General features: G+C 65.4%; 46 protein-coding genes and 1 pseudogene. 29 read left to right on the top strand and 18 right to left on the bottom strand.

Features of this window, described 5'->3' with window-relative positions; translation table 11 throughout:
* Positions 1–417: 417 nt before the first annotated feature.
* Together KK141_RS21905 and KK141_RS21900 are read right to left on the bottom strand one after the other, a co-directional pair.
* The gene (locus tag KK141_RS21905; protein WP_250901937.1) at positions 418–1,308 is read right to left on the bottom strand and encodes an arginase family protein; all 891 of its coding nucleotides are present in this window, start codon (positions 1,306–1,308) and stop codon (positions 418–420) included.
* A complete protein-coding gene (locus tag KK141_RS21900; RefSeq protein ID WP_214573120.1) occupies positions 1,295–2,362 on the bottom strand; it encodes a GNAT family N-acetyltransferase in 1,068 nt (355 codons plus the stop codon). Before KK141_RS21900 ends, KK141_RS21905 begins: the two co-directional genes overlap by 14 nt.
* A gap of 277 nt (positions 2,363–2,639) precedes the next feature.
* Here KK141_RS21900 and KK141_RS21895 point away from each other — a divergent pair, with 277 nt between their 5' ends.
* The gene (locus tag KK141_RS21895) at positions 2,640–2,891 is read left to right on the top strand and encodes a phosphopantetheine-binding protein (RefSeq protein WP_167257806.1); all 252 of its coding nucleotides are present in this window, start codon (positions 2,640–2,642) and stop codon (positions 2,889–2,891) included.
* An 8-nt stretch (positions 2,892–2,899) separates the two neighbouring features.
* Positions 2,900–4,114, top strand: a complete 1,215-nt coding sequence (locus tag KK141_RS21890) for a beta-ketoacyl-[acyl-carrier-protein] synthase family protein (protein ID WP_214573119.1) — start codon at positions 2,900–2,902, stop codon at positions 4,112–4,114.
* Between the two features lie 44 nt (positions 4,115–4,158).
* Here the strand turns inward: KK141_RS21890 and KK141_RS21885 are convergent, their stop codons facing one another.
* Positions 4,159–4,557, bottom strand: coding sequence for an NUDIX domain-containing protein (locus KK141_RS21885; protein ID WP_345777630.1), 399 nt, complete (start codon positions 4,555–4,557; stop codon positions 4,159–4,161).
* A complete protein-coding gene (locus KK141_RS21880) occupies positions 4,554–5,042 on the bottom strand; it encodes an 8-oxo-dGTP diphosphatase (RefSeq protein ID WP_214573118.1) in 489 nt (162 codons plus the stop codon). Before KK141_RS21880 ends, KK141_RS21885 begins: the two co-directional genes overlap by 4 nt.
* A 181-nt stretch (positions 5,043–5,223) precedes the next feature.
* On the opposite strand from KK141_RS21880, the gene KK141_RS21875 reads away from it, so the two are divergent.
* The 3 genes from KK141_RS21875 (at position 5,224) to KK141_RS21865 (ending at position 9,094) form a co-directional block, all read left to right on the top strand.
* Positions 5,224–5,973: a phosphodiester glycosidase family protein gene (locus tag KK141_RS21875; RefSeq protein ID WP_250901940.1), complete on the top strand. Its 750-nt coding sequence runs from the start codon at positions 5,224–5,226 to the stop codon at positions 5,971–5,973.
* A 48-nt stretch (positions 5,974–6,021) separates the two neighbouring features.
* On the top strand, positions 6,022–8,442 hold the full coding sequence (locus KK141_RS21870; protein WP_214573116.1) for a penicillin acylase family protein: 2,421 nt from the start codon (positions 6,022–6,024) through the stop codon (positions 8,440–8,442).
* Between the two features lie 157 nt (positions 8,443–8,599).
* Positions 8,600–9,094, top strand: coding sequence for a DUF4019 domain-containing protein (locus tag KK141_RS21865; protein WP_214573115.1), 495 nt, complete (start codon positions 8,600–8,602; stop codon positions 9,092–9,094).
* Positions 9,095–9,096: 2 nt separating this feature from the next.
* On the opposite strand, the gene KK141_RS21860 is transcribed toward KK141_RS21865, so the two are convergent.
* The 11 genes from KK141_RS21860 to map form a co-directional block, all read right to left on the bottom strand.
* The gene (locus tag KK141_RS21860; RefSeq protein ID WP_214573114.1) at positions 9,097–10,410 is read right to left on the bottom strand and encodes a HipA domain-containing protein; all 1,314 of its coding nucleotides are present in this window, start codon (positions 10,408–10,410) and stop codon (positions 9,097–9,099) included.
* 1 nt (position 10,411) lies between these two features.
* Positions 10,412–10,780 (bottom strand): XRE family transcriptional regulator, encoded by a 369-nt coding sequence (locus tag KK141_RS21855; RefSeq protein ID WP_167257813.1) that lies wholly within the window; start codon positions 10,778–10,780, stop codon positions 10,412–10,414.
* A 141-nt stretch (positions 10,781–10,921) separates the two neighbouring features.
* A complete protein-coding gene (locus KK141_RS21850) occupies positions 10,922–12,958 on the bottom strand; it encodes a S9 family peptidase (RefSeq protein WP_214573113.1) in 2,037 nt (678 codons plus the stop codon).
* A 61-nt stretch (positions 12,959–13,019) separates the two neighbouring features.
* Complete coding sequence (dapE, locus tag KK141_RS21845) at positions 13,020–14,153, bottom strand: succinyl-diaminopimelate desuccinylase (RefSeq protein ID WP_214573112.1); 1,134 nt, start codon at positions 14,151–14,153, stop codon at positions 13,020–13,022.
* 50 nt (positions 14,154–14,203) lie between these two features.
* Positions 14,204–15,268, bottom strand: a complete 1,065-nt coding sequence (locus KK141_RS21840; RefSeq protein ID WP_214573111.1) for a VIT1/CCC1 transporter family protein — start codon at positions 15,266–15,268, stop codon at positions 14,204–14,206.
* Complete coding sequence (locus tag KK141_RS21835; RefSeq protein WP_214573110.1) at positions 15,265–15,759, bottom strand: DUF2165 domain-containing protein; 495 nt, start codon at positions 15,757–15,759, stop codon at positions 15,265–15,267. The genes KK141_RS21840 and KK141_RS21835 overlap by 4 nt, the downstream gene beginning before the upstream one ends.
* Before the next feature lies 1 nt (position 15,760).
* Positions 15,761–16,120 (bottom strand): Spx/MgsR family RNA polymerase-binding regulatory protein, encoded by a 360-nt coding sequence (locus KK141_RS21830; RefSeq protein ID WP_214573109.1) that lies wholly within the window; start codon positions 16,118–16,120, stop codon positions 15,761–15,763.
* A 6-nt stretch (positions 16,121–16,126) separates the two neighbouring features.
* Entirely contained in the window at positions 16,127–16,903 is a 777-nt protein-coding gene (locus KK141_RS21825; RefSeq protein ID WP_214573108.1) for a ceramidase, read from the bottom strand.
* On the bottom strand, positions 16,903–17,730 hold the full coding sequence (dapD, locus tag KK141_RS21820; RefSeq protein WP_214573107.1) for a 2,3,4,5-tetrahydropyridine-2,6-dicarboxylate N-succinyltransferase: 828 nt from the start codon (positions 17,728–17,730) through the stop codon (positions 16,903–16,905). The genes KK141_RS21825 and dapD overlap by 1 nt, the downstream gene beginning before the upstream one ends.
* Before the next feature lie 102 nt (positions 17,731–17,832).
* Positions 17,833–20,475 (bottom strand): [protein-PII] uridylyltransferase, encoded by a 2,643-nt coding sequence (gene glnD, locus KK141_RS21815; RefSeq protein ID WP_214573106.1) that lies wholly within the window; start codon positions 20,473–20,475, stop codon positions 17,833–17,835.
* Positions 20,476–20,610: 135 nt separating this feature from the next.
* Positions 20,611–21,375, bottom strand: a complete 765-nt coding sequence (gene map, locus KK141_RS21810) for a type I methionyl aminopeptidase (protein ID WP_214573105.1) — start codon at positions 21,373–21,375, stop codon at positions 20,611–20,613.
* Positions 21,376–21,736: 361 nt separating this feature from the next.
* Between map and rpsB the strand changes: the two genes are divergently transcribed.
* The 15 genes from rpsB (at position 21,737) to KK141_RS21735 (ending at position 36,787) form a co-directional block, all read left to right on the top strand.
* Complete coding sequence (rpsB, locus tag KK141_RS21805; protein ID WP_214573104.1) at positions 21,737–22,636, top strand: 30S ribosomal protein S2; 900 nt, start codon at positions 21,737–21,739, stop codon at positions 22,634–22,636.
* A gap of 60 nt (positions 22,637–22,696) precedes the next feature.
* Complete coding sequence (gene tsf / locus KK141_RS21800) at positions 22,697–23,575, top strand: translation elongation factor Ts (RefSeq protein WP_214573103.1); 879 nt, start codon at positions 22,697–22,699, stop codon at positions 23,573–23,575.
* A gap of 233 nt (positions 23,576–23,808) precedes the next feature.
* Positions 23,809–24,531 (top strand): UMP kinase, encoded by a 723-nt coding sequence (pyrH, locus tag KK141_RS21795; RefSeq protein ID WP_214573102.1) that lies wholly within the window; start codon positions 23,809–23,811, stop codon positions 24,529–24,531.
* Between the two features lie 109 nt (positions 24,532–24,640).
* The gene (gene frr, locus KK141_RS21790) at positions 24,641–25,198 is read left to right on the top strand and encodes a ribosome recycling factor (protein ID WP_214573101.1); all 558 of its coding nucleotides are present in this window, start codon (positions 24,641–24,643) and stop codon (positions 25,196–25,198) included.
* 20 nt (positions 25,199–25,218) lie between these two features.
* Entirely contained in the window at positions 25,219–25,956 is a 738-nt protein-coding gene (gene uppS / locus KK141_RS21785; protein WP_214573100.1) for a polyprenyl diphosphate synthase, read from the top strand.
* Positions 25,957–25,969: 13 nt separating this feature from the next.
* On the top strand, positions 25,970–26,788 hold the full coding sequence (locus KK141_RS21780) for a phosphatidate cytidylyltransferase (protein WP_214573099.1): 819 nt from the start codon (positions 25,970–25,972) through the stop codon (positions 26,786–26,788).
* A complete protein-coding gene (locus KK141_RS21775) occupies positions 26,785–27,969 on the top strand; it encodes a 1-deoxy-D-xylulose-5-phosphate reductoisomerase (RefSeq protein WP_214573098.1) in 1,185 nt (394 codons plus the stop codon). Before KK141_RS21780 ends, KK141_RS21775 begins: the two co-directional genes overlap by 4 nt.
* Before the next feature lie 13 nt (positions 27,970–27,982).
* Positions 27,983–29,329, top strand: coding sequence for an RIP metalloprotease RseP (gene rseP / locus KK141_RS21770; RefSeq protein ID WP_214573097.1), 1,347 nt, complete (start codon positions 27,983–27,985; stop codon positions 29,327–29,329).
* A 212-nt stretch (positions 29,330–29,541) separates the two neighbouring features.
* On the top strand, positions 29,542–31,983 hold the full coding sequence (gene bamA, locus KK141_RS21765; RefSeq protein ID WP_214573096.1) for an outer membrane protein assembly factor BamA: 2,442 nt from the start codon (positions 29,542–29,544) through the stop codon (positions 31,981–31,983).
* 140 nt (positions 31,984–32,123) lie between these two features.
* Positions 32,124–33,152 (top strand): UDP-3-O-(3-hydroxymyristoyl)glucosamine N-acyltransferase, encoded by a 1,029-nt coding sequence (gene lpxD, locus KK141_RS21760; protein ID WP_214573095.1) that lies wholly within the window; start codon positions 32,124–32,126, stop codon positions 33,150–33,152.
* Positions 33,145–33,618 carry a 3-hydroxyacyl-ACP dehydratase FabZ gene (gene fabZ / locus KK141_RS21755; RefSeq protein ID WP_214573094.1) on the top strand — a complete coding sequence of 158 codons (474 nt, stop codon included), beginning with the start codon at positions 33,145–33,147 and terminating at the stop codon, positions 33,616–33,618. The genes lpxD and fabZ overlap by 8 nt, the downstream gene beginning before the upstream one ends.
* Positions 33,615–34,403, top strand: a complete 789-nt coding sequence (lpxA, locus tag KK141_RS21750; RefSeq protein ID WP_214573093.1) for an acyl-ACP--UDP-N-acetylglucosamine O-acyltransferase — start codon at positions 33,615–33,617, stop codon at positions 34,401–34,403. The genes fabZ and lpxA overlap by 4 nt, the downstream gene beginning before the upstream one ends.
* 4 nt (positions 34,404–34,407) lie before the next feature.
* A complete protein-coding gene (gene lpxB, locus KK141_RS21745; RefSeq protein WP_214573092.1) occupies positions 34,408–35,613 on the top strand; it encodes a lipid-A-disaccharide synthase in 1,206 nt (401 codons plus the stop codon).
* Positions 35,610–36,206 carry a ribonuclease HII gene (rnhB, locus tag KK141_RS21740; protein WP_214573091.1) on the top strand — a complete coding sequence of 199 codons (597 nt, stop codon included), beginning with the start codon at positions 35,610–35,612 and terminating at the stop codon, positions 36,204–36,206. Before lpxB ends, rnhB begins: the two co-directional genes overlap by 4 nt.
* A gap of 368 nt (positions 36,207–36,574) precedes the next feature.
* The gene (locus tag KK141_RS21735) at positions 36,575–36,787 is read left to right on the top strand and encodes a hypothetical protein (protein WP_214573090.1); all 213 of its coding nucleotides are present in this window, start codon (positions 36,575–36,577) and stop codon (positions 36,785–36,787) included.
* Between the two features lie 24 nt (positions 36,788–36,811).
* Here the strand turns inward: KK141_RS21735 and KK141_RS21730 are convergent, their stop codons facing one another.
* The gene (locus tag KK141_RS21730; RefSeq protein WP_214573089.1) at positions 36,812–38,251 is read right to left on the bottom strand and encodes an amino acid permease; all 1,440 of its coding nucleotides are present in this window, start codon (positions 38,249–38,251) and stop codon (positions 36,812–36,814) included.
* A 481-nt stretch (positions 38,252–38,732) separates the two neighbouring features.
* Between KK141_RS21730 and KK141_RS21725 the strand changes: the two genes are divergently transcribed.
* From KK141_RS21725 to KK141_RS21715, 3 genes are all read left to right on the top strand, one after another.
* A complete protein-coding gene (locus KK141_RS21725) occupies positions 38,733–40,364 on the top strand; it encodes a recombinase family protein (protein ID WP_345777629.1) in 1,632 nt (543 codons plus the stop codon).
* A 1,132-nt stretch (positions 40,365–41,496) separates the two neighbouring features.
* Positions 41,497–42,639: an XRE family transcriptional regulator gene (locus tag KK141_RS21720; protein ID WP_214573087.1), complete on the top strand. Its 1,143-nt coding sequence runs from the start codon at positions 41,497–41,499 to the stop codon at positions 42,637–42,639.
* Positions 42,629–43,225: a hypothetical protein gene (locus KK141_RS21715; protein WP_214573086.1), complete on the top strand. Its 597-nt coding sequence runs from the start codon at positions 42,629–42,631 to the stop codon at positions 43,223–43,225. The genes KK141_RS21720 and KK141_RS21715 overlap by 11 nt, the downstream gene beginning before the upstream one ends.
* A 37-nt stretch (positions 43,226–43,262) precedes the next feature.
* Here KK141_RS21715 and KK141_RS23130 read toward each other — a convergent pair whose 3' ends face one another.
* Positions 43,263–44,141 (bottom strand): HEPN domain-containing protein, encoded by an 879-nt coding sequence (locus tag KK141_RS23130; RefSeq protein WP_214573085.1) that lies wholly within the window; start codon positions 44,139–44,141, stop codon positions 43,263–43,265.
* Positions 44,142–44,968: 827 nt separating this feature from the next.
* Here KK141_RS23130 and KK141_RS21705 point away from each other — a divergent pair.
* From KK141_RS21705 to KK141_RS21695, 3 genes and pseudogenes are all read left to right on the top strand, one after another.
* Positions 44,969–46,045, top strand: coding sequence for a ParA family protein (locus KK141_RS21705; RefSeq protein ID WP_214573084.1), 1,077 nt, complete (start codon positions 44,969–44,971; stop codon positions 46,043–46,045).
* A gap of 494 nt (positions 46,046–46,539) precedes the next feature.
* Positions 46,540–46,806 (top strand): annotated as a pseudogene (locus KK141_RS23020) (DDE-type integrase/transposase/recombinase); the annotation flags it as partial.
* A gap of 516 nt (positions 46,807–47,322) precedes the next feature.
* Positions 47,323–47,775 carry a hypothetical protein gene (locus KK141_RS21695; protein WP_250901936.1) on the top strand — a complete coding sequence of 151 codons (453 nt, stop codon included), beginning with the start codon at positions 47,323–47,325 and terminating at the stop codon, positions 47,773–47,775.
* A 27-nt stretch (positions 47,776–47,802) separates the two neighbouring features.
* Here KK141_RS21695 and KK141_RS21690 read toward each other — a convergent pair whose 3' ends face one another.
* The gene (locus tag KK141_RS21690; protein ID WP_214573082.1) at positions 47,803–49,371 is read right to left on the bottom strand and encodes an MASE1 domain-containing protein; all 1,569 of its coding nucleotides are present in this window, start codon (positions 49,369–49,371) and stop codon (positions 47,803–47,805) included.
* Between the two features lie 223 nt (positions 49,372–49,594).
* Here KK141_RS21690 and KK141_RS21685 point away from each other — a divergent pair, with 223 nt between their 5' ends.
* The 3 genes from KK141_RS21685 to KK141_RS21675 all read left to right on the top strand — a co-directional run bounded on the left by KK141_RS21685 (position 49,595) and on the right by KK141_RS21675 (position 55,071).
* Positions 49,595–50,068 (top strand): hypothetical protein, encoded by a 474-nt coding sequence (locus KK141_RS21685; protein WP_214573081.1) that lies wholly within the window; start codon positions 49,595–49,597, stop codon positions 50,066–50,068.
* 227 nt (positions 50,069–50,295) lie between these two features.
* Positions 50,296–54,690 carry an RHS repeat-associated core domain-containing protein gene (locus KK141_RS21680; RefSeq protein ID WP_214573080.1) on the top strand — a complete coding sequence of 1,465 codons (4,395 nt, stop codon included), beginning with the start codon at positions 50,296–50,298 and terminating at the stop codon, positions 54,688–54,690.
* Positions 54,691–54,702: 12 nt separating this feature from the next.
* Positions 54,703–55,071, top strand: coding sequence for a hypothetical protein (locus KK141_RS21675; RefSeq protein ID WP_214573079.1), 369 nt, complete (start codon positions 54,703–54,705; stop codon positions 55,069–55,071).
* Positions 55,072–55,450 lie beyond the last annotated feature (379 nt).

The raw sequence follows: 55,450 nt of genomic DNA, 5'->3' as shown, positions 1-55,450 counted from the left end.
CTCGCACCTTCACGCGCCTCGCCACGTTGGGGTTCGCCTGCGGCTCACCCCAACCTACGCCGTACGCTTACGCAACGAACAGGGCTAAACCCAAAAACTGGCCTCAGTCATTGAACATCCTCTTCGCCACGGCACGTTGAAGCACCCGCTACGTAAACGCACAGTGGTTTCGTGTCGACTCTGGTTAATCCGTTGCCGCAGCCGTCCACTGCTCGTTCTAGTCGCGTCGCGAGCCGTTGCTCTTAGGCCATTTCTTTTGGGTTACTTTTTCTTTGGGCCAGCAAAGAAAAAGTGACTCGGGCGCCGGCAGGCGTCCGAAATGCCCGCTGCATAAGCGGCCAAATCGCGATACCGCGAAAACCAAGCGATACAGAAACTGGATCCCGGCCTACGCCGGGATGACGAGCAAGCGTAGCCTCACGCCGCGCTATCGGCGATAGCCGCCAACAACCTAAAATTCAACTCGCGCTGCTGCAGCTGCCAAGCATCCAGCTCACTCTGTGGAACGGGCTCCTGCCCATCCATCCCGCTGAGCAAGCGCTTCCACCACGTGCGATAGCGATACGCCGACACCTCGCCATTAATGTCACTGGCCACAATGCGCCCGCGCAGCGCCTCAATAATCGCCATCGCGTGGTGCTCCTCCAGCCGACCCTGGTCCCAATTGGTCCGCGCAGTGTCCACACTGAAAGCATCCTTATCGATCGACAGATAAGTCGCCTGCGGCGCCCGCCGCAACTGCTCCACGAACGCGCAAGTCAGCGCATCCGGATCCTCGAAGCGGTGGAACGCATCCTGCAGCCCCAGGCGCGCCGCCCAGGCCACATCCACATCCATGCACCAGTAGCTGAGCTTGCCTGCGCGCAACGGCCGCAGGTAATTCTCCCAGGCGTGCGCCGCGCCGATGTCGCCGGAAGTGATGCCCACCACGTGCACGTGATTGACGTACGGCAGCATCGCCACCTTGCGCACCCACGAACCGCAATGGATGCCCCAGGGGAAACGCATGTTGTCCGGATGGTTGTCGAACACCACCAGCTGGAACGGGCCGCGTGCGCGCTGGCGCTCCACCAGTGGCCAGGTCAAATGGTGGTAGTCGCCCGAACCCATCAGCACGGTGCCGTGCTCGGCCGGCGCCGTGTCGGCGAGATGGCGGCGCAGGCGGTTGAAGGTGCGCAGGGTGCAGCCGAAGCGGATCGCTTCCTGCCAGTCGCCCAGCGGCAGCGTGGTGGCGCCTTCGATCGGGCCGACGGCGCCGTCGAAGTCCAGGATCAGCGGACCGGGCCGCATGGAATCAGGTTTGCGCATCGGTCGGCGTCGGCGCCCATTGGCTGTCGCTTTCGAACAGGTGGCCCAGCTTGCGCGCCGCGGCGCGCAGCAGCGGGTTGCGCAGCCAGATGGCGTGGCGGGTCAGGGTGAAGCTGGCGCCAAGATAGGACTTCACCTGCGGATCGGTCCAGCCCGCCACGTAGTGGCTCAGGCCGCGCTCGCGCGCCCAGGCCAGGTTGTGGAACCAGCTGGTGAAGTACAGGTTCTGCTCGCGTGCCTGCGGGTAGGCGAAGCCCACGTATTTGTCGATCAGCTTGCCGTCGGCGACGAAGCACAGGTTCCAGCCGATCAGCTCGCCCTGGTGGCGATAGACGAAGGCGAAGCCGCCATTGCCGGCGTCGCGCAGCACGGTGGCGAAGAACGCGCGGCTGAGCTTGTCGAAATGGATCTCGCTTTGCGCGTAGACGTTCTCGTACAGCGCATAGAACGCATCGACGGTGGCGTCGTCGGCAAAGCGCGCATCGCCGCAGGCCACGGTTTCCACCGCCACCTCGTCGCGCTTGCGCAGCTTGCGGCGGATGTCCTTGCGGCGCGAAGACGACAGGCGCGCGAGATACGCCTCTTCGTCGGCGAAATCGATCGCCACGTAGGCCAGCGCCTGGCCCTCGAGCAGCAGATAGCCCTCGGCGCGGCAGGCTTCGGCGAAGCGCGCGCACCACTCGCGGCTGGCCGCGTCGCACAGCGGCGAATCCTGCGGGATGTCCTTCACCACCAGCAGGCGCTGCCCGCCGCCGAGCTCGCGGCGCAGCGCACCGGGCAGCGCGGCGGGGTCGGCGGCGCGCGGGAACAGCGCGTACTCCGACACGGTGGTGCCGACGAAAGCGGTGCGCCAGCGCAGCAGGCGCCCCCACCAGCGGTAGCCGGGCGCCTTGACCACGCGCCGGCGCAGTGCGTCGTCGGTGGTGGTCAGCAGGTCGAACGGCGCCACGAAGGCGGGCGTGCCTTGCGCTTCCCGCACCCGGAAGCCGAGCGGAGGATGCGCCGCGAAGGACGCGACCAGGCCATCCGGTTCGAGTTGGTTGAGATAACGCACGCAAGGTTTCCGCAAGTGGGGCGCCGCCGTCCCGGACGCCGCGCGCATGATGCCGCAAGCCGGGCCGCGCAGCATGGATGACGGGGCTTTCACGCCGCTTACCCTGCCGCCGCCGGCCGGCCCGGCCGTCCCAAAGATTGGCGAAAGGCGAACCCGCGCAGAATCGACCAAATACAGGACCGTCGCGTCTGGACAAGCACCCCGTGCTTGGTCAGGCTTGCCGGGTCGGCCGCGCGGTGCGGCCAGCGGCGAACGCCACGGACCAGGGATACGACCCATGAGCAACGTACAGCAGGAAACCACCGAGATCATCGCCAAGCAGGCGAAGATCGACATCGACACCATCAAGCCCGAGTCCACCCTGAAGGACCTGGGCGTCGCCTCGCTCGACGCCATCGAAGTGATCTTCGACATCGAAGAGCATTTCGGCATCAACCTCCCCAACGAGGACACGGACTTCGACAACGGCACCGTGGGCCAGCTGGTGGAAGCCATCGAGCGCCAGCTCGCCGCCAAGAAGAACGACTGACCTCCTCCATGCAACGTCTCGTCATCACCGGCATGGGCGCGATCTGCGCGCTCGGCAACGACGCACCCTCGGTCTGGCAGGCCATGACCGAGGGCCGCACCGGCATCGCCCCTGTTTCCCGCGTGGATCCCGAACGCGTGCGCGCCGCCGGCGTGGTGGCCGAGGTCAAGGGTTTCGATCCGGCCCAGCACTTCGAAGAAGCCAAGCTCAGCCAGCTCGACCTGGCCACGCAGTACGCCCTGGTCGCCGCGAAAGAGGCGATCGTGCAGTCCGGGCTGTCGTTCGAAGGCGAACGCGCCTCGCGCACGGCGGTGGTGGTGGGCAGCGGCGTGGCCGGCGAGGTGACGCGCGACACCCAATACCACCGCATCTACGCCGAGAAGGCGCCGCGCGTGCACCCGCTGGGCATCATCCGCATGATGATGAACGCACCGGCCAGCCAGATCAGCATGGCGCACGGCATCACCGGCCCGGCCTTCGTGGTGGCCAGCGCCTGCGCTTCGTCGAACCATGCGTTCGCGCAGGCTGCGATGATGATCCGCTCCGGCCTGGTCGACGCCGCCGTGGTCGGCGGCACCGAGGCCTGCCTCAACCTGGGCACCCTGCTCGCATGGGAAGCCATGCGCGTGCTGGCGCCGGACACCTGCCGCCCCTTCAGCAAGGGCCGCCGCGGCATCGTGCTGGGCGAGGGCTCGGCCATGTTCGTGCTGGAAACGCTGGAACAGGCGCAGGCGCGCGGCGCCACCATCCTGGCGGAACTGGTCGGCACCGGCATGAGTTCGGACGCGGGCGATATCGCCGCGCCGTCCGAGCTGGGCGCGGCCGCCGCCATCGAGAACGCGCTGCGCGACGGCAATCTCTCGCCGTCCGAAGTGGATTATGTGAGCGCGCACGGCACCGGCACGCTGGCCAACGACGCCACCGAGACGGCCGCGCTGCACCGCGTGTTCGGCGAACATGCGCGCGCGCTGGCCATCTCCTCCACCAAGCCGATGCACGGCCATGCGCTGGGCGCGTCCGGTTCGCTGGAACTGATCGCGGTGATCGGCGCGCTGCGCCACGGCATCGTGCCGCCGACACTGGCCTATCTCGAACCCGATCCCGCCTGCGACCTCGACTACGTGCCGCACCAGGCGCGCAAGATGCCGGTGCATGCGGCGATCAGCAATTCGTTCGCCTTCGGCGGACTCAATGCGGTGGTGGCGCTGCGGCGCATGCCTTGAACAACCGGCGCTGGTGTGCCGGTTACGCCTGAGCGCGGCGCACTCTAGCCAGCGAGCAACGGCAACAACTGCTCACGGCTCAGCTGCGCAATCGGCAGATCGCCCGGTTGCGCAGGATCCACCCAGCACAGCGCCTCGATCTCCGCCCTCGCCTCGAACGGCCCGTCCGCGGCCACTTCGTAGACCACCGCTTCGACTTCGCAGCCTGGCTCGTTCGCCGCCGGCGCGCTGAAGCGTCCGAGCAGCCGCGCACCTTCGCGCCGCATGCGGCAGCCGAGTTCCTCTTCCAGTTCGCGCGCCAGCGTGTGCAGGTCGTCTGCATCGCCGGGATCGCGCTTGCCGCCCGGCTGCTGGAACACTTCCGCGCCGCGCTTGCGCACCAGCAGCACGCGGCCCGCGCTGTCGCGGATCATCGCCGCGACGATCTCGATACGCCGCGTCACAGCCGCGAGTACGACCAGGACTGCATGCGCCCGTCCTTGTACGGCATCACGCCGTGGAACGGCCGCGGATCGCCGTCGAACACCAGCGGCAGGAAGTGGCGGTCGCCTTCCCACATCGGCAGCTCCATCAGGCGGTCCAGCTCCACCCATTCGAGCGTGCCTTCGGGATTGGCGGCAAACGGTTCGCCGGCATAGCGGTCGATCACGAAGATGAAGCCCAGCCAGTCCTCGCCCTGCTTGCCGAAGCCCGGCCAGTTCAGCGTGCCGCGCAACTGCATCGACACGCACTCGATGCCGGCTTCCTCGAGGATCTCGCGGCGCATGCAGGCGGCGATGTCCTCGCCCGGCTCCATCTTGCCGCCCAGGCCGTTGTATTTGCCCAGGTGCATATCGTCCTGGCGCGCATTGCGATGGATCATCAGCACCCGGCGCCGATCCGGCGAGAGCACATAACCGAGCGTGGCGACGATGGGCGTGTAAGGCATGAGGCGGCGTGCGGCGGAAAAACGGCAGTCTATAACGGCCACGGCTTCGGATAGATGCGAAATGTCACGCCGGGCTTGCACCCGCACCACTGCCCCGGCCACCATCGTGCGTATGCAGGCATCCGTCCTCCCCGCATCCACTGCCCGCCGTCCATGGCTGTACTGGCTGGCCACGCTGGCCATGCTCGCCGGTGCCAGCGGCTGTTCGCGCCAGGCGCAGGCGGTGGACAGCGATGAAGTCACCTTCGAAAGCCAGAGCTTCCGCGTGGTCCGCGTGGACCTGGAACGCGAGCCGCTCAGCCTGCACTGGAAAGACCCGGAAAGCGGCCAGCCCTACGCCACCATCGAAGGCCTGCGCCAATGGGGCATGGCGCACGACCGCCGCCTGCTGTTCGCCGCCAATGCCGGCATCTACGACCGCCAGTTCGCGCCGCTGGGCCTGTACGTGGAAGACGGCCGCACCGTGGTGCCGCTGAATCTGTTCAAGGGCAATCCGGCCGCGGGCAATTTCTCGATCCAGCCCAACGGCGTGTTCGCCGTGTATGCCGACGGCCACGCCGCCGTACGCACCAGCACCGCGTTCAAGGCCGACGCCAAGGCCGCGCGCTGGGCCACGCAGTCGGGGCCGATGCTCCTGGTGGACGGGCAGATCAACGACCGCTTCGTGGACGATTCGTCCAGCCTGAAGTGGCGCAGCGGCGTATGCGCGAAGACGCCGCATCGGGTGGTGTTCGTGGTGAGCGAATCGCCGGTGAACTTTCACACCTTCGCGCGACTTTTCCGCGATGAACTCGGCTGCCGCGACGCGCTGTACCTGGACGGCACCATCTCGCAGTTCTACGTGGACGGCGAAGGCTATGCCGGCGCGCCCACCTTCATGGTCAAGCCCTATGCGGGCATCTTCGCGGTGTTCACCACGGCCAAGCCCTGAGCGTTGGGACTACACTCGGGAGCATCGCCACCCAAGGTCCGCCTCCCGATGCCCCGAGTCCGACGCTTCCGCTGGCTGCGCGCCCTGCTGCTCTCCCTGTTGATCCTGATCGCCGGCGTGCTGGCGGCAGGCTGGTTCCTGCTCGCCGGCAGCCGCGCGAAGCTCGACGGCGAAGTCGCCGTGCAAGGCCTGGGCGACACCACCAGCATTGCGCGCGACGCGCTCGGCAGCGCCACCATCGATGGCAAGAGCCGTGACGATGTGACCTTCGCGCTCGGCTACGTGCACGCGCAGGAACGCTTCTTTCCGATGGACCTGATGCGCCGCGTCGCCGCGGGCGAGCTGGCCGAACTGGTCGGCGCCGCGGCGGTGGATACCGACATCGAGCATCGCCGCCATCGCCTGCGCGCCACCGCGCAGGCGGCGCTGGCGCAGCTGTCGCCGGAGGACCGGCATACGCTGGAGCTCTATACCGCGGGCGTGAACCGCGGCCTCGCCGATCTGCGGGTGAAACCCTGGGAATACTTCCTGCTCGGGACGCAGCCGCAGCCGTGGAAACCGGAAGACAGTTTCCTGGTGATCGGCGCGATGTACCTGGACCTCAACGGCGACGGCCGCAACCAGCGCGAGCTGAGCTTTGCGCAGATGCGTTCCGCGCTGCCCTCGCCGCTGGTGGATTTCCTGCTGGCGCCGGATCCCGAATGGGAAGCGCCGCTGAGTGGCGATCTCTCGCATCCGCCGGTGATCCCGGGTGCGGACGTATTCAACCTGCGCGACAAGCCGGTGGCCTCCAGCTCCGACGCCGCCGCGCTTGCCGCACTGGCGCCCGCGCTCGACGAGCCACGCCCCGGCAGCAACAACTTCGCCGTGGCCGGCCGCCTGACCGAGAGCGGCGCGGCCATCCTCGCCAACGACATGCACCTGGGGCTGCGTGTGCCGGACATCTGGTTCCGCGCGCGCCTGCGCTATGCGGACCCCACCGCACCGAACGGCCGCCGCGACGCCAGCGGCGTGACCCTGCCCGGCACGCCGGCCCTGGTCGCCGGATCCAACGGCCAGGTCGCCTGGGGTTTCACCAACAGCTATGGCGACTGGCTGGATTGGGTGCGCGTGCTGCGCGATCCGAAGGACGCCGCGCGCTACCAGGTGCCGGACGGCGTCGACTCGATCGAGACGCACGAGGAGACCATCCGCATCAAAGGCGCCGCGCCGCGCACCATCAAGGTGGAAAGCACGCGCTGGGGCCCGATCCTGGCGCAGGACACGGACGGCACGCCGCTGGCGCTGGCCTGGATCGGCGACCTGCCGCGCGCCTACAACCTGGGCGTGATGAAGCTGGAGCGTGCCGCCAGCGTCAACGCCGCGCTCGATCTCGCGCCCAGCATGGGCATGCCGCCGCAGAACCTGCTGGCGGCGGACAGCGCCGGCAATATCGGCTGGACCGTCACCGGCAACAGCATTCCGCTGCGCAGCGGCGTCGATCCGCTGCTGCCGGCGGACTGGTCCAAGCCCGGCACCGGCTGGCAGGGCTGGGCCACGCCGGCGCAGTACCCGCGGATCGAGAACCCCGCCGACGGCCGCCTGTGGACCGCCAACAACCGCACCATCGACGGCGCCGCGCTGGCCCTGCTCGGCGAAGGCGGCCACGACCTGGGTGCGCGCGCGCAGCAGATCCGCGACGGCCTGCGTACGCGCAGCAGTTTCGCCCCGGGCAACCTGCTGGATATCCAGCTCGACCACCGCGCCCTGCTGCTGGTGCGCTGGCAGCGCCTGCTGCAGGACACCCTGGCCGGCACCACCGACCCCACCCTGGCCCAGCTGCGCCAGCTCACCGCCAGCTGGCGCGGCCGCGCCGCCGCCGACAGCGTGGACTACCGCCTGGTGCGCGCCTTCCGCGACAAGGTGCACGAAGCGGTGCTGGCACCGTTCGCCGAGGAAGTGACCGAGCGCTACAAGGACTTCACCTGGCCGCGCCCCAGCCACACCGAAGCAGCCGTCTGGGCGCTGGTGCGCGACCGCCCCGTCCACCTGCTGGATGCGCGCTACGCCGACTGGAACGCGCTGCTGCAGGACGCCGCGCGCCAGGTCGCCGACGAACTGGGCAAGCAGCCCGGCGGCCTCGCCGCACGCACCTGGGGCGAGTACAACCGCACGGCCATCCGCCATCCACTGTCGCGCGCACTGCCGTCCTTCGTCGGCCGCTGGCTGGACATGCCGGACGAGCCGCTGCCCGGCGACGACAACATGCCGCGCGTGGCGCGCCCCGGCTTCGGTGCCTCCGAGCGGCTGGACGTAATGCCCGGCCACGAGGCCGGCAGCATCCTGGAGCTGCCCGGCGGCCAGAGCGACAACCCGCTGTCGCCCTACTACGGCGCCGGCCACGAGGACTGGGTCAACGGCCGCCCCACCCCGCTGCTGCCGGGGCCGGACCAGCATGTGCTCACCTTGCAGCCGGCCGGCCGCGGCTGAGGTGCGCTACGCTCGCGCGGCACTAGGCCTGGTCTGATTCTGTGCAGGCAAGACCGCGCCGCGGGGAGCTTTGCGGCGGCGCGGCCCGATGATGGGAAGAAAACCTGTCGCGCCGTCCGCGGCGCCGTTTCCGCAGCCCCTTTCCAAGGAGAGACCCATGGCAAACCATCACCCCCGTTTCCTTATCGCCGGCACCCTGGCCGCCCTGCTCGCCAGCGGCTACGCCCAGGCCCAGCAGCTGCCCTCGCTGGACAGCGCCATCGCCACCGCCACGCGCTGGGCGGCCCAGGCCGATGCCGGCCAGGCCGACGCGATGTGGAAGAGCAGCGGCCCGATGATGCAGAAGAGCGTGAGTTCGGCCGACTGGGCCAAATACCTCGACGGCGTGAAGAAGCAGCTCGGCGCCACCCAGAGCCGCGACTGGGTGCAGCTCGGCCGCGTCGAGAACCCGCAGGGCCTGCCGCCCGGCGAATACCTCAACGTGGTGTTCGTGGCCCGCCACGCCACCGCCCCCGCGGTGGAAACCGTCTCGCTGAGCCAGGCCGGCACGAACTGGGTGCCAGTCGGCTACATCGTGCGCCCGGTGCAGCAGCAGCCGGCCGCACCCGCTCCGGCCGCAGCGCCTGCCGCGCCGGCGAAGCCGGGCAAGTAACGTCAGCTGCGCTGGAACGGACTGGTCCGCTTGCTCTTGCCGGGAGCGGACCGGTAGCCGGAGGGATCGAATTCGCTGCGCTGGCTGCGCAGCGATTCGCCGTCGATGCGCCGGGCCAGGTCGTCGATGTCGCGTTCGCTCACGCCGGCTTGCGCGAAGTGCTCGCGCCACTGCTCAACGACATCGATCACCGCAACCGTTTCGGCGGCAGCTTCCGCCGGCGACAGGCCGAACGCCTCGCATTGCGACATCGCATTGGCCAGTGTCGAATCCCGGCCATCCACGCCGCAGATGAATTCCTGATAGCCCTGCCCCGAGTTCGTCGGCAGCACGTCGTAGGCCGGCGCCAGCTTCAGGCGGCCGTTATCGGACGGATTCACCACCAGCAGCGAGTGGTTCTTCTCGTGGTCGTCGGTGTTGTCGATCAGGATGTTGAACACCATGCGGCGGAACAGTTCGCGCGCGTCGTTGCGGTTGGTGTCCTGCTCGACAATGCCGACGCGCCGCAGTATCCGCGCCAGCTCCGGATAACCCATCTCCGGTTCGCTGCCTGACGCAGTGGCCGCGCGGATGGCCGTACCGGCCGAGATGCTGTGGATGCGACCGCCCGCCGTGCGGTCGAAGCGGCGCACGGCGATCGCGTGCTGGCCGTCCAGCGCAATGACCCGCGTCGCGGCCACGGCGATGCCCGCGCGCGCGGCGAGCGTCATAGCCGCGTGCTCGATCAGCGGCGTGTCGACGGGCTCCCCGTTGAAGAACTTGATCACCCACGGCTCGCCGTCGATCTCGATCAGCGCCTTGGGCTTGGCGCCGCCGAGGCTGCCGCCGGCGCGCACGATGCGCGCTTCCAGGGTGCTGATCGGTTCGGAGGCTTCGATCTTCGCCACCACCTCGCCGAGCTGCTGCGCCTGTCCCAGCCGGGGCAGCGGGCTTCCCTCGCGCGGACTGTAGGTGTCCGGCGAGGTCGATACGCCCAGCGCGCCGAAGCGCTCGTCGCCGGCGTAATACAGGTATTCCATCAGCGACAGGCGCGTGGGTTTGTCGACGAAGCGGATCACCTTCTCGCCCCACCGGTCCGGCCGCGCGTCGTCGACCGCACCGACCGCGCGCTGTGCATCGGCGGCCATCCGGCCGGGCGGCAGTTGCTCCACGTCGACCAGGGGCAGGTCCTCGCTCAAGGCGAAGCCGGTGGACAGCCATGCCTCGCCGTAGCGCAGCGAAACACCCTTGCCGGCGGAGACCAGCTTCAAGGCACCGACCGGGCGTGGATGCGCCGGATCGGCCAGGTACCAGAGGTAGAGATCGTCCAGGCGCATCTCAGCTCTTTGCCTGGCGCTTGTAGGCGCGCGCCTCGGCCGATGCCAGGGCGCGCGTGCGCCCCAGCGCCTCGGCCTTGCGGACATCCATCTCGATCGCGCCCTGGTCGTGCTCGGGTGCGGCGAGTTTCCCGAGTTCGCCGTCGCGCTGAATCAGCCACAGCGCGGTGGCGACGATGCCGATGCCGACCGAGGGGTCGCCCGCTTCGAGCCGCTGCAGGGTGGGCACGGAAACGCCCATGCGGTTGGCCCAGGTCTTCAGGGATTCCTTGCGGCGCAGGCGCGCCACGGCGAGGTCGGCGCCGAGTTTTTCAATGGCGGCCGAGGTTGCCGGAGGGAGCTGCTGGAGGGCGCGGGCGAGCTTTGGCATACATATAGATTATAACAAAATTGGGCCAATTGTAAATATCTATATATATACGCAATGAAAACGCCAGCTGGATCGAGCCCACTGCACCCAGAAAAAAGCCGCCCGAGGGCGGCTCTTTTCATCCCTGGCAGGACGGACCGCTCAGTCGCCCGCCCCCACCGCCTCCGGCAAGCCCGGCACGAACTCCTTCCCGCTCGGCACCTTGGCGCTGGACGCCTTCAAGGCGCCGCCGATCGGCTCGACCCGTCCGCTCAGGCACTTGCCCAGGAACTGCTCGGCCACCGCGTTGAAGGCGATGCTGTTCTCCGGGCGCGCGAAGCCATGGCCTTCGTCGGGGAACAGCACATAGGTCACCGGGATGTTCTTGGCCTGCATCGCCTTGACGATCTGGTCCGACTCCGCCTGGTTCACGCGCGGGTCGTTGGCGCCCTGTCCGATCAGCAGCGGGCGCTTGATCGCTTCGGCCTTGAACAGCGGCGAGCGCTCCTGCAGCAGCTGGCGGCCCGCCTCGGTGGTGGGGTCGCCCATGCGCTTGTAGAACTGCGCCTTGCCGGCTTCCCAGTACGGCGGGATGGTCTTCAGCAACGTGGCGAGATTGGACGGGCCGACGATGTCCACGCCGCAGGCGAAGGTATCCGGCGTGAAGGCGAGGCCGGCCAGGGTGGCGTAGCCGCCGTAGGAGCCGCCCATGATGGCGACCTTGTCGGCGCTGGTGATGTGGTTCTTCACTGCCCACTGCACGGCGTCGATCAGGTCGTCGTGCATCTTGCGGCCCCACTGCAGGTCGCCGGCGGAGATGTACTTCTTGCCGAAGCCGGTCGAGCCGCGGTAGTTCACCGACAGCACCGCATAGCCGCGGTTGGCCAGCCACTGGTGGTAGCTGCTGTAGCCGTAGGTGTCGCGCGCCCATGGTCCGCCGTGCACGAACAGCACCATCGGCAGCGGTTTGTCGGGGCGGCCCGGATGCGCCTTGTCGCTGCCCGCGGGCAAGGTCAGATACGACACTTCGGTCAGCCCGTCGCGCGTGCGGATCTCCTGCGGATACATCGGCGCCAGCGTCGCATCCGCCAGCTCCGGCCGGCTGACGAACAGCGCGGTGAGCTTCTTCGCCTTGCGGTCGTACAGATACGTGGTGCCGGGCTTGACCACCGGGTCGACCACCACCGTCCAGAAATCGTCGGCATCGGTGCGCGAGGTGATATCGAACTTGCCCTTGAGCTGGTTTTTAAGGAAATCCAGGTCGCCCTTCACCGCCGGATCCAGCGCCGTCCATTCCGGCTTGAGGTACTGCGACGAATACGCCTGCACCTTGCCGGTGGCCGGGTCGCTGAGCGTGTCGTCGATATCGGCCTTGGCGTTCTGCGCCACCACGCTCGTCTTGCCCGTCGCGACGTCTTCGGCCAGCAAGGCCGCAGTGTCGCGGCCGCGCGAATCGAGCCAGTACAGCGTCTTGCCGTCCGCGGTGAAGCCGGCCGGCTGGGTGGTGAGCGAATCGTCCAGGCCAACGCTGCTGAACGGCTTGGCGTCGACCTTGCCGTCGGCCATGCGGTAGTAGTCGGTGCCGCCGTCGGGGCGGGATTTCTCGGCGACGCGCAGTACGAGCTGATCGTCGGCGACGAAGCCCGCGTATTCGCCCTTGTTCTCGTACACCTCGGTGAGCTTGCCGCTCTTCAGATCCAGGCTGTAGATGTCATGCCAGCGTGAGTCGCGGTTGTTCACGCCGATCAGGATGCGGTCCTTGATATGCACGCTGGTGCCGACCACGCGTACGCGGGTCTTCTGGAACGGCGTCAGCGACTGCGGCTCGCCGCCCTGCACGTCCACCTTGTAGAGCAGGAAGTTCTCGTCGCCGCCGTGGTCGTTGACGTACAGCACCGAGGACGAATCCGGCGCCCAGAAATACTGGCGGATCGGCCGTTGCTTCTCGGCGGTCAGCGCCTTGGCCTTGTCCGGCTCGCCCGCGGGCGCCACCCACACATTGAGCACGCCGTCGCGCGGCGCGATCCAGGCCAGCCACTTGCCGTCCGGGCTGAGCTTGCCGGCGACGCGGCTGGGATTGCCGAACAGCTTGGCGCGTTCGATCAGCGGAGCGCTGGTGGCGGGGGCGGTATCGGCCCAGGCCATGCTGGCGGACAGACCGGCGGCCGCAATGGCCGTGACGAGCAACAGCTTGCGCATATCCTTCTCCTTGGTGCTTGCTTCATGCGGGGAAAACCTAGCTGCCACCTACGACCGGGACTCAGCCCAGCAGACGCTCGCAGATGGCCTGATACAGCGAAGGCAGTTTTTCCAGGTCGGCCACGGCGACGCATTCGTCCACTTTGTGGATGGTCGCGTTGACCGGCCCCAGCTCCACCACTTCGGCACCCAGCGGCGCGATAAAGCGCCCGTCCGAGGTGCCGCCGCCGGTGCTCTGTTCCGGTTCCGTGCCGCACAGCTCGCGGCATACCGACACCACCGCGTCGCGCAGCGCGCCGCCGGCGGGGCTGAGGAAGGGTTCGCCGGAGAGGTTCCACTCCAGCGCGTAGTCGAGGCCATGCTTGTCGAGAATGCGCTCGACGCGCGCGCGCAGTTCGTCCGCGCGGCTGGCGGTGCTGTAGCGGAAATTGATCAGCGCCGCCAGCGAACCGGGAATGACATTGCTCGCGCCGGTGCCGGCGTTGAGATTGGACACCTGGAACGAGGTCGGCGGGAAATCCGCATTGCCGGCATCCCAGCGTTCCGCCGCCAGTTCGGTGAGTGCGGGCGCGAAGGCATGGATCGGGTTCTTCGCCTTTTCCGGATACGCCACGTGGCCTTGAATGCCGCGCACCGTCAGCGTCGCCGACAGCGAACCGCGCCGGCCGACGCGGATCAGGTCGCCCAGGCGCTCCTTCGACGAAGGCTCGCCCACCACGCACCAGTCGATGCGCTCGCCGCTGGCGCGGAAATGCGCGGCCACCTTGCGCACGCCGTCGAGATTGGTCGGGCCTTCCTCGTCGCTGGTCATCAGGAAACCGACGCGGCCGCGATGATCCGGATGCGCCGTGACGAAGGCTTCCAGCGCCACCGCCATCGCCGCCACCGAGCCTTTCATGTCGGCCGCGCCGCGGCCGTACAGATAACCGTCGCGCACCGCCGGTTCGAATGGATCGCTCTGCCAGCTTTCCGCCGGCCCGGTCGGCACCACGTCGGTATGGCCGAGGAACACCAGCAGCGGGCCGCCTTCGCCGTGCGTGGCCCAGAGGTTGTCCACCTCGCCGTAGCGCAGGTGTTCGACCTTGAAACCCACGCGCGCCAGGCGCTCGGCCAGCAAGGCCTGGCAGCCGGCGTCGTCCGGCGTCACCGAGCGGCGGCGGATCAGTTCGGCGGTGAGGTCGAAGACGGCGGACATGCGGATTCCCAGTGGATGCGGCGAGGATCGGCCTCGCCGTGGAGAGGAAACTAGCCGATCAGCACGCCGCCGATCACGTGTCCAACGGCATAGGTGATCGAAGCTGCCGCGGCAGTAATTCCAAGCTGGCGCACGATCGAGAACACCACGCCGCGGCCGGTGAACAGCGAGGTGCCGATGCCGATCAGGGCCAGCGCGAAAGCCGTGGCGCCGGCACTAGCCAGCATCGCGGCGTGGCCGCCGAGGAACAGATACGGCGCGACCGGAAACGCGGCGCCGAGAGCGAACATGCAGAACGAGGAAATCGCGGCGGCATGGGCCGAGCCGCCGAGATCTTCGGGATCGATGCCCAGGTCTTCGCGCACCAGCGTATCCAGCGCGGCGCGCGGCGTTTCCGACAGGCGCTCGGCGACGGTCTCGGCGACTTGCGGCTCCAGCCCCTTGTCGCGATAGATGCCGGCAATGCTGCGCGCGCCGTCTTCCGGCGCCACCGCAAGACGCTCGGCGCGCACGGCGATCTGCGCCTGATAGAACTCGCGCGAGCTGTTCACCGACAGCCATTCGCCCAGCGCCATCGAACAGGCCCCGGCGACCAGGCCGGCGATGCCCGCGGTGAGCACGGCCTTGTCGTTGCCGGAGGCGCCGGCCATGCCCATCACCAGGCTGACGTTGGACACCAGCCCGTCATTCGCACCCAGCACGGCGGCGCGCAGCGTATTGCCGCTCTGGCCGCGACTGTCGCGCCTGGCGCTGCGCAGCGGCGCGCTTTCGGCGAAATGATTGCGCAGCTCCTTGCGGTCCACCGAGGGCTCGACATGGTCGGCATGTTCCAGCCGCACCACGGTGGGCATCACGAACTCGGTGCCGAAGCGGCGCGCGAACCACGACAGCACGCGCACGCGGATGCCGGCTTCGTGCTTCGGCACCTCGACGTGCATGGCATGCAGCTGCGCTTCCCAGAATGCCGCGTTGGCGGTTTCGGCCAGCGCGATGCGGCGATACGCGCGCTGCTTGCGTTCGTCGCTGGCCAGGTCGGCCAGGCGCTCGTACAGCGCGGCGTTGTCGCGCTCGATGCGCAGGTTGGCGAGATAGCGGCGTGCGCTGCGATCGCTCATTCCGGTTCCGCCTCGTTCTGGCCCAGGTAGATGAGCGCGCCCAGCAGCAACGCCACCAGGCGAAAGGACGTCTCGATGCCGTTCCACTGCGAGGACATCCACATGCCGAACCACTCGCCGCCGATCGCCATGAAGCCGACCAGCCACAGCAGCACGCCAAGGCTCAGCCCCGCCGTCGCCAAGCCCTTCGCGCGCACGAACAGCGCAGCCGGTGCGCGACGGCGCAGCCACATGCGCCACGCACCGGCCCACAGCAGCGCGGCCGTGGCGAGCTGGGTGGCGATGATCAGCGCATAAGCCGCGTGCTGCAGCCACGGCGCGGTGATGGCGCGGTAGCGGATGGTGGCGTCGGGGAAGATCGTGTCCATCGCCAGCACGTGATGCACGAAGGCGAAGTTGCTGCCGTAGTCGGTGAGGTTGCCGAACGCCACCAGGCTCACCAGCAGGGCGAGCCCGCAGACCAGCAGCAGCTTGGCGTAGCGCGCCGGCATCTCAGCGCACGAACAGCTTCTTGAAGCCGTTGTCGGTGAAGCCGACGCTCACCGAACCATCCGCCTGCACCACCACCGGGCGGCGCACCAGGGCCGGATATTCCTTCAGCAGCAGGGTCCACTCCGGATCGCTGCCGGGGTTCTTGCGCTGCGGCAGCAGATTGCGCCAGGTGGTGCCGGCCTTGTTCACCAGCTTCTCCCAGCCGCCGAGCTGGTGCGCCCAGTCCTTCAGCGTGTCGGCCGGCACCGGGTTGGCGCGGTAGTCGACGAACGTGTGCTCGACGTCGAAGCGGTTGAGCCAGTTGCGCGCCTTCTTGCAGGTGTCGCAGTTGGGCAGGCCGTACAGCGTGGGGTTGCTCATGCGTTGCTATCCGTCGATGGGTTGTTGCCGCCGCAGCATGCGCAGCAGCACGTAGAAAGCCAGGGCGGCGACGAGGTGCTTGATGGTGTGCCCGCTGACCGTGCCGCCGGTCGCCTGGAACACCTGCTTGTCGCCCTGCTCGCAGGCAAAGGCCACCAGATAGGTGCCCAGCACCGCGAACAACTGCGCGCGCCCGCTCCACGGCGTGGGCAGCAAGGCCACCGCCAGCAGGAGCAGCAGGATCGAACCGCCCTCGGCCACGAAATACGGCAACAGATTGCCGGTGATGCTCCAGTAAACGACGCAGCCCACGCCGAGCAGGGACAGGCCCAGCAGCGGCAAATCGGAGCGCCAGCGCAGGCGTTCGGCCAGCGTGGCGGCGAACAGCGGCATGAATACCAGGGTCATCGGCAGGCGGTCCCATACCAGCCGCGCGTCCGAAGGCGCCCAGTGGTAGTAGGCGGAGCCGAAGGCGGTGAGTGCGAGGCCGGCGAAGGTCATGCCGTAGGCGTGCACATCGATCTTGCCCATCGCCTGCACGCGCGGCTCGCGCATGGCGGACAGCCCCAGCACGCCGACCAGCAGGAACGCGAGATTGGACATCACATCGCCGAAGTTCGGCACGCCCAGCCAACCGCGCGCGTCGGCGAAGCCGTGATAAGCCTGCGGCTGCGCCACCGGCGGCAGCGCGAACGCAAGCACCGCCAGCACGATGCCGGCCAGGGCGAGCACGTAGCCGCGCTTGCGCGCCGCGGCGACACTCACCCCGGCCGTGGCGGCCATCAGTCGGCGCTGCGCAGCAGTTCGTTGATGCCGGTCTTGCTGCGCGTCTTCTCGTCCACCTGCTTGACGATGATGGCGGCGTACAGGCTGTGCGAGCCGTCCTTGGCCGGCAGGCTGCCGGCCACCACCACGCTGCCGGCCGGCACGCGGCCGTAGCTGATCTCGCCGGTGGCGCGGTTGTAGATGCGGGTGGACTGGCCCAGGAACACGCCCATGCCGATCACGCTGCCCTTCTCCACCACCACGCCTTCCACCACTTCCGAACGCGCGCCGATAAAGCAGTTGTCTTCGATGATGGTGGGGTTCGCCTGCAGCGGCTCCAGCACGCCGCCGATGCCGACGCCGCCGGACAGATGCACGTGCGCGCCGATCTGCGCGCAGGAACCGACCGTGGCCCAGGTATCGACCATGCTGCCGGCGCCGACATAGGCGCCGATGTTGACGTAGCTGGGCATCAGCACGGCGTCCTTGGCCACGTGCGCGCCGCGGCGCACCAGTGCGCCGGGCACCACGCGCGCGCCCAGGCCCTGCAGTTCGGCGTCGTTGCCGTGGGCGAAGCGCAGCGGCACCTTGTCGAAGGCCAGCGCGGAGCCGCCGTCGACCACGCGGTTGCCGTTGATGCGGAAATACAGCAGCACGGCTTTCTTGATCCACTGGTTGACCGTCCAGCCGCCGTTGCCGTCCGGCTCGGCGACGCGGCGTTCGCCGGATTCCAGCAGGTCGATCACCTGCTCCACGGCGGGGCGCAGATAGGTTTCGATGTCCGACTGGGTGAGGTCGTTGCGGCGCTCGAAGGCGTCGTTGATCAGGGATTCGATGCTTTGCATGGCGTGCTGGATGGGGGCTGGTGAGAACCCGGCCATGCTAGCGGGATTGGCCGCGGCGGGCGAGCCGTTTGGCCGTCCATCGCGCGCGTTGCGGACTTTGCCCTAGCCCGCGCGCTTGGCCGCGCCCAGCCGGTCCAGCAGGGCGTGCAGCAGGCGGTCCTGCTGCACCACGCCCAGCGGCGCGTTGCGGCGGTCGGTGATCAGGAAGAAATCCTCCACGCGTTCGCCGAAGGTGGCGATGCGCGCGTCGTGCACGCGCACCTCGGCGTCGGCCATGGCCTGCGACACCGCGGCGAGCAGGCCCGGCCGATCGCTGCACACCAGGGACAGCCGGGTGCGGTCGCCGACCGCGCTGAAGGCGATCTTCGGCGCCACCTGGAAATGCTTCAGATGCCGCGACATGTTCCGCCGCGACGGCTGGTGCGCATGCGCCGGTTGCGACAGCGCGCGATGCAGGCGCTGCTGCAGCTCCTCGGCGCGGTCCGCGCTGGCCGGTTGCTGGCTGTCCGATTCCAGCAGCAGGAAGGTATCCAGCGCCATGCCGTTGCGGCTGTTGAGGATGCGCGCTTCCATCACCGAGAAATGCAGGCGGTCGAGCATGGCGGTGACCGAGGCGAACAGGCCGTCGCGGTCGGGCGTGTAGACGAACAGCTCGGTGGTGCCGCGCACCGACAGCGGATGCACTTCGATCAGCGGCGTGGCGCCGGCGGAGCGGAGGATCGCCGCGGTCTGCCAGGCGATCTGTTCGGGCCGGTGGCGCAGGAAGCTCTGCTCCGGGAAATCCAGCCATACGCGTTCGCAGGCGGTCTGCGCGAAGCCTTCCGTGAGCAGCAGCGCCAGCGCGGCCTCGCGGCATTCGCGCACGCGCGCGGCAGCGTCGCGCGGCAGCTCGTCGTCGCTGGCCAGCGCGTAGCGGGTGGCGGTGTAGAGGTCGGCGAGCAGGCGGTCTTTCCACGCATTCCATAAGCGCGGACTGGTGCCGATAATGTCGGCGATGGTCAGCAGGTAGAGCAGGTCCAGGCGTTCGCGCTCGCCGACGGCTTCGGCGAAGCGCTGCACCACGTCGGGGTCGGTGATGTCCTGGCGCTGCGCGGTGACGCTCATCAGCAGATGCCAGCGCACCAGCCAGGCGATCAGGTCGATGTCTTCGTGCGGCAGACCCAGGCGGGCACCGAAGGCGCGCGCATCTTCTTCGCCCAGCACCGAGTGGTCGCCGCCGCGCCCCTTGGCGATGTCGTGGAACAGCGCGCCGAGCAGCAGCAGCTCGGGCTTTTCCAGCGTGGGCCAGATGCCGCAGGCGAGCGGGAAGTCGGCGCGCGCAGCCGGATCGGCGAAGCGCGCCACGTTGCGCAGCACGCGCAGCGTGTGTTCGTCCACGGTGTAGACGTGAAACAGGTCGTACTGCATGCGCCCGAACACCTTGCCGAACGCCGGCAGCACCGCTGCCAGCAGGCCGTGCCGGTTCATGCGCCATAGCGCTTCCACCGCCGGCGCGCCCTTGCGCAGCAGGCGCAGGAAGGCATCGAGCACCTGCGGGTCGTCGGCCAGCGAGGCGCCGAAGAACGCGGTGGCCTGGTGGATGCGGCGCATGGTGTCGGCGGTGAAGCCGACGATGCCCGGCTCACCCAGGCGCAAGATGAACACTTCGACCAAGGCTGCGGGCCGGCGCACGAACAGATCCGGATCGCGCACGGCCAGGCGCGAACCGAAACGCAGGAAATCCGCGCCCACGGCCTGCGGTTCGATCGGCGGTTCGAGCATCTCCTCGAAGCGCTCGGCGATCTGCACGCCCAGCCGCTCTACCTGGCTGGCGGCGCGGTAGTAGCCCTGCATGAACTGTTCGACGCCGAGGTTTTTCTCGTGCTCGTCGCGGAAGCCGAGCTGCTCGGCCAGCGCGCGCTGGTAGTCGAACAGCAGGCGCTCCTCGGCGCGGCCGGCCTCCAGGTGCAGCGCGAAGCGGTAGCGGCGCAGCGTGGCTTCGGCTTCTTCCAGCGTGGAGCGTTCGGCCGGGTCGAGCAGGCCCTCTTCCACCATGCCGTCGAAGTCGTCCGCATGCGCGAGGCGGCGGCCCAGCCAGCGCAGCGAATCGAGCGTGCGCAGGCCGCCGGGGCCGTCCTTGATGTTCGGTTCGAGGTTGTAGGCGGTGTCGTTGTAGCGCGCGTGGCGGCTGTCGCGTTCCGACAGGCGCACGGCCAGGTAGGCGGCCGGCGGCCACAGCGCGGGATCGTCGACGATCGCCTGCAGCGATTGCTCCAGCGCCGGATCGCCGGCCAGCCGGCGCGCATCGAGCAGGCTGGTGAACACACTGGCGTCCTGCGCGGCCAGCGCGCGGCACTGCGCCGGGTCGCGCACGGCGTGGCCCACTTTCAGGCCGATATCCCACAGCGTGGCGAAGCATTGCTCCAGCGCGCGCAGCCGCGCCGGCTCGGCGCGCTCGGCCAGCACCAGCAGATCCACGTCCGAATGCGGAAACAGCAGGCCGCGCCCGAAACCGCCGACGGCGAACAGCGCCGCGCCATCGACTTCGCCCAGGCAGGCCGTCCACACGTGGGCCACGATGCGCGACACCGAATCGCCGCGCCGGCGCGCCAAGGCGGTGGCGTCGGCGCCGTCGCGGAAGGCGGTGGCGATGGCGCGGTCGACGTCGCCCAGCAGCTGCCGCAGGGCCCGCCGCGCCTCGGTCGACACGCCCGAGCGCGGGACCGCGGTGGGCAGGCGGGGCAGCGGAGGCAGCACAACGGTCATGGGCGCGGGGACCGGGAAACAGGGAACCGGAGCAGTCTGCCACGTTGCCGGTTCACTGTGCGCTGCACCATGAGCCAGAGTGGCCGTATAAATGAAGAAGGGCGGCCAAGGCCGCCCTTCTTCTCGTCGCTTCGCTCAGGCGTCCGGCCAGGGCGTGAGGATCTCGAAGCCGTCCTCGGTCACCGCGATCGTGTGCTCCCACTGGGCCGAGAGCGAGTGGTCCTTGGTGACCACCGTCCAGCCGTCCGGCAGCTGGCGGGTCTGCGGCTTGCCGGCGTTGACCATCGGCTCGACCGTGAAGGTCATGCCCTGCTTCAGCTCCAGCCCGCTGGCGGGCTTGCCGTAGTGCAGCACCTGGGGTTCGTCGTGGTAGACCTTGCCGATGCCGTGGCCGCAGTACTCGCGCACCACCGAGAAGCCGGCTGCCTCGGCATGCTTCTGGATGGCGTGGCCGACGTCGCCCAGGGTGGCGCCGGGGCGCACCGACTGGATGCCCAGCATCATCGCCTCGTGGGTGGTCTCCACCAGGCGCCGGGCCAGCACCGACGGGGTGCCGACGAAGTACATGCGGCTGGTGTCGCCGTGCCAGCCGTCTTTGATGACGGTGACGTCCAGGTTGATGATGTCGCCGTCCTTCAGCAGCTTGGACGGGCTGGGGATGCCGTGGCAGATCACGTGGTTGACCGAGGTGCACAGCGTCTTGGGGAAGCCGTTGTAGCCGACGTTGGCCGGGATCGCCTTCTGCACGTTCACGATGTGCTCGTAGGCGAGGCGGTCCAGGTCCTCGGTGGTGACGCCCGGCTTGACGTGCTCTTTAAGCATGGCCAGCACTTCGGCGGCCAGCTTGCCGGCGTCGCGCATGGCCTGGATGTCGGCGGGGGATTTCAGGGTAACGGCCATAGTTCCACTCAAATGGCGCCGCAAGTCCTTGGGTTCAACGGGTTCAGGCCGAGCCTGAACAAGCCCGGTGGTCCGCCGGCGACTTGCCGCTATGCCGGCGCGCCGGCTATAATTTCGGAGTTTTGCTGCCCGGAGAACCCGCCACACATGGCGCTTCCCGACCGGCCGCAAAGCGAAAAACGATTGTAACCGCGCTGCGGCATGATCGCCTAAGTCCTTGATCGGACAAACCAACGCCACACACGCATCGGCACCGCCTTCGGGGTGCCGCGGGCCCTTGGGGTACCGCGGTCGAAGCCGGGGATGCGTGGAGGTCCCAACCCCCGGGCCACATGACAAGGCCCAATGAAGGAGTTTTCCCATGGCACAAGTCACCATGCGCCAGATGCTTGAAGCCGGCGTGCATTTCGGTCACCAGACCCGCTACTGGAACCCCAAGATGGCTCCGTACATCTTCGGTGCCCGCGGCAAGATCCACATCATCAACCTTGAAAAGACCCTCCCGCTGTTCACCGACGCGATGAACTTCCTGTCGGGCGTGGCGCAGAAGCGCGGCACCGTGCTGTTCGTCGGCACCAAGCGCTCGGCCCGCGAGGCCCTGGCCGAGGAAGCCGGCCGCGCCGGCATGCCCTTCGTCACCGCCCGCTGGCTCGGCGGCATGCTGACCAACTTCCGCACCGTCAAGCAGTCCGTGGCGCGCCTGAAGGAGCTGGAAGCGGCCGAGACCGACGGCAGCTTCGACCGCCTGGTCAAGCACGAAGTGCTGGCCCGCCGCCGCGAGCGCGACAAGCTGGAGAACTCGCTGGGCGGCATCAAGGACATGAACCGCCTGCCCGACGCGCTGTTCGTGGTCGACATCGGCCATGAAGACATCGCCGTGCAGGAAGCCAAGAAGCTCGGCATCCCGGTGGTCGCCGTGGTCGACACCAACTACAACCCGGAGCTGGTGGACTACGCCATCCCGGGCAACGACGACGCCATCCGCGCGATCCAGCTGTACGCCCGCGCCGCCGCCGACTCGATCCTCGAGGGCCGTGCCGCCGCCCCGGCTGCCGCCCAGGGCGACGCCAACGAGTTCGTCGAGCTCGACGAGGAAGGCAACCCGGTCGCCAAGGAAGAGCGCAAGGCCGCTCCGCGCCGCGACAACAACCGCGGCCCGGCCAAGAAGGGCGCTGGCGCCCCGCGCCGTGACGGCGGTGCCGGTGCTGGCCGTGGCGGCCGCGGCGGCCGTCAGAACGAAGGCGAAGCGGACGGCGAGTAAGCCATCCCCCGCCCCGGCCGTGACCGGCCGGGGCGTTTCAAAGATTTTCGAGGAACCCAGATGACTGCCATTACCGCAAAACTGGTCGGCGAACTGCGCGAGCGCTCGGGCGCCGGCATGATGGACTGCAAGAAGGCGCTCACCGAGACCAACGGTGACATCGAAGCCGCCATCGAGCACCTGCGCAAGACCGGCCTGGCCAAGGCCGACAAGAAGGCCGACCGCATCGCCGCCGAAGGCCGCGTGGCCACCGCCAGCGACAACGGCAAGGCCGTGCTGGTCGAGGTCAACAGCGAGACCGACTTCGCCGCCAAGAACGCCGAATTCGTCGACTTCACCAATGCCGTGGCGCAGGCCGTGCTGAAGGCCGGCGTGACCGAGATCGAGGCCGTCAAGGCCGCCGCGATCGAGGGCTTCGCCAGCATCGAAGAGGCCGCCAAGGCCAAGACCGCGACCATCGGCGAGAAGATCGACGTGCGCCGCGCTGCCCGCGTGGAGAACGACGGCCCGCTCGGCGTGTACTCGCACGGCGGCAAGATCGGCGTGATCGTGGCGCTCAAGGGCGGCTCGGAAGAGCTGGCCAAGGGCATCGCCATGCACGTGGCCGCCATGAACCCGCCCTACGTGAAGGCCGAGGACGTTCCCGCCGACTTCATCGCGCGCGAGAAGGACATCGCCCTCGCCGCCATGTCGGACAAGGAAAAGAACAAGCCGGCCGACATCCTCGACAAGATCATCTCCGGCAAGATCAACAAGATCGTGTCGGACGTGACCCTGGTCGGCCAGCCCTACGTGCTGGACACCAACGTCACCGTCGGCGACGCCCTCAAGAAGGAAGGCGCGGACGTGGTGAAGGTGGTGCGCCTGGTCGTGGGCGAAGGCATCGAGAAAATCCAGGAGGATTATCTCGCCGAAGTGCAGAAGGCCATGCAGGTCTGACCTGCTTGCGCATTCGATGAAAAAGCCGCGGGAAACCGCGGCTTTTTTATTGCCCGCGATCCGCCGCGGAAGCAGGAACGCATGGACGGCCGGACGTCCGCGCCATGCGGCGAAAACAAGCAAGCATGAACGAAACATCGTCGCACCCCGCAGCACAAAGCGCTTCGCGCTTACCTGGAAGCGGCGCAGCCGCTACAATGCGCGCGTTTTGCCACACACAATCCGGAGACCCCATGAGCGAACCGCTTAAATATCGCCGCATCCTGCTCAAACTCTCCGGTGAAGCGCTGATGGGCGAAGCCGACTACGGCATCGACCCGAAAGTGATCGGCCGCCTGGCCGACGAAATCATCGACATCCAGAAGGCCGGCATCCAGATCGGCGTGGTCATCGGCGGCGGCAACATCTTCCGCGGCGCCGGTCTCGCTGCCGCGGGCATGGACCGCGTCACCGGCGACCACATGGGCATGCTCGCCACCGTGATGAACGCGCTGGCCATGCAGGATGCGATCGAACGCCGCGGCGGCTTCGCCCGCGTGATGAGCGCCATCCAGATCCACGACGTGGCCGAGGACTTCATCCGCCGCCGCGCCATCCGCCATATCGAGAAGGGCCGCATCGCGCTGTTCGCGGCCGGCACCGGCAATCCGTTCTTCACCACCGACTCGGCCGCCGCGCTGCGTGCGGTGGAGATCGGCGCGGACCTGCTGCTGAAGGCCACCAAGGTCGACGGCGTGTACACCGCCGACCCGGCGCGCGATCCCAGCGCCACCCGCTACGACCGGCTCACCTACGACCAGGTGATCGAGCGCAAGCTGGCGGTGATGGACACCGCCGCCATCGCGCTGTGCCGCGACCACGGCATGCCGCTGCGCATCTACGACATGACCGTGCCGGGCAACCTGCTGCGGATCATGCGCGGCGAATCGATCGGCACCATCGTCACCGACCGCTGACGCCTTTGCGGGGCCGCCCCAGGGCGCCCCGCCACCCCCAAAAGCCCGCCCCCGTGCGGGCTTCCCCCGCTGCTATACTTCCAGGCTTGCACGTTCAAGGGGTATGCCCATGCTCAACGACATCAAGACCGATGCCCAGACCCGCATGGGCAAAAGCATCGACTCGCTCAAGCACAGCCTCACCCGCCTGCGCACCGGCCGCGCCAGCACGGCGCTGGTGGAACACATCCGGGTGCCGGCCTACGGCTCCGAGATGCCGCTCAATCAGGTGGCTTCGATCTCGCTGGGCGACGCCCGCTCGATCATCATCACGCCGTTCGACAAGAGCCACATCGCCGCGGTCGAGAAGGCCCTGCTGTCCTCGGACGTCGGCATCACGCCGACCACCGCCGGCACCGTGATCCGCCTGAACATGCCGCCGCTCACCGAAGAGCGCCGCCGCGAGCTGGCCAAGCACGTGGCGCACGAGGGCGAGGACGCCAAGATCTCGATCCGCAACGTGCGCCGTGACGCGATGCAGCAGGTCAAGGACCTGCTCAAGGACAAGAAGATCACCGAAGACGACGAGCGCCGGGCCGAGGACGACATCCAGAAGCTCACCGATCGCTTCGTCAAGGAAGTCGACACCATCGCCAAGGCCAAGGAAGAGGAACTGATGGCGCTCTGAAGCGCCATCGTTCCCACTCCATGACCGGCGCCGACGCCCCGCGGATCCCGCGCCACATCGCCATCGTGATGGACGGCAACGGCCGCTGGGCGAAAGCGCGCCACCGCCCGCGCAGTTTCGGCCACAACGCCGGCCGCAAGGCGCTGCGCGAAGTGGTCGAGGGCTGCCTGCGCGAAGGCGTGCAGGCGCTGACCGTGTTCGCCTTCTCCAGCGAGAACTGGCAGCGTCCGCAGGACGAGGTCGGCGCGCTGATGGAACTGTTCGTGCGCGCGCTGGACAAGGAAGTGGACGAACTGCACCAGCACGGCGTGCGCATGCGCTTCGTCGGCGACCTGGGCGCGTTCGAGCCGGGCCTGCGCCAGCGCATGAACCAGGCGATCGCGCATACCGCCGGCAACGACAAGCTGCACCTCAACGTGGCGGTCAACTACGGCGGCCGCTGGGACGTGGTCCAGGCCGCGCGCAAGGCCGCCGAGGCGGTGGCACGCGGCGAATTCCGCGCCGACGAGATCGACGAGCACCTGCTCGGCCACTGGATGAGCCTGGCCGACCTGCCGCCGCTGGACCTGTTCATCCGCACCGGCGGCGAGCTGCGCATCAGCAATTTCCTGCTGTGGCAGGCCGCCTACGCGGAGCTCTACTTCACCGACACCTTGTGGCCGGACTTCGACCAGGCTTGCCTGCGGCAGGCCATCGAGGAATATGCACGCCGCGAGCGCCGCTACGGGCGCACCGGCGAACAGGTCGCCAAGGCCTAACCCAGGGAATCGCATGCTGCTTCAGCGCACTCTTACCGCACTGCTGCTCGCGCCGCTGGCGATCCTGCTGATCCTGTGGCCGCCGACCCATGTGTTCGCGCCGCTCGTGTCGGCGGCCTTCCTGTTGGCGCTGTGGGAATGGACGCGCCTGTCCGGCCTGAAAGATACCGGCGTGCGCATTGGCCTGCTGGCCGTCGCCGCCGCGGTGTTCACCCTGCTGTGGTGGGCGCGCGATACCGCGCTGTGGGCGGTGCTGATCGCCGCCGGCGTGCTGTGGTGGGCGCTGGTCTGCGTGTGGCTGCGGCACTTCGCCTTCGGCGCCGCGCCGACCCGCGAGAACCAGCTGTTCAAGCTCGGCGCCGGCGCGCTGGTGCTGCTGCCGTCCTGGGTGGCCGCGATGAGCATCCACCGCTCCCAGCCGCACGGGCACGAGTGGACCGTGCTGGCCCTGGCCATCGTGTGGGCCGCCGATATCGGCGCCTATTTCAGCGGCCGCCTGTTCGGCAAGCGCAAGCTGGCCCCGACCATCAGCCCCGGCAAGACCTGGGCCGGCGTGTACGGCGCCTTCGTCGCCGGCGCCCTGGTGGCGGGCGTGGGCGGCTGGCTGCTGGAGGCGCGCGGCGCCAACCTGGCCGGCCTGATCGTGCTGTCGATGGTCACCGTGGTCGCCTCGATCGTCGGCGACCTGCTGGAGAGCCTGATGAAGCGGCATGCCGCGGTGAAGGACTCCGGCAACCTGTTCCCCGGTCACGGCGGCCTGCTGGACCGGATGGACAGCGTGTTCGCCGCCCTGCCCGTGTTCGCCGCCGGCAAATTGCTGCTGGGTCTATGAGCGGTTTGCGCCAGATCGCGGTACTGGGAGCCACCGGCTCCATCGGCGGCAGCACGCTGGACGTGATCGCACGCCATCCGCAGCGTTTCCGCGCCAGCGTGCTGGCTGCCCATCGCCAGGTGGAAGCGCTCGCCGCGCTGTGCGAGCAGCACCGGCCGGATCTGGCCGTGATCGGCGACCCGGCGCTGGAAGGCGAACTGGCCCGCCGCCTGGCCGCCGCCGGCGTGCGCTGCGAGGTGGCCGCCGGCCACGACGCGATCACGGCCGCCGCCTCCGGCGCGCTGTGCGACACCGTGGTGGCCGCCATCGTCGGCGCCGCCGGCCTGGATTCCACCCTGGCCGCCGCGCGCAGCGGCAAGCGCCTGCTGCTGGCCAACAAGGAATCGATCGTGATGGCCGGCGAGCTGCTGCTGGCCGCGCTGCGCGAAGGTGGCGGCGAGCTGATCCCGGTCGATTCCGAGCACAACGCCATCTTCCAGTGCCTGCCCGGCGGCCGCCCCGAGCTGGCCCGCAGCGGCGTGCGCCGGCTGGTGCTGACCGCCTCCGGCGGCCCGTTCCGCGGGCGCAGCCGCGCGGAGCTGGCCGGCATCACCCCCGACGAGGCCTGCCGGCATCCGAAGTGGTCGATGGGGCGCAAGATCTCGGTCGATTCGGCCACCCTGATGAACAAGGGCCTGGAAGTGATCGAGGCCCACCACCTGTTCCAGGCCGCGCCCGACGCGATCGAGGTGCTGGTGCACCCGCAGAGCCTGGTGCATTCCCTGGTCGACTACGTCGACGGCTCGGTGCTGGCCCAGCTCGGCAATCCGGACATGCGCACGGCCATCGCCCATGCGCTGGCCTGGCCAGAGCGGGTGGATTCGGGCGTGCCGCCGCTGGACCTGGCCGCCCACGGCAGCCTGCAGTTCGAGGCGCCGGACCTGGCCACCTTCCGCTGCCTGGCCCTGGCCTTCCAGGCGCTGCGCGCAGGCGGCGACGCCACCGCCGTCCTGAATGCCGCGAACGAGGTGGCGGTGGAGGCCTTCCTCGCCGGCGCGCTGCCCTTCCTGTCGATCGCCGACGTCGTTGAAAGCGTGCTCATGGAACTGCCGCCGCAAGCCGTGGTCGATGTCCGGTCCCTTACTGAACGTGACCGGGCAGCCCGCGAGGCCGCCCGCCGCATCCTCCGCAACGCATGCTGATAAGCTCTTGCAGATGAATTCCTTTTTCGGCTCGATCTTCTGGTTACTGGTCACGCTGGGCGTGCTGGTGACCTTTCATGAGTTCGGCCACTACTGGGTCGCGCGCCGCTGCGGCGTCAAGGTGCTGCGCTTCTCGGTGGGCTTTGGCCGCGCCATCTGGAAGCGCATCGGCAAGGACGGCACCGAGTACCAGGTCGCCCTCATTCCCCTGGGCGGCTACGTGAAGATGCTGGACGCCCGTGAGGGCGAGGTCGATCCGGCCGACCAGGGCCGCGAGTTCACCCACAAGCCGGTGTGGCAGCGCATCGCCATCGTCGCGGCCGGTCCCGCCTTCAATCTGATTTTCACCGTGGCCGCGTTCTGGGCCATGTTCGTGGTCGGCATGCCCGACGCCGCGCCGAACGTCACCGCCGTGCCGCACAGCATGGCCGCCGACGCCGGCGTGCGCCCGGGCGACCGCGTGCTCGCCGTCGACGGCAAGCCGGTCGACACCCTCAGCGACGCCTACGACGCCATCGCCAACGCCCTGCTCGGCCGCGAACCGCTGCCGCTGCGCCTGCGCGGCACCGACGGCGCCGAGCGCGTGGTCACCCTGCCGCTGAACCAGCTGCCCGCCGGCCAGGACATCGGCCAGTACCTGGAAAAGCTCGGCATCAAGACCGCGCCCGCCGCGCCGGTCGCCGCCGTGGTGCGCGCCGGCTTCCCGGCCGCCGCCGCCGGCCTGCAGGGCGGCGACCGCATCGTCAGCGTCAACGGCCAGCCGGTGGCCGATTTCGAAGCCTTCTCGCGCCTGGTGGTGGCCGAGGCGACCAAGTCGCCGGCACTGGCCATCGCGGTGGAGCGCGGCGGCAAGCCGCTGAGCTTCACGGTCACCGCACGCATGGAATCGATGGAAGGCCAGCCGCCGCGCTGGCTGATCGGCGTGTCGCCGCCGCAGCCGGAACAGGTGGTGCGCCGCTACGGGCCGGTGGCCGCGGTCGGCGCCTCGCTGGGCGCGACCTGGGACAACACCGTCTCGCTGTTCAACATGATCGGCAAGATGGTCAGCGGCCAGGCCTCGACCAAGAACCTCTCCGGCGTGATCGGCATCGCCCAGGTGGCCAATGCCTCGGCCAGCATGGGCCCGGCCTGGTTCCTGCGCTTCCTCGCCCTGGTCTCGCTGAGCCTGGCCGTACTGAACCTGCTGCCCATCCCCGTCTTGGACGGCGGTCACCTGCTGTATTACCTTATCGAGTTGGTCAAGGGCAGTCCGCTGAGTGAGCGCACGATGATGGCCGGCCAGTACGTCGGCCTGTTCCTGCTGCTCACCTTGATGGGTCTGGCGTTTTACAACGACATCCATCGCAGTCTGTTCTTGTGACGCGCGTGCCCAACGCCAGCGTCGGGGGACGGCCGGCCCGCGGCAAGGCGACATCGGTTGTCGCCCATGCCGGCGCGCCATGCGTTGAAACATCCTCCGCCGCGCTCGCGAACGGCGCGCGCTTTTTTTCGAGTCCGGGCACTTTTCCGGCTCAATTCATACGCGCAGCGGCCAAGGCGGCCGCTGCGTCCGCATAAACAACGGAATCGACGATGAAGCGTATCGCCGCCCTGATCCTGCTTGCCTCACTCACCGCCAACGCGCTTGCGTTCGAGCCGTTCGTCGTTTCCGACATCCGCATCGATGGCCTAAGCCGCATCTCGGCGGGCACGGTGCTCAACTACCTGCCGGTCAACAAGGGCGACCGCCTGACCTCGGATGCCGCCCAGCGCGCCATCCGCGCCCTGTACCAGACCAAGTTCTTCAGCGAGGTCGAGATCGACCGCGAAGGCGACATCATGGTGATCAAGGTCACCGAGCGCCCGTCCATCGCCAAGCTCACCCTGCGCGGCAACAAGGACATCAAGGAAGACGACCTGCGCAAGGGCCTGAAGGAGATCGGCCTGTCCGAAGGCGAAACCTTCGACCGCCTCTCGCTCGACCGCGTGCAGCAGGAACTGATCCGCCAGTACTACAACCGCGGCAAGTACAACGTGTCGGTCGAGCCGCACGTCACCAATCTCGACCGCAACCGCGTGGCGATCGACATCGAGATCCGCGAAGGCAAGGTCGCCAAGATCAAAGAGATCAACATCGTCGGCAACAAGGCGTTCACCGACAAGGAAATCCGCAAGGACTTCGAATCCGACACCACCAACTGGATGTCCTGGTATTCGAAGGACGACCAGTACTCGCGCGAGAAGCTCTCCGGCGACCTGGAGAAACTGCAGTCCTACTACATGGACCGCGGCTACGCCGACTTCGGCGTGGATTCCACTCAGGTGAGCATCGCCCCCGACAAGCGCGAGATGTACATCGCCGCCGCGGTGAAGGAAGGCGAGATCTACACCGTCTCCGACATCCACCTGCTCGGCGACATGGTGCTGCCGGAAGAAACCCTGCGCCAGCTGGTGTTCCAGAAGAAGGACCAGACCTTCAACCGCAAGGCGATCGAAGCCAGCTCCGATGCGATCAAGAGCATCCTGGCCAGCATCGGCTACGCCTTCGCCAAGGTCACCCCGGTGCCGAAGCTGGACAAGGACAAGCGCACCGTCGACCTCACCTTCTACATCGAGCCCGGCAAGCGCGTGTACGTGCGCCGCGTGGTGTTCAACGGCAACACCCGCACCGAAGACGATGTGATGCGCCGCGAAATGCGCCAGCTGGAAGGCAGCTGGTACTCGCAGCCGGCGATCGACCGCTCGAAGATCCGCCTGCAGCACCTGGGCTACTTCAAGAAGGTCGACATCGACAAGAAGCTGGTGCCGGGCACCGAGGACCAGGTCGACCTGACGGTGAAGGTGGAAGAACAGTCCGCCGGCAGCCTGATGTTCGGCGTGGGCTATTCGCAGTACTCCGGCATCATCCTGTCCGCCTCGGTGTCGCAGAACAACTTCCTGGGCTCGGGCGACAGCTTCTCGGTGTCCGCGCAGCGCAGCGACTACGTCACCAGCGTCAGCGCCACCTATTTCAACCCGTACCTGACCGACAACGGCATCGGCATCGGCTACAACGCCGCGTACAGCAAGAGCGACTACGGCGACGCCAACAGCGACTTCGTCAACTTCACCAGCAGCCAGAAGTCGTTCTCGGCCTTCCTCAACATCCCGATCACCGACTTCGACAGCCTGCGCGCGGGCCTCGGCCTGAGCAGCAACAAGATCAACCTGGACTACCAGGTCTACGATTCCACCGGCCAGATCGTCACGCAGAGCCTGTCGCCGCAGCAGCTGATCGACTACCAGAACGCGATCGGCCACAAGACCATCCACTCGTGGACCGGCCAGCTGGGCTGGACGCACGACACGCGCAACGGCTACTGGGCGCCGACCCGCGGCGGCATGATGACGCTGTCCACCGACATCGCCCTGCCCGGCTCCACCGTGCAGTACTACAAGATCTTCGGCGAGGCCAACCACTACTGGCCGATCGGCGGCGGCTTCGTGCTGTACCTGGACGGCCAGGTCGGCTACGGCAAGACCTACGGCCAGGAGTACGACAACAGCTTCGGCGACTACCTGAAGGGCCAGAAGATCGACTTCCCGTTCTGGGAGAACTACTACTCCGGCGGCGTGCGCGACGTGCGCGGCTTCCAGGACAACACGCTGGGCCCGAAGCTCTGCGTAGGCACCGACGCCAGCGGCAAGCCGCTGCAGGCCGACAAGGATGGCCGTTGCAACGGTGGCTACTACACCTACGCCCAGCCGGTCGGCGGCGCGTTCAAGGTGCTGGGCACGGCGCAGGTGTTCATCCCGCTGCCGTTCCTGAAGGACGTGAACACCGCCCGCGTGTCGTGGTTCGTCGACGTCGGCAACGTCTACAAGGACTACAGCAGCTTCAAGGCTTCGGAGCTGCGCGCCTCGACCGGTATCTCGCTGCAGTGGCAGGCGCCGATCGGCCCGCTGATCATCAACTTCGCCACGCCGATCCGCTCCAAGAAGGAAGATCGTCACTACGAAGAGCGCATCCAGTTCACCTTCGGCAGCCAGTTCTAAGCCAGGCATGGCCTGACCGGCAGGTTCCGAAACACCGCACCACCCCCGAAAGCGCGGCCACGGCCGCGCTTTCTTTTGCCCGTGCGGAAAGACGCCGCCGCCCCCGCGCCCTACAATGCCCGCACCGCCAGGGAGCCCGCATGAGCACCTTCCAATACACCGTGGCCGAGCTGGCCGAGCGCTTCGGCCTGGCCTTCCAGGGCGACGGCCAGCGCGTCATCGACGGCGTCGGCACCCTGGCCGGCGCCGGCCCCAGCCAGCTGAGCTTCCTGTCCAACAGCAAGTACGGCGCCCAGCTCGCCGGCGCGCGCGCCGGCGTGGTGGTGCTGCGCCAAGAAAACCTGGGCGACTGCCCCACCGCCGCACTCATCGCCAAGGACCCCTACGTCGCCTACGCCAAGATCGCCGCGCTGTTCGAGCGCCTGCCCGCTTCGCCCGCCGGCATCCATGCCAGCGCCGTGGTCTCGCCCGCCGCGCGCATCGCGCCGACGGCAAGCATCGGCCCCTGCTGCGTGGTGGAAGACGACGCCGTGATCGAAGACGGCGCCGTGCTCGGCCCGCATTGCATCGTCGGCGCCGGCTGCACGGTGGGCGCGCAGTCGCGGCTGGTGGCGCGGGTCACCCTGGTCACCCGCGTGACCCTGGGCAAGCGCGTACTGGTCCACCCCGGCGCGGTGATCGGCTCGGACGGCTTCGGCCTCGCCTTCGACAAAGACCACTGGATCAAGCTGCCGCAGCTCGGCGGCGTGCGCATCGGCGACGACTGCGAGATCGGCGCCAACACCACCATCGACCGCGGCGCGCTGGAAGACACCGTGCTGGAAGAGGACGTGCGCCTGGACAACCAGATCCAGATCGCCCACAACGTCCACGTCGGCGCGCACACCGCCATGGCCGGCTGCGCCGCGGTGGCCGGCAGCGCGAAGATCGGCCGCTACTGCATGATCGGCGGCAACGCCGGCGTGCTGGGCCATCTGGAGCTGGCCGACCGGGTTACCATTACGGCCAAGAGCCTGGTGACCCATTCGATCCGCGAGCCCGGCGAGTATTCCTCGGGGGTACCGTTGCAGGAAAACCGCCTGTGGCGGCGCAATGCGGCCCGTTTCAAGCACCTTGACGAGTACGTGCGCCGCCTTTCGGCGCTGGAGAAGGACAGCAACAATGAGTGACAAGACCGACCCCTTCCACCTGCCGGTGACCGTGGAGCAGATCCAGAAGCTGCTGCCGCACCGCTATCCGTTCCTGCTGGTGGACCGGGTGATCGAGCTGGAGCCGGACCACCGCGTGGTGGGCCTGAAGAACGTGACCATGAACGAGCCGTTCTTCCAGGGCCATTTCCCCGGCCATCCGGTAATGCCTGGCGTGCTGATCGTGGAGGCCATGGCGCAGACCGCCGGCCTGCTCACCCAGATCAGCAGCCGCATGAAGGGCGACACCGGCAGCCCGCTGTTCTACCTGGCCAAGGTGGACGACGCGCGCTTCTACAGCCCGGTGGTGCCGGGCGACCAGCTGCTGATGGAAGTGAAGCTGCTGCGCCTGCTGCGCGGCATGGGCATGTTCGCGGCCGAGAGCCGCGTCAACGGCAAGAAGGTCGCTTCCTGCACGCTGGTCTGCGCGGCGAGGTCCGACAAATGAGCCAGGCCAGCGCCATCCACCCCACTGCACAGATCGATCCTTCCGCCAGATTGGGCGCCAACGTCAGCGTCGGCGCCTACAGCGTGATCGGCGCCGAGGTGGAGATCGGCGAGGGCACGGTCGTCGGTCCGCACGTGGTGATCGAAGGCCCCACGCGCATCGGCCGCGACAACCGCATCAGCCAGTTCGCTTCGCTCGGCGGCGCGCCGCAGGACAAGAAATTCCAGGGCGAGCGCACCGAGCTGGTCATCGGCGACCGCAACCTGATCCGCGAATTCGTCACGGTCAACCGCGGCACCGGCGACGGCGGCGGCATCACCCGCATCGGCAACGACAACTGGCTGCTGGCCTACGTGCACGTGGCGCACGACTGCCAGATCGGCAACAACACCGTGTTCTCCAACTACTCGGCGCTGGCCGGACACGTGGAGATCGGCGACTTCGTGATCATGTCCGGCTTCTCCGGCGTGCATCAGTTCTGCAAGGTCGGCGCGCACGCCTTCATCGGCATGGGCTGCCTGGTCGGCTCCGACGTGCCGCCGTTCGTGATGATGGCGAACGAGCAGCGCGGCCGTCCGCGCGGCATCAACAGCGAAGGCCTGAAGCGCCGCGGCTTCGACCCCACGCGCATCGCCGCGATCAAGCGCGCCTACCGCACGCTGTACATGGCCGGCCTGACCCAGGCCGACGCGCGCGAGCAGCTGGTGTCGCTGGCGCAGGAAAGCGACGACGTGCGCTCGATGCTGGAATTCCTGGATCGCAGCGAACGGGCTCTCGCACGCTGACGCCATGAGCTCAGCCGCCGAAACCGCCATCGTCATCGCACTCATCGCCGGAGAAGACTCCGGCGACCAGCTCGGCGCCGACCTCATCGTGGCCCTGCGCAAGCGCTACCCCGGCGCCCGCTTCGTCGGCATCGGCGGTGCGCGCATGCAGGCGCAGGGTTTCGAATCCTGGTACGACATCCGCGAGCTGTCGCTGTTCGGCTTCGCCGAAGTGATCAGCCACCTGCCCCGCCTGCTGCGCCTGCGCAAGGAACTGGTGGCGCGGCTGATCGCCGCGCAACCGGCTGTGGTGGTCGGCATCGACGCACCGGATTTCAACCTCGGCGTGGAACAGCGCGTCCGCGCCGCCGGCCTGCGCACCGTGCACTACGTCAGCCCGTCCGTGTGGGCCTGGCGCGAGGAGCGCGCGGCCAAGATCGGCCGCAGCGCCGACCGCGTGCTGTGCCTGTTCCCGATGGAGCCGGCGATCTATGCGCGCCACGGCGTCGACGCCCGCTTCGTCGGCCATCCGCTGGCGGACCGCTTCGCCCTGGTCTCCGACCGCGTCGGCGCGCGCGACTTCCTCGAGCTGCCGCAGAACGCACCGGTGCTGGCCGTGCTGCCGGGCAGCCGCGCATCGGAAGTGGCAAAACTGGGCCGCGTGTTTCTCGATGCGGCGCGCCGCGTGGCCGCGCAGTTGCCGGGCCTGCGCATCATCGTTCCCGCTGCCAACACGCGCGTGCATGCAACGCTCAAAGCGATGCTCGGCGATGGCCCCAGCAACGATGACACACCCATCCTGCTCGACGGCCGCGCGCACGAAGCGATGCTCGCCGCCGACGTGGTGCTGCTCGCCTCCGGCACCGCCACGCTGGAAGCCATGCTGGCCAAGCGTCCGATGGTGGTCGGTTATCGCGTGTCGCCGATCAGCTACCGCATCGCGCGCGCGCTGAACATGCTGAAGACCGACGTCTACGCGCTGCCGAACATCCTGGCCCGCGCCTGCGGCCTCGGCGACCAGGCCATGCTTGCGCCGGAACTGATGCAGGACGACTGCACGCCGGAGAAACTGTCCGCCGCCGTGCTCGCGCTGTTCCAGGACAGCCAGCGCCGCGGCGAGATCGTCGCCGCCTTCGAGCAATTGCACCGCGCGCTGCGCGGCGAGCTGGAAGGCGAAGCGGGCGATCATGCGGCCGACGCGATCATCGAACTGATCGAGCGTCCGCGGTGAACAGGAAAGCGCTGCGCCATATCGCCGGCGTCGACGAAGCCGGCCGCGGTCCGCTGGCGGGTCCGGTGGTAGTGGCCGCGGTGATCCTGGATCCCAAGCGCCCGATCGACGGCTTGAACGATTCGAAGAAGCTCACCGAAGCGAAGCGCGAGTCGCTGTATCCGCAGATCGTGGCGAATGCGCTGGCGCATTGCATCGTCGCCATGAGCGTCACCGAGATCGACGAGCTCAATATCTTCCAGGCCACCATGGCCGGCATGAGCCGCGCCGTCGCCGGCCTGTCGCTGGTGGCGCACGAGGCCTGGATCGACGGCAACGCGCTGCCGAAGAACCTGCCCTGCCCCGGCCGCGCCATCGTCGGCGGCGATGCGCTGGAACCGGCGATCAGCGCCGCCTCGATCCTGGCCAAGGTCACCCGCGACCGCCTGATGGTGGCGATGGAAACGCAGTACCCCGGCTATGGCTTCGCCACGCACAAGGGCTATCCCACGCCGGCGCATTTCGAAGCGCTGCAGCGGCTGGGGCCGTGCGCCGAGCACCGCCGCAGCTTTGCGCCGGTGAAGATCATGCTCGATCAGGGCCAGCTCTTTTAGCCGTCTGTTCGCCGCGCGCGCAAAGCATCAACGAGGCCAAAAGCCGCCGCACGCAAACGATTTCCGTCATGCCCTTCGACACGGGTTTTTTCTTGCGGTGCGGGTCTAGACTGGCTCCACGGTCGGACCAGGCCCCAATGCCCATCCGACCGGCGCTCCGCCCTCGCCCGCGCCGCGCAACCCTTCTCCAGCGGCGCGCATCGAAGGTTCGAAGCAGGACGAAGCCGGGCCGACCGCCCCGCCGACCGCCGAGCCACCCCGGTTCCACGGCACGGTCGCCGCTTCAGGCACGGACGCAAGGTGCAGCCTTCCGCGTCGCCACGCGGAACACGCCAGCGGCGCATGCAAGACGCCGCAGGAGTTCAGCCATGACACTTCCCAACAAGCCACTCACCGTCGTCCCGAACGGTGGCGACGCCCCGTCGGCGGAACCGGCCGCGATCTCCCCCGCGTCAACGCAGGACGCGCCGGCGCTGCTGGATACCGCTCACGTCGACTACAACCTGCACCCGCTGAAAGTGGCCGGCCTGGATCACTTCATCGAACAGCCGAACGGCAACGAACGCTTCCGCATTTCCTGAGTGCCGGAAGGCAGGCGCGGTGCTTCAGCCGCGCCTGCGCAGCAGGCTGTGCCGGTAGCCGTAGGCGATGTAGATCAGCATGCCCAGCGCGGTCCACGCGCCGAGCAGGATCCAGTTGCCCAGGTTCATCTGCGCCAGCAGGAAACCGCACACCAGCACGCCCAGGCTGCACACCACCGGCGCGGCCGGCACGCGGAAACCGCGCGGCAGGTTCGGATGCGAGCGGCGCAGCACCAGCACGCCGATGCACACCGTGGCGAAAGCCAGCAGCGTGCCCATCGAAAGCAGGTCGCCCAGCAGGCTGAGCGGAAACACCGCGGCCAGGATGCCGCCCACCGCGCCCACCAGCAGGGTGGTGCGGTGAGGCGTCTGATGGCGCTCGTGCACCGCGCCGAAAAAGGTCGGCAGCAGGCCGTCGCCCGCCATCGTGTACAGGATGCGCGACAGGCCCAGATGCATCACCAGGATCACCGAGGTCAGCCCCGCCACCGCACCCACCTGGGTCAGCAGCTTCAGCCAGGCCAGCGGCGGATGCGCCGCCAGCGCCGTCGCCACCGGCTCGGCCGTGCCCAGCTGCGGATACGGCACCAGGCCGGTGAGCACCGCCGCCACGATGATGTACAGCACCGTGCACACCGCCAGCGAAATCAGGATGCCCGCCGGCACGTTGCGCTGCGGATTGCGCGTTTCCTGCGCCGCGGTTGCCACCGCATCGAAACCGATATAGGCATAGAACACGCTGGTCGCCGCACGGAACACGCCGGCCCAGCCGTAGTGATCGCCGCCCTGGTTCTGCGGTACGTACGGGTGCCACAGCGTGGGGTCCACGTACTGCAGCCCGCACACCACGAACAGCACCACCACGATCACCTTCAGCGCCACCACCACGCTGGCGAACGCCGTCGACTGCTTGGTCCCGCGATACAGCAGCGCCGTAAGCGCCGCGACCACCAGCAGCGCCGGCAGATTCAGCAGCGCCCCCGTGAACTGCAGATGCCCGTCCTTGAAGCTCAGCGGCGCATTGGCCAGCGCCTCCGGCACATGGATGCCGAGGCTCTTCAGCAGGCCCACGCCATAACCGGACCAGCCCACCGCCACCGACGACACCGCCAGCAAGTATTCCGCCACCACGTTCCAGCCGATAAACCAGGCCAGCAGCTCGCCGAACGTGGCGTAAGCGTAGACATAGGCACTGCCCGACACCGGCAGCATCGCCGCGAACTCCGCATAGCTCAGCGCCGCCAGCGCCGCCGCCAACCCCGCCAGCACGAACGACAAGGTCAAGGCCGGCCCCGCATGCTCCGCCGCCGCCTGCCCCGTGATCACGAAAATACCGGCGCCGATCACCGCGCCCACGCCCAGCACGATCAGCTCCTTCAGCCCCAGCGTCCGCCGCAGCGAATCATCGGCAGTGAGCGAGGCCTCGACAGGCTTCACGGCAAACAGCGAACGGATCAACGACATTGGAGCGCTCCGGGGCGCGGCGGAAAGCCAGGAACCATGCCAGCCGGGGGCGGCCGTGGCAACTGGAATCGGGGCGGGGCCTGCGGTTGCAGCCTTGGGGCGAGCACCCACCCCTCACCCCAACCCTCTCCCCGGCGGGGAGAGGGGGATGCAGGGCGGCGCGAAAATCGAGCGAAGAGCACGCGGCGCAGCCGCGGCGTTCCGCTTGTGCGCAGTTGCTCTTGATCTACCGGGTCCCCTTGGCGCCGGCGGTGAGGGCTGGACGATCAGGCCCCGCAGGGGGCGAGGACAGGAGTCCTCGCCTTTTTGATCAGGGCATGGATGCCCTGTCAAAAAGCCCGGCCAGCCCTCACGGACCCTCAGCAGCTGCGCTGCTGAGGGCGCCAAGCAGGGTGCCCTTTCTTCTTGGTTACTTCTTCTTTGGGCAGCCAAATGAGATCCCATATAGACTTCACAACTTGCTCAGGGGTCGATGCTTCACGTGGACGCAAACATCAAGGTCTATAGCTATTTACGCTTCAGTGACGCCCGACAGTCCACCGGCAGCAGTGCCCATCGCCAGATCGAATTTGCGGCCAACTGGGCCAAGGGCCGGCAGCTGCAGCTTGATGCCTCGCTCTCCCTCCGCGACGAAGGATTGAGCGCCTACCACCAGCGTCATGTAAAGCAAGGCGCCTTGGGCACCTTCCTCCGCGCCGTGGACGAGGGCCAGATTGGCGCGGGGTCCGTGCTGGTCGTGGAAGGTCTGGATCGGCTGAGCCGTGCCGAACCGCTCCAGGCCCAGGCACAGCTTGCCCAGATCATCAATGCCGGCATCACCGTGGTGACTGCCAGCGATGGCCGGGAATACAACCGGGAGGGACTGAAGGCCAATCCCATGGAGCTGGTCCATAGCCTCCTTGTGATGATCCGGGCACATGAGGAAAGCGATACCAAGAGCAAGCGGGTTAAAGCGGCCATTCGTCGTCAGTGCCAGCAGTGGCTGGACGGCGCCTATCGCGGTCGCATCCGCAATGGCAAGGATCCCCAATGGCTAGCGTGGCAGTCGGATGGCTGGCACCTCATCCCGGAACGGGTCGACGCTGTCCGAATGGCCATCGACCTGTTCCGGGCCGGGCATGGGGCGGTGGCTATTGTCGATCGCCTCAATGCCGCGGGACTCTCCGTCTCGGACAAAGGCACCCGGGCGACGCACCTGTACAAGGTGTTTCGCCTGCCTGCCCTGCGCGGCACGAAGACCCTGTCGGTCGATGGCGTTGATTACGCGCTGCCCGACTACTACCCGGCCATCCTGAGTCCAGAGGACTTCGACGAACTGCAGGGTCTGTTCTCGCAGTCGGGTCGACGCAAAGGCAAAGGCGAACTGCCCGGCATCATTACCGGGCTACGCCTTACCCAGTGCGGGTACTGCGGGTCGGCCATGGTGGCCCAGAACCTCATGAGCCGGAAAAAGGACGACGACGGCCGGGTCCATGACACCTATCGCCGCCTGTCTTGCGGCTCCGGGCAGGCCTATCGCCGTTGTCCGGTGGGCGGCAGCACGAGCATTGCCCCGATCGAACGGGCGCTGCTGGACTTCTGTTCGGACCAGATCAATCTGGATGCTCTGCTGGAACGCGGTGTCGTTGACCCGCCAGCCCGCCAGAAACTTGCCGCCGCCAAGGCACGCGTCGCCGACGTGGAAGCACAGCTCAAGCGCTTGACCGACGCCTTGATGCAGGACGACGGTGCGGCGCCGGCGATCATTCTCCGTAGGCTCCGTGAACTGGAGGACGAGCTGGAACGCCTGCGACGGGAGGTGGCTGACGCCGACGCGGAATGGGCAGCCGTATCCCGGAAGGCGCCGACGACCGCCGACGCTTGGCGCGAACTGGTGATCGGGGTGAAGAGCCAGGACTACGATGCGCGACTGAAAGCCCGACAACTCGTGACCGATACCTTTGCACACATCGTGGTGTATCGCGTGGGTGTTGAGCCCGGCGAGCAGACCGGCTCTGCGTTGGATCTAGTCCTCGTACCGCACGGCGGTCATCCGCGGGCGCTGCGCATTCACCGCAAGACGGGGCAATGGCTTGGCGCAGAAGAGATAAGTAGCCAAGCCTTAGCCGGCTGATCCGAAAATATCCCTGCGCCGGGAAATGCGGCCGATTCGAAACTAGGCGTGCGTAGAAGCGTACTGTGGGTTCGAATCTCACTCTCTCCACCACCCTCAGAGAAAAGCCTATTTTTGAGGCTTTCCTCGTAAGTTGAGAGAAACGGCGCTTGGTCAAGTCGGTTGGATAATAACCATGCGGCTTGCACACCACCTTTTTGCGTCATCCGTCAGCTGTGTGGCATTTCCGTCTGATCGCGCCCTTAGACCTTCAGCCCTTGATCGGGCGAAAGGTCATCAAGAAATCAGTGAACACCCGGGACCCTGTTCTTGCCCGCACCTGGGCGTATGCGCTCGGAGCGCAGTATGCTCAAGATATTCGTCGCCCTGGTGACCAGCGGTGAGATCAGGCCGTTGACCGGCCAATCTTGATCTTCGGGAACAGCCGCTTTTCGCCCTACTTCCTCAGCCTTTCCACGCGCTCCAGCAATCCCAACCGTTGCGCGGCCGCCAATAACTTGCCCGCGAACTACACCCACCTCAGTTACGCCCGCCGAGATTTGCCGATCATTCCGCAGCCGACCTTGGGCGCGGCCGTGACGGCCATGGAACGCAAGGGGTTCTTCACCAGGCGGGGCGAGGCTTTGCGCAGCGACATCATGATCCCCGCCAATATCTATGAGGCCGCCATGCCATTCTCTTGGAAGAGCAGCAGCGGCGCGCCCAGGCGGATGTGGCCAGGGAAGGCATCTGTAAGGCCGAAACGGACCCGCCGGCCTCCGCTGCACCAACGGCCCCACCGACCCAGGCCTCCGCCATCCTAGTGCGCCCCGCTTCCCTTCCCGAGGGCGAACCAGGCTCATTGCTGGCGCGCTTCCGGGCGGTGGCTCCCATCCCGGAAACACCCCAGGCCCATCAGGTTCTGACCAGGATGGCCCGGTTGGTACAACTCATTGGACGGCTCTTGGGCGCCCTGTCCGAGCTGGCTGATCGCAGTGGCTCCCGAAACAGACCATCTTGATGGTGCTAACCTCCCGCTGGAACTATGGGCATTGGTGCCACAGCCTCTTGCGCTTTGCGCCATCGGCGGCCAGCTTGATGTGGTGCCGGCGTTTGGGCCCATCGCAAAGACACGGACCTCTTTGACCAGCCTATGGCCATCAATCTTGCAGCGCTCGGGGACAAACTGAGGAAATACCGCGATCAGTTGCAAGAGACGATCGCAGAGGTGGCCGAGGTCACTGGCATTCCAGGTGACAGGCTCACCGAGATGGAAGCGGGAAGGGTCGAGCCGACCGGAGATGAAGTCTTGATCCTGGCGGATCACTTTCAATGTGATTTCCGGTATTTCATTTCCAACGAACGGCTCGCCCCATTCGAACAAACGGACACGCTTTATCGCCGACACGGCCAGGATTTCCGAAAGGAAGATCGCCGGGCTGTGCAAGAGTTTCTCTACCTCTGTGAAACGGAGGCCCTCTTGATGTCGGAGCTGGGACGGACCTGGGAAGAGTTTGTGTTCCGGCCCTCTGGCATCTTTATGAAAGGGCACGGAGAGGCGGCGGCAGCATCCCTCAGGCGTGCCCTTGGCTACGCAGACCACGAGGTCCGAAGGGATATTTTCTCGGAGTTCCGTCGCATCGGCGTCCATGTTTTCCGACGCCACCTGGGGAACTCGAACATCTCAGGGTTGTTCATCCAGCACCCGACCGCTGGCAAGTGCGCCCTGGTGAACTACAACGAAGATGTTTACAGGCAAAGGTTCAGCGCGGCACATGAAGTGGCGCACTCCATCTTCGATGTTGACGAAGGGGCCACCGTTTCATTGGATCGTTACCCCGGGGTGGATTCCAAGGAGGTGCGCGCCAACCGCTTCGCGTCTTGCTTTCTCATGCCCCCCGCACTCCTCAGGGGCATCAGGGTTTCACAAGGTTGGAGCGATGATGAGTGCTTGCACTGGGCAAATCAGTTGCGAGTGAGCTGCAATGCGTTTGGCATTGCCCTCAGCGAGGCCAAACTGGTTGATCCCGAGCGCAGCCATCAGATACGCAAACTCCGCGTGCCAAAGGATGCCAAGAAGGATCCAGAGCTTCCCGAGGGACTGGCCGCATCACAGCGCGAGAAGAAGGCCCGCCTTTTGGAGCTGGGGCTGTCGGATTTCTACGTCAGCCTTTGCTTTGATGCCTTCAAAGAAGGGGTGGTCAGTCGTGGGCGGCTGGCCGAAGCGTTGTTGACGGACCATTCGGGATTGGTGGAACTGGCGGCCATTTACGGAAGAAGCCTCCATGGAAATTGATCCTTCTAGTTTCCACCCCGTCAATGTCACGGACACGTGCGCCGTTTGGAACGTGCTCTCATCATTGCGCCTCTACGCTGCGGCCAAAGCTGCCGGTTGCGATTTTTGCATGACGGCCTTTGTCCATTACGAGTGCCTGATCAAGAAGCGTGGTGAGCTGAAAGAAACCCACCGCACTCTCATGGATCGTCTGAGAAGGGCGCAACGCAACGGCGATTTTGCCTCTCATGCTTCCACCATTGGTGACCTTCAACGAGTAGCCCAGCTCGAACAACGAAGGAAGCTGGGCAAAGGGGAGCTTTCATCCATCGCCTTCGCCATGAAGATTGGGCAGGCGGTCATGACAGATGACCAAAAAGCGCGGCGCCTGGCACACGATGTGGGACACTCGCTCGTTCAAACCACGCCGCATCTCTTCGGGTGGTTGTTCTTCGCGGGGAAACTGACAGAGGCCGACAAGGGAGCGATCATCCAGCAGCATGTAGAGATGGGGCAGATCCTGAAACCTCACCTTGAACGTGCCTACGAAATGGCGATGAACGCGATCATGAAGGCCACCCGCAAGCCAGCAGATTTCGCGGAGTGATCAGCCATCCTTGGACTGAGAATGGCTAGGCAACTGATCACCCACAAAACAGGGCGCGTTCAAGGTCCTCCTTTGAGGGGACCGCTTTGCGCTCAATGATCTTGATCAGGACTATGCGCAGCAGCTCGAACGATGCCAGGAGATCGTCGTTGCCATGCTTGGGTTTCCCATGCGCCGCCGCTGAACGCATGTCATAGAGCTTCCCGATCTTCTTTTGATGGGCCAAGCGCTCGTCGCCGGGCGGCTCCATGTAGGCGGCGATCATGGAGGAGACCCGGAACTTTAACTCGGCCATGGCCGGGGAAAAGATGGCCTCCAAGGCCCCCCAGATGGAGACCAACGCCATTGCCGTGCTCGGAATGAATTGCCCGATGTCGAGCACGTCCATTGCAAAGGCAAACTCAGAGCTAGAAGCCCTGAGGTTCGCCGCGGCGGCCCAGTTGTTTTTGACCCAATCCAAGTCCTCCATGGACATCGGCTCGACTAACCTGAGGCCGAAATGCCGTGGCAATACCTCCACAACGCTTCCCTTCAAAGCCGTCCCGGATTTGTCGAGTTCCGGGAAAGATGCCAGGGGATGCTCAGAGGAGAAAATCATGGAGACTTCTGGATTCACGAAGATACGGATCAGACCGACGATCGTTTTCGCCACATCGAACCGGCTGAGCCGTGGGTGCTGGTAGCTCTCCGGCACCACGATTTCCGTCCGCATGTTGAACGCATCGGAGCCCGAAGAAGGGAGCCAAGGGCCGGGATGCGCTGCCCCAGGTTGGGGCGGCTCTTTGAATGCCAAAATCCTCTGGCACATCAGATGCGCATAGGTCTTCCGAAGAAGAAGGTCGTTCCCGAGATCATACTCGTCCGAGGAGAGCTCCAAACCCGATAGTCCGGCGTAAAGAGGTTTTTCCGTGCTCACGCGCTATTCTCTCCTTTGGGTGGTGTCGCATTGTAAGTTTTGCTCTGGGCTTCCGTGCCCGCCACAGGGCCAAGCTTTGGCCGGCGCCCTTTGCGGCTCACCACGGGGTTCCCCTCGTTCCCGAGGCGCCGCGCATACGCTGCCTTTGCCACGGCCTGAGCCAGGTAAGCTGAAAATCTGGCCGACACATACGGCACCAAGCCCAAGGGTGGATATTCGTGCTGTTCCATGGCTCTCTTGCATTCAAGCAGTGACCCACGAGCCACATACGTGCGTGCGTCCACCCCTTTTCCATCGCTGTGGCCGTTGATTGTCTGAATAACGCTGATGGGCACGCGGGCACGCTCGCATCGGGTTGTCAGCGTGTGCCGGAAACAATGGAGCGATTTTTTCGCGCTCTTGATGCCACAAGCGTTGCGCAAATAGTGCTTGTTGAACCATCGAGAGATGGTTCGCCTGGGCCGCCTTCCGGCCATCCCAGTCCGGGAAACAAGAGCTCAGACCCTGCGGCACGGACATCGGCCAGGTACTTTCCAAGCCCAAGGTCCAGCAAGCGTGCGTGAACAGGGATCCGACGCATGGAGTAGTCCGTTTTGATGCTTTGGCCTTCGCGGAACGGGGCGATATCGAAATAGAGAATGGTGTGCTCCACGCCATCATCGTCCAGCTCGGCATTGCCGACGCTCGAAAAGACCGCAGCTGGGGCTCTGGAAGCCGGAAAAGAATAACTTTTTGGTTTTAAAGGAAATATTGCTACTGACCTGGGAGTGCAGCTTCGCTATCATGAAACTCTGGCCGTACCGGCTAGCACTCAGGGGAGGGAGGTCATGGAGCAGACGATTTATGCGTTCTACAACAATAAGGGTGGAGTCGGTAAAACAACCCTCTGTCAGAACGCGGCATGCTTGTATGCTCAAGATAATCCGAAGAAGCAGGTTTTAGTGATTGACCTTTGTCCGCAGGCAAATATCTCCCAATTTCTTTTGGGTGGTGGACATGCAGGTTATCAAGCTAACCAACAGCTCCAGCTTACGAGCACTCGCAAGAATATAGTTGGTTTCGTTGATTTCTTACTGAAAGGCAATTCAGGATTTACCAGCATTCGTAGATCATATGCAGTAAAGGTCCATGAGCACAACAAAAACGTTACGGATAACCTTTACCTGATTGCCGGGGACTCCTTTCTTGAGTCCCTTTCATTAGCACTCAATTATGCAGTAATTAACCCCGCCAACACCAAGGCGTGGAGCGAGTACATGACTGCTATTAAGCGCTTGTGCGAGCTAGAGTTCTTGGAAGAGAAGTACGAGTCTCTTACCGTTTTTATTGATTGCAATCCCAGTTTTTCGATCTATACCCAGATGGGCTTGGTGTCTTCGGACTTTCTAATTGTCCCGATGATGGCTGATTATAGCTCTCTTGAGGGCATCAAGGGCATTCTTAGCCTTCTATATGGGGAGTTTCCCAGCGCGGCGCTTAAAAATTACGCCGAAGATTTTGTCACGTTTAACACGCAAATTGAGAAATACAAGCTCAAGTTACCCGTAATGTATGAGTTCGTTTTTAATAACTTCACATCAAACAGTGGCGTAGCCGCTGCCTATGAGGCGGTTAAAAACGAACTGACCGATTTCTGCTATACCTCTTACCAGAACTTTCCGCATCTTTTTGCAGTGCCTGAGAACTCCGTGACGACTAAAAGGTCTTGGGCCGCGGCATTTATCTCGGACACGAAAGACTTTCACACTTCTGGCAAGGTTTCTGCGGGGCTCGGCATCCCTCTTCATCGCCTGCCCAAGCACGCCTCGTATACGATGCCTGAGGGGACAACGATTGGTATCCCCTCCGGCAATTATGAGCAATCTTTGGCTCATGTTCGAAGCTTGGTGAGTAAGTTGGCCTGATTCGGGTTTCTTAGACCCTTACTGGTCGCTCCTCGGGGTAATTACGCGCGCGCTCGAAATGGCGCGCACACGTTTCCGCTCCGCGTTCCCGCAATGCCATAGCTTGTCGTATCAAGCAAATGATCACCGGCTCCACTGTCGCATCGTCGGGGATGCGCGGATCGCGTGGCTGGCTGGGTACAGTACCCAAGCTTTCGCTGAGCGGGTTGATCGGCAGCGCAACTTCCCTGGGCGGCGGCAACCTATTCAGAACGCTTAAACTATCTCATTGCGCGCGTCACCTCTGGAGACGTCCTCGTTGTTCGCCACGATCCAGGCGAGGGTCTGGGAGATGACGTTGTAGGCATGGATCGTGAACGGCTCATTGCCATCATGTCCCGCGTCCTTGCGCGAGGGAGCATTACTCCCTGGAAAGATGACAGCACTGATGGCGTGGGATGCGTAAACACGGGCTTCGTTCCGTGCGCTCCCCGCTTCGACGTCGCTACAAGGGCGGCAAACCAGCGGTGGTCGCGCCCAATCGACTGCAGCGACAGTTCAACGTCAAGCACCCCGATCGAGCGTGGGTCACTGACATCACCTACCTACGCACGGCCGAAGGCTAGCTCTATCTGGCCGTCGTCATCGACTTGTATTCGCGTGCAGTGATTGGCTGGTCAATGAAATCCAGCCTGGCACGCGAGCTGGCGATGGATGCGTTGTTGATGGCGATCTGGCGGCGACATCCCGCACCAGGCGTGGTGATCCACTCCGATCACGGATGGCGGCGCAAAGGGATTGTTTGAATTGCCGACTGAACCGTCTAAAAGGAGCTTTGTAGACCATGGACCTTTTCCTTCGAGAAGGCCCAGCAAACGTATCACTTGCTCTTCACCCTCCGGTCCAGGCCTAGGGGCTCACTTCAGGCATGCATCTATCTGCGTCATCCGCCACCTCATAGAAATCCCTATCAGCGCTAAGCCGGGCGCGCCTTGGCCGCTATCGCATCCCTGCATCAAAAGTGGGGGAAGAAGTGCGCAGGCGAGGAGGGGGGACGACCGCGCGCGCCGGGGCAAGCCCTCCTTGCTTGATCATTTTCTGACCAGGCCTGCACCGCCGTGGACGGTCGCATACGGGCCCTGCATCGAAGCCCTGCCCGCCAGCCCCCCCCCCCTCGGCCCGAGGGGAATCCCAGTCAGCGGTGGAAAGGCGCTGCTCATGCCACTTTCACATCTCGGTGCTAGATTCCCTTACTCATAGATTCGCCGATTTCATCAACGTAAAAGGGGTCGCTGTTTATGCACCTGCTGTCACGTGCAGTCCTCGCAGTCGGCTTAGCCGCCGGCCTTGCCAGCACGGCCATGGCCGCGTCGCCCAACTCGGGGCTCGGCCAAGCTTGGCCCAACGCCCCGGATGTGAGCATGAACCCCAACTTCCACGTTTACGTCTTCGACTTTGGCGGCGTTCGGTACATCCAGGTGAACGACGCCAATGGCAACGTGCTCGGTAGCGTCGGCAGTGCCGGCGGCGCCTTCATCACTCTCCCCATTGGACGGTACGCGAATCTTGTCGATACGCCGTCGCAACCCACCGGCCTTCCGACCGCCACGCAACCGGCCGCCACGCCCAAACCGATCTACAACGATGGCACCACGGCCATCACGGCGACGCCTCTCTCAAACGGCTCCATGCAGATCCACGCGGCCGACGCCTGTGGCGACCCGGTTACCTGCAATATCAAAGTGCAGTGATCGGCGTGACCGACCCCACTCACGCACTCACGGGTGGGGTTGGCCGGGATGCCGCAGCGAGATCAGTAGGCGCCGCCCCTGGGCCAATGGGCGCTCACGCATGGAGCCGTGATACGTCGCTGCGCGGTCTTCGATAGCACGCAGCCCCAAACCGCTGGACAGCAGCCGCAACGATGGTAGAAGCCGATCCCAACCAATGTGCGCTAGGCGCTCGGGGTCACCAATGGTCTGCACCATCATCGCCATGCGCAATGGACTTTGCATCCCGCAGCGGACCTTGACCAGCACCTCACTGACGTTCCGCGCGGCGCAAGCGTCGCTGACGGCATCGCAGATGAGTCGGTAAGCCGCAAGATGCATCTCTTGCGGAAATACACTGGCCGGCCCTCGAACATCGCACCAGAATGCCACGCCCGCGGCCTCTAGATGTCTTACCAAGGCCCCCTGCGCCAACATCCCTGGTAATCCCCTATCGCGATACATCAGCGGATGCATCGCATCGCTCAGTAGCGAAAGTTCCCCTTTCGCTAACTCGGCAAGCCGCCGATAGCGACGATCCTCCGCTGCGGGGAGATAGTGGCTCAACCGGGTGAATAAATGACCCAGCATCACATCGAACGCTTCACGTGTGCGCTCAAGCGAGACAGCGGCACTGCGTAGCTGCGACTCGCCTAACTCCACGTTTCGCTGTGCAAGCGCCATTGCAGTGCGCGAGTCCACGCGCTCTTGATCGGCCCGTCGGTGGAGTCCTGCTACGTGCTCGCCGACGAGCAGCATGGTAGCGATAGCCAACGCCACCAGCGTCTCCGCCTGCAGCGTACCCGCATCGACCTCGGCCGGCATCAACAGCATGATCCCGACGCTAGCGAGGGTGCCGGCAAATGCAGCACCCATCCAACCATGACGGAGGGCCAAGAACACCACCGGCAAGAACATCGCCATCTGCGCGACGGGCCGATTTTGTGCGTCACGGAAACCGACCCACCCCACGAACAGCATGACCGGAATGGCAACGAACGCGGTATCGAACAAGAGGCGACTGTCTGCCACCTCATGAAACCACGAATTCCAGTGCCCTCGCGCCTCGCCGGCGAGCTGAGCGAGAACCATCGCCGTAGGTGCAACCGTCAGCACGCCGAGCAGATTGCCGAGTACCAGGCGTGGAACCACCTGGCTATAGTCAAGAATATAGTTCGGCGGCAAAGGGGTTAGGAGCAACTGGCCGAGTGTGATTCCCGTGGCCATCGTCGCCACCACGAAAGCACACAGAACGAGCCCAATAACCTGAAACGTTCCCTGCCGGGGAAAGAGAAGACCGCGCTCACGAAAGGCCCAAACGATAGGCGTGTAATACGCAATAGCCGGCACTAAGTTCACCGTCGCCCACAAAGCGCCGTACTGCGGATAGCAATCGAAGCTCACGTACGCCATGCGAGCCAAGCCACCGAGTACGAGCGCCGGCCAATACCGGTATCGCGCGAGAAGCAGCACACTCAGATGAAAGCCGGTAACGATGATCCAGTGGGTAAAGGTCACTTCGCTAATGAGAAAAAGCATCGCGCAGTACAAAGCGCCCATCGCAAAGTGTCGAATCAAGGCATCCGCCCGCGGTCCAACCCGCATCGTTCTTCCCCTTGCCAAATCCTTGTGGTGTACCGCTCGAAGGCTGGGATCACACCGAGCCCAGCGTGAAACGTCTGTGAATCCTACGCGATTACCCAAAGGCCGCACAGCGTGTTTCGCCAGCTCCGGTGCTTCGCTGTCAAGCGCCCTCTTAGATATGCTCCCAGAACAGGTAGATGGAACTTACAGGGAATCTATGAGTGGCACATGGGAAAAGATTGGTTTCGGGGTGGTGTGGACGATTGTCGGGGCGGGTGCCGCAGCGCTTGGGTCAAGCGCCTACTTCACGGAAAGGCATAAAGGCGATACAGATGAAATCACGTATCTGCGCGGCCGTGTCCACGATCTCGAGAATAAGAATGATGAACTTCGCAAGGAGGCCCGGGAATCCTACGCATCGAATCAGGCCGCTAGCGAACTGGTCACGTGCCGTGCCCAGCTCGAAGACATGCGGCGTGTGCAGAACACCGCAGCAATCCAAGAAATCCGCCGACTCGAAGAAGCCGTCAATCAGGATGAGCGCCGTCTAACAAGCGGCATCATTTATAGCTGGCCTAACGGTCAACACACCGATGCCGATGCTTCGACTGATCGCCTCTTGAAGGAACGACTGACCGCAGAGCGCTCGGACCTTTCGGCAATGCGCCATAAGCTCGTCTGCGCGCCCTAACTCAACTCCGCTCTAGTCAGCCGTCTAATTTAGACGTCTAAAGCCACGCCAGAGCACGCTCATCAGCCTTCACATTTTGTTGACATTCCGTCCTGAGATGCTGATGCGCCGGTCTGTGGCTTGCCCCATCGGCAGCAGCACGCACATGGCTTTATGGATGACGCCGCGCCGCTGATGGAGCGCAACGCGAACTTAGGATCGAGACGATAACGGCGAGGGAGACAAGGATGGCCGCTATACAGAGGTTTCATAGCCGCACGCGCCGCGTGTGGCTTTTGGCGTGGGCGATGGCCCTGTGCCTGGGATGGGTGGGCGCGACTAGCGCCACGACTTACTACGCCATCCCGTTCTACATAAAAGACTTCGATACGAACAACAACCCCGTGCAGTATTCATGGGGGGAAATCAGCCTAGCGCTCGATGGGACCAAGCAGTTCCTTGCAGCTCGCTACCCTGCAGGCGCAAATTGCCAAGTTGCCTCAGCCTATGAGAACGCGACGCAGCAGGCCCAGGGCAACGTCGCGAAGGTCTACTATGTATCGACCGACCCCAACAGCTTCGTCTGCCCAAGCAATGTCATCGAGATTCAGCTGTCGGCTTACGACAACAATCCCGAAAAGAACACCGGTGATGCGGGCAACTGCAACGGCGGCGATGGTGTGCAAGGCGGTGACGGCATCGTCACCTGCCCTGACACCCCCTTGGTCTTGGACCCGATCAATCTGGCGACGGGTAACAAGTACGACCAAGAATCCGATTTCGATGCCCTGCCCTGGCTGACGTTCCGGCGCTTCTACAACAGCCAGGCCAGCGTGCGACCGGCGAGCATGGGGCCACAGTGGCGCCACTCCTTTGACCGCTCCCTGTTGTTCCAGAACACGCTCGTGGGCGGTGGTGGGACATCGTACATCCAGCTTCTCCGGGCCGACGGCCGCAGCGAGCGCTTCATGCCCACGGCCAATGGCGGTTGGGCAGCCGACCCCAATATCCCCGATACGCTGACGGCCGACAGCACGGGCTTCACCGTCTATGTGGCCGGCCCGAATCAATTCGAGCGCTACTCGACTTCGGGGCAGTTGCAGTACATCGCCGATGTCACCGGCCAAACAACGACGCTCACCTACAGCGGCGGCAAGTTGCAGACCGTGACCGACCCGTTCGGTCGCACCCTGCAATTCGCCTACGATGGCGCCGGCTTGCTGCATACGGTGACACTGCCGGACGGCGGCGTGCTGACCTATGGCTATACCAACGGCACGCTAACCTCTGTGCAGTATCCGGATAGCAAAACCAAGCAGTACGTCTACAACGAACCGACCTATACCGGTGACGCTAACTTCCCCTATGCCCTGACCGGCGTCATCGATGAAGCGGGCGTTCGCTACGACACCACAGGCTACAGCGCTACCAACGGTCGCGCGGTGTCGTCGTCGCATGCCGGCGGCGCCAACGCGGGAAGCGTGACAGGCGGCAGCAGCTCGTTCGCCACCATGACGTTTCCGCTCGGCGCCTCGGGCAATATCTCCATGAAAGACGATGGCTATGGCGCCATCAAGCTGACCGGTATGTTTGCGGCCTGCAACACTGACTGGTGCAAGCAGCGCTATCAGTCGATTCAGTACGACACGAACGGCTATCCCAGCCAGTACACGGATTTCACGTTCAACGTCACCAAGCTTATCTACAACACAGCGGGCCTGGAAACGCAGCGGATCGAAGGCTACAACCTGGCGTCGCTTGGGCAGCAACGCACGATCAATACCACCTGGGACACCACGCTCCGCAATCCCTTGACGCGGATCACGCTCGACAGCAACAACAATCCCATCACGCAAAGCGCCTGGGTGTACAACAGCACCGGCCAAGTGACTGCGCGTTGCGAGATCGACCCGGCTGTCAGTGGCGCATCCAGCTATACCTGCGGCAGTAACGCGCAGGCACCGGCCGGCGTGCGTCAGTGGACCTATACGTACTGCACCAGCGTGGACGGCATCCAATGCCCCGTTGTAGGCCTGAAACTGACGGAAGACGGCCCGCGCACGGATGTCTCCGACATCACGCATTACAGCTACTACCTGACGACCGATGCTTCCGGCTGTGCCACCGCGGGCGGCGCCTGCCATCGGGCAGGGGACCTCTACCAGGTCACCGACGCGCTAGGCCATGTGACCACGAACACTGCCTATGACCTCGCGGGACGGCCGACCCGACAGGTCGATGCCAATGGCGTGATCACCGACCTGGCCTATACCCCACGCGGGTGGCTCAAGACGCGCACGGTCGCCGGGGCGACGACGACCTACGCCTACAAGCCTTATGGCGCCGTCGAATCTGTCACCGATGCCGATGGCGTGACGGTTACCTATACCTATGACAACGCGCACCGGCTAACTGACGTCACGGATGCTCAGGGCAACCACGTTCACTACACACTGGACGCTGCGGGCAACCGCACGGACGAGGCAACCTATGCGGTCGGCAGCTCCACGCCGAGCCGACGCGTTTCCCGCACATTCAATAACCTGGGCCAGCTCACCAAGATCATTGACGGCTTGAACAACACCATCTTCGACGCCAGCGCCGGTGGCGGCTACGATGCGAACGGTAACTTGGTGACGTCGGTCGACGCGCTGGGCGTGACCCAGACGCGGAGCTATGATGGCCTGAATCGCTATTCGGGCCTCCAGAACAGCGCCACGGTCAACGGTTCGACGGTGGTGTCGTCCACCAGCTATACGTACGACTTGCTGGACAACCTCACCCAGACCCTCACGCCGGACTACAAGTACACAACCAGTGCTTACGATGGCTTGAGCAACCGGAAGACGTTGACCAGCCCCGACACGGGCACGATATCGTCTACGTTCGATGTGGCGGGCAACCTGCTGACCCGGACGGACGCCAAGAACATCGTTGCCACGTCGAACTACGATGCACTCAACCGCCTTGCAGCGACCACGTACATCGATAGCAACCTCAATGTCGCCTATCACTACGACGAGACCGACAGCGTCACAGGTTGTGTGGGATCGTATCCGGTGGGGCACCTGACCCGTATGGTCGAAGCCAGCGTCACTACGGTGTACTGCTACGACGCCCGAGGCAATGTCACGCAGAAGAGCCAGACCCAGGGTTCAGCGACCGACGTTACCGGCTACTCGTACACCTTGGCGGACAGGCTGGCCAGCGTCGCCACACCCAGCGGTACATCTATCCAGTACCAGCACGACACGGTGGGTCGCATCAGCGCCATCACGGCGTTACCGCCTGGCACGACTGGCGCAGGCACCGGCAACATCGCGACCGGCATCACCTATCTGCCCTTTGGCCCTGTTGCGAGCTACACCCTGGGGAACGGCCAGACCGTTACGCGTACCTATGATCTGAACTATCAGGTGACGGACGCCACCAGCCCCGCGCTCAACCTGCACTTCGCCCGTGATGCCATGGGGCGCATCACGGCGCTGGGCAATGCGCCTGGCGCTAGCCCCGCCACAGAGACCTACGGCTACGATTGGTTGTCGCGACTCACGGGCGTGAACAATGCTGCTGGCACGAGCGTGGAGTCCTATACGTACGACGCCATCGGCAATCGCACGAGCAAAACCGGCAGCGGACTCGCGACAGGCACGTATAGCTACTACCAGTACCCGCATAATTGGCTGAGCTACGTCGGAAGTACCGCCCGAACCTACGATAACAACGGCAATACCACCGCCAGTTCGGTGGGCGGGGAGTCGTTTGGCTTCGGCTACAACGGCCGGAATCGGATGACCATCGCGCAGCGCAACGGAAGCACGGTCGGCACCTACACCTATAACGCCCTTGGCGAGCGCGTCGCAAAGGTGGCCACACTGCCGGCCTCGCTGAGCCAGCGCTTTGCTTATGATGAAAACAGCAAGCTCCTCGGCGAGTACGGTGGCACTACCCGCGACTACATCTGGTTGGAAGATCTCCCGCTGGCGATCATCGATACCCAAGGGGCGGTGAGTACCACCAATTACGTGCATGCCGATGGCCTCAATACGCCACGAGCAGTCGCCGACAGCACCGGTGCGACGGTATGGCAATGGGCATATCAGTCCAACCCGTTCGGCGAGGCTCAACCCAGCTCGACCAGCGGCTACACGCTCAATCTGCGCTTCCCAGGGCAGTATTACGATGCTGAGTCGCGCATCGCCTACAACATCAACCGCCACTATGAGGCAGCGACGGGTCGCTATCTCCAAAGTGATCCGACCGGACTGGACGCCGGCCCGAGCACGTATGGTTATGCCAATATCAACCCGCTGACCTTCACCGACCAGCTGGGCCTGCTGCCTAAACCATTGCCTCCCGAGAGGCAAAAGTTAGTGCCCTGCAACAACGAAGAAATGGCCCAATGCGAAGAGATGTGCGGGGCGCGAGGTGTTCAAAGCTGCCGGGCGAACCGCGTTTTCAGGACCACCAGGTTCATTGATCCGCTTGAACTCAAAGAGTACGGCACGCGCCGACTCAGCTGCTCTTGCAACGACCCGGATGAACATTCACCCTTCGTGGTGCCCGAATCGGAACCTTCGGAGAAACCAGTGCCCTCGTTATCGTGCCCGTGCACCGACCCTATCGAATGCGCCACTCATTAGGAATCTAAGCAAATGCTCAAGACGCTTACTTTTGAAAAGCGCGAGATCGACTTCTATGCTCAGCATGTTACTTACGATGAGCTGACCGTCGGTGACGACTACTACATGATCAGCTACGCCGATGGTGATTGCAAAATTCCAGTGATGGAATCGCTTATCTATCTAGGGAAGAACATAGTGGGCTTAGACTCGGCCGAAACCCTATATTTTCAAGACGCTGAGTCCTACCGCGCCGGGGTTCGCGTTACCGACAGCCCAGAGCGCGGAACCTACGAGCTTCACGGCCTCAAACCTGATCAATTGGACATGATTTATGATTTTGAACGCGCGCTTGAGGAATTGATGCGATGTTCAATGCAGCGCAAGAAGATATTTAGGTGACAGGCGGTTCGCGCCGGCCACATGGTCGGCGCGAACCATATCTTCAATAAACCTCACCTCTTCGATTCAACCGGCGGCACCGCAGGTCCAAATCGGAACACATCAGCACCCATTGCTTCATCAGTCCACGCATGCGGACCCGAATCGGCACCACCTCATTGGCCAGAAAGTACCTGAGTCGCCTTCCCCGTATCACCAATAAGCTGGCCTTGACTGAAATCACCGAACCCTTCTCTACAGCGAACTAATCGCACTACCCTGCCAATGGCTTTCGGCCATTAATAGATATCAAAAATCATCGCCGCAGACCACGATTGCCGCACCTAGGCGTATGCTTCCCAATAGGAGCTAGGCTAGGGACCTAGAAGTAAACGGGGGG

Origin of the sequence: Dyella sp. LX-66 (assembly GCF_018599165.1) — a bacterium.
Classification (GTDB): Bacteria; Pseudomonadota; Gammaproteobacteria; order Xanthomonadales; family Rhodanobacteraceae; genus Dyella_D; species Dyella_D marensis.
This window is presented reverse-complemented; position numbering and strand designations above follow the sequence as displayed.

Coding starts and splice junctions, on each gene's coding strand:
- KK141_RS21905 (WP_250901937.1), bottom strand. CDS start 1,308: ATGCGCAAACCTGATTCCATGCGGCCCGGTCCGCTGATCCTGGACTTC.
- KK141_RS21895 (WP_167257806.1), top strand. CDS start 2,640: ATGAGCAACGTACAGCAGGAAACCACCGAGATCATCGCCAAGCAGGCG.
- KK141_RS21890 (WP_214573119.1), top strand. CDS start 2,900: ATGCAACGTCTCGTCATCACCGGCATGGGCGCGATCTGCGCGCTCGGC.
- KK141_RS21880 (WP_214573118.1), bottom strand. CDS start 5,042: ATGCCTTACACGCCCATCGTCGCCACGCTCGGTTATGTGCTCTCGCCG.
- KK141_RS21875 (WP_250901940.1), top strand. CDS start 5,224: ATGCTCGCCGGTGCCAGCGGCTGTTCGCGCCAGGCGCAGGCGGTGGAC.
- KK141_RS21870 (WP_214573116.1), top strand. CDS start 6,022: ATGCCCCGAGTCCGACGCTTCCGCTGGCTGCGCGCCCTGCTGCTCTCC.
- KK141_RS21865 (WP_214573115.1), top strand. CDS start 8,600: ATGGCAAACCATCACCCCCGTTTCCTTATCGCCGGCACCCTGGCCGCC.
- KK141_RS21860 (WP_214573114.1), bottom strand. CDS start 10,410: ATGCGCCTGGACGATCTCTACCTCTGGTACCTGGCCGATCCGGCGCAT.
- KK141_RS21855 (WP_167257813.1), bottom strand. CDS start 10,780: ATGCCAAAGCTCGCCCGCGCCCTCCAGCAGCTCCCTCCGGCAACCTCG.
- KK141_RS21850 (WP_214573113.1), bottom strand. CDS start 12,958: ATGCGCAAGCTGTTGCTCGTCACGGCCATTGCGGCCGCCGGTCTGTCC.
- dapE (WP_214573112.1), bottom strand. CDS start 14,153: ATGTCCGCCGTCTTCGACCTCACCGCCGAACTGATCCGCCGCCGCTCG.
- KK141_RS21840 (WP_214573111.1), bottom strand. CDS start 15,268: ATGAGCGATCGCAGCGCACGCCGCTATCTCGCCAACCTGCGCATCGAG.
- KK141_RS21835 (WP_214573110.1), bottom strand. CDS start 15,759: ATGCCGGCGCGCTACGCCAAGCTGCTGCTGGTCTGCGGGCTCGCCCTG.
- KK141_RS21830 (WP_214573109.1), bottom strand. CDS start 16,120: ATGAGCAACCCCACGCTGTACGGCCTGCCCAACTGCGACACCTGCAAG.
- KK141_RS21825 (WP_214573108.1), bottom strand. CDS start 16,903: ATGGCCGCCACGGCCGGGGTGAGTGTCGCCGCGGCGCGCAAGCGCGGC.
- dapD (WP_214573107.1), bottom strand. CDS start 17,730: ATGCAAAGCATCGAATCCCTGATCAACGACGCCTTCGAGCGCCGCAAC.
- glnD (WP_214573106.1), bottom strand. CDS start 20,475: ATGACCGTTGTGCTGCCTCCGCTGCCCCGCCTGCCCACCGCGGTCCCG.
- map (WP_214573105.1), bottom strand. CDS start 21,375: ATGGCCGTTACCCTGAAATCCCCCGCCGACATCCAGGCCATGCGCGAC.
- rpsB (WP_214573104.1), top strand. CDS start 21,737: ATGGCACAAGTCACCATGCGCCAGATGCTTGAAGCCGGCGTGCATTTC.
- tsf (WP_214573103.1), top strand. CDS start 22,697: ATGACTGCCATTACCGCAAAACTGGTCGGCGAACTGCGCGAGCGCTCG.
- pyrH (WP_214573102.1), top strand. CDS start 23,809: ATGAGCGAACCGCTTAAATATCGCCGCATCCTGCTCAAACTCTCCGGT.
- frr (WP_214573101.1), top strand. CDS start 24,641: ATGCTCAACGACATCAAGACCGATGCCCAGACCCGCATGGGCAAAAGC.
- uppS (WP_214573100.1), top strand. CDS start 25,219: ATGACCGGCGCCGACGCCCCGCGGATCCCGCGCCACATCGCCATCGTG.
- KK141_RS21780 (WP_214573099.1), top strand. CDS start 25,970: ATGCTGCTTCAGCGCACTCTTACCGCACTGCTGCTCGCGCCGCTGGCG.
- KK141_RS21775 (WP_214573098.1), top strand. CDS start 26,785: ATGAGCGGTTTGCGCCAGATCGCGGTACTGGGAGCCACCGGCTCCATC.
- rseP (WP_214573097.1), top strand. CDS start 27,983: ATGAATTCCTTTTTCGGCTCGATCTTCTGGTTACTGGTCACGCTGGGC.
- bamA (WP_214573096.1), top strand. CDS start 29,542: ATGAAGCGTATCGCCGCCCTGATCCTGCTTGCCTCACTCACCGCCAAC.
- lpxD (WP_214573095.1), top strand. CDS start 32,124: ATGAGCACCTTCCAATACACCGTGGCCGAGCTGGCCGAGCGCTTCGGC.
- fabZ (WP_214573094.1), top strand. CDS start 33,145: ATGAGTGACAAGACCGACCCCTTCCACCTGCCGGTGACCGTGGAGCAG.
- lpxA (WP_214573093.1), top strand. CDS start 33,615: ATGAGCCAGGCCAGCGCCATCCACCCCACTGCACAGATCGATCCTTCC.
- lpxB (WP_214573092.1), top strand. CDS start 34,408: ATGAGCTCAGCCGCCGAAACCGCCATCGTCATCGCACTCATCGCCGGA.
- KK141_RS21735 (WP_214573090.1), top strand. CDS start 36,575: ATGACACTTCCCAACAAGCCACTCACCGTCGTCCCGAACGGTGGCGAC.
- KK141_RS21730 (WP_214573089.1), bottom strand. CDS start 38,251: ATGTCGTTGATCCGTTCGCTGTTTGCCGTGAAGCCTGTCGAGGCCTCG.
- KK141_RS21720 (WP_214573087.1), top strand. CDS start 41,497: ATGGCCATCAATCTTGCAGCGCTCGGGGACAAACTGAGGAAATACCGC.
- KK141_RS21715 (WP_214573086.1), top strand. CDS start 42,629: ATGGAAATTGATCCTTCTAGTTTCCACCCCGTCAATGTCACGGACACG.
- KK141_RS21705 (WP_214573084.1), top strand. CDS start 44,969: ATGGAGCAGACGATTTATGCGTTCTACAACAATAAGGGTGGAGTCGGT.
- KK141_RS21695 (WP_250901936.1), top strand. CDS start 47,323: ATGCACCTGCTGTCACGTGCAGTCCTCGCAGTCGGCTTAGCCGCCGGC.
- KK141_RS21685 (WP_214573081.1), top strand. CDS start 49,595: ATGAGTGGCACATGGGAAAAGATTGGTTTCGGGGTGGTGTGGACGATT.
- KK141_RS21680 (WP_214573080.1), top strand. CDS start 50,296: ATGGCCGCTATACAGAGGTTTCATAGCCGCACGCGCCGCGTGTGGCTT.
- KK141_RS21675 (WP_214573079.1), top strand. CDS start 54,703: ATGCTCAAGACGCTTACTTTTGAAAAGCGCGAGATCGACTTCTATGCT.